We start from the raw sequence: 56297 nt of genomic DNA, 5'->3' as shown, positions 1-56297 counted from the left end.
TCCCGCAGGGCCTCGGCCGGGATGGGCCGGTTGAAGGCGGGCCGGCCCACCCGGAACGCGCTGATGACGCAGCCGCGCACGGCGCGCTCCAGGGCGCGGCGGACCGTCTCGACTTCAGGCAGCTCGGGCAGAGATGTCAGTGCTTCTTGTCGGCATTGCCGGCCTTATCGGCTTTGGCGGGCTTGTCGGCCTTGCCCGCCTCGTCGATCTTCTTGATGATCTGATCGAAGTACTCGGGCGGGTAGGCGCCGCGGACCGGCACGCCGTTGAGGAGGAAGCCGGGAGTCCCGTCGAAGCCTAGAGCCTCGGCCTCCTTGATGTCGGCGTCGATGGAGTCCTTGATCGCCTGGTCCTGCAGGGCTTTCTTGATCTTATCCGCGTCGAGGCCGAGGGACTTGGCGGTCTCCTCGTAGAAGGCGTCGCCGAGCTTGTCCTGGTTCTCGAAGAGCTTGTCGTGGAAGGCCCAGGCTTTCTCGGGGCTCTGCAGAGCCGCGGCCTCGAGCCACTGGGCCGCGGGCCGGGCCTGGGCATGGAAGGGCAGGGGCTTGTTCTTGAAGATGAAGCGCAGGTCCTTGCCGTACTTCTCGCGCAGGGCCTCGGCGATCTTGTAGCCTCCGAGGTTTCCGTTCGGAGCCTTGGGTCCGCAGAAGGGGCACTGGAAGTCCGAGTACTCGACCAAGGTGTACTTGGCCTTGGCGTCGCCGCGGATGCGCGTCTTCTTGGTGATCTCGGGCTTCAGGGGGTTCTTGACGCGCTCATCGAGCTCTTTGACCTGGGCCTCCTGTTGCTCCTTCTGCCGGCGCGCCTGCTCCTCCTGCTGGGCCTGGAGCGCGATGTCGAGGAAGTCCTTCTTGTTCTGGCGCAGCACGTCGAGGACGAGGTTGGGATTGGCGTCGAGGACCTTTTTGAGGTCGTCGCGAGTGAGCTCCGCGGCGGAGGCGGCGGCGGCCAGCAGCAGCACGGCCATGGCGAGCAGAGGCGAGCGGGATGTCATCTTGTTCTCCTTTGGGCGCGGCGGTTCTTCTTTTAAGATATCATTTTTTCATGCTCCGGGCCGCGCTCATCCTCTACTACACCAAGCCCAACCGCTTCAGCATCGCCGCCCTGGCCGGCGCCTTGGAGCCGCGCCCGGAGTTGCGCGGCCTGCCCCTCGCCTTCCCCTCGGACCCCGCGCGGCTGCGCCGCGCCCTGCGCGCCGCCCTGCGCCGTCAGGACCGCGTGGCGGTCGGCTTCTCGCTGGGCACGCCCCAGATGGAAGGGCTGGCCCCCTTCCTGGCGCGGCTGCGGGAGGAGTTCCCGGAGCGCGTGGTCTGGCTGGCGGGCGGGCCGCACCCCAGCGCGGACCCGGCCGGGACCCTGCGCGCCGGCTTCGACCTCGTGGCGCGCGGCGAGGGGGAGGAGACCCTGGCGGAGCTGCTCGCGCGCCTGCGCCGGGGCGAGGACGGCCGCGGCTTGGCCGGGCTCTCATGGCTGGACGCCCAAGGCCGCTGCCGCTCGGGCGCAGCCAGGCCGCCCGCGGACCTCGACCGCCTGCCGCCGTTCTCTCCCGCGCACCGCGTCTTCGGGCCCATCGAGATCACGCGCGGCTGTCCTTTCGCCTGCGGCTTCTGCCAGACCTCCTCGCTCTTCGGCGCGCGGCCGCGGCACCGCAGTCCCGAGGTGGTGGCCCACTACGCGGGCCTGCTGGCCTCGCGCGGGATGTTCGACCTGCGCGTGGTCACGCCCAACGCCTTCTCCTACGGCTCGCCCGACGGCAGGTCCGTCGACCTGCCCGCCCTGCGCGAGCTCTTCCGGGCGGTACGCCGGGCCCAAGGGCCCTCCGGGCGGCTCTTCTTCGGCTCCATGCCCTCGGAGGTGAGGCCGGAGCACGTCAACGCCGCCACCCTGCGCCTCATGCGCCGCTATGCCGCCAACGACAACCTGGCCATCGGGGCGCAGTCCGGCAGTCAGCGCCTCCTCGACGCGGCGGGCCGGGGGCACAGCGTGGAAGACATCGTGGCCGCCGTGGCCGCGGCCCGCCAGGCCGGGCTCAAGGCCAACGTGGACTTCATCTTCGGCCTCCCGGGCGAGACCGAGGAGGATCAGGGGCTCTCCTTGGCCTTGATCCGGCGCCTGGTCGCGCTGGGCGCGCGCATCCACGCCCACTGGTTCATGCCCCTGCCGCAGACGCGCTTTGCGGCCCTGCCGCCGGCGCCGCTGGCGCCGCGCTTCGGCGCGGAGCTCGCCCGGCTGGCCGCGGCCGGGGTCCTCTACGGGCAATGGCAGGGGCAGGAGAGCCTGGGCCGGCGTCTGGCGGCCCGGGGGCCGTTATTGTATCATGGGCCTCACGGCGCCCCTTCGGCGGCGGACAAATGACACCCCATCGGCCGCATCATCCTCCGCCGCTGCGCCTGCTGCTCGTCGAACTGGCGCCCGACGATCCGACGCGCCGCTTCCGCACCAGCGCCTATCCCTTCCTCATGGGCCTGGCCCGGTCGCTCGGCTGGCAGGCCTCCTGGTGCGCGCTCGGCGTGCGCTGCGAGCCGACGCTCCGCTACCTCCTGGAGCCCGGCGACCTGAAGCTGCTGCGGGCCGAGGTGGCCCGCAGCCGCGCCGGGGCCGTGATCATCAACGAGCGGCTGCAGGACGCGCAGGCGCGCGCGCTGGCGGCCGCGATACCGGGCCGGCGCCTGATCTACTATCACGCGGGCGAGGACTATCGGGAGATCATCGGCTTCGTGCGCCAGGAATTCCTCGACGCCGACGAGAGCCGCCTGCGGGATCCGCGGCTGATCGAGCGCATCCAACCGGACTTCTCCCGGCGGGTCTTGAACCAGGCGCCTTGGGCCGCCAACCCGCTGGTCCGGGTCCGGGCCGGCGAGTTCTGCCCCTATCGCCGGCCCCTGGCCCGCAATCCCTTCTTCCGGGGCCTGAGCCTGCCGCCCGGAGCCGGGGGCTGCTCCTTCTGCTCGGCCCCGCACGCCGATTCCAGCCCCCTGCGGGACCCCGTGTCCTTCGCCGTGCGCGTGGTCGCGGCGGCCTTGCGCCAGCCGGTGCCGGAGGGGGTGGAGCGCCGCTTCGAGTTCGAGGGCGGCGCGATCTGGGCGCGCCTCGAGGAGTTCTTCAAGGCCCTGGCCGCGCGCCGCCTGCGCGGTGCCGAGTTCTGGTTCTCCCCCCGGGTGGACACCCTCCTGGCGGCGCGCCCGGCCATCTCACGCTGCCTGCCTCTGCTGGCCCGCCAGGGCTTCGCCCTGCGCCTCTACACCATGGGCCTGGAGAACTTCTCGGCGCGGGAGAACCTCCGGCTCAACAAGGGCATCAGCGCCGCGCAGATCCGCGCGGCGGCCGACTTCATCGCCGCGACGGCCGCGCGCTGGCCGCGGGAGTTCCGCTTCCCCTGCGGCAACATGAGCATGATCATGTTCACGCCCTGGACCACCCTCGCAGACCTGCGCATAAACCTGCGGCACATGTCCCGCTACCCGCTCATCTCCGGCAGCGAGGTGATCGACCAGAGGCTGCAGTTGTTCCCGAGCCTGCCCATCACTCTGCTGGCCCGGCGGGACGGGCTGGTGACGCGCAAGAGGACGGGCCCGTTCTACAACTCGGGCTGCATCGTGCGCTTCGACCAGGAGGAGGTCCCCTGGCGCTTCGCCCGCCCCGAGGTGGGCGTGCTCTACGATTTCGCGCGCCGGCTGGCCGGCTTCTGCCGCCGGCGGCCGGAGGACGGGCCCGCGGACCCGCGCATCGCCGCGCTGCAGGACTGGCCCGAGGGGCCCCCCGACCCCCTCCCCTTATTCCGGCGGGCGCTGGCGGTGATGACGCGCTGCCCGGGGACAGCCTCGGAGGATCAGTTGCTCCAACTCCTGGGCTGCACGCCGATGCCGGCCCGGACGCGCGAGAGGTCGTAGACGCCTCCCGGCCCCAGGCGCACCCCGGTCATGGGGTCGCGGCTGAACCATAAGGGCGTGTCGAGGTCCACGAAGGCGAAGCCGCCCAGGCCCGCGGCGAAGTGCGCGGCGGCGGTCATGGCCAAGGACGATTCGATGTTGCCTCCGATCATGAGGCCCAGACCGGCGCTGCGCGCGATGGCCGCGATGTCCCAGGCCTCCAGGAGGCCGGATTTCATGAACTTGATGTTGACGACCTGCGCCGCGCGCTCGCGCACCAGGCGCAGGACCGCCTCGCGGCTGCCGGCCGACTCGTCGGCGGCCACCGGGACCCCGCCGCGGGAGGCCACCGCGCGCAGGCCGGCGTAGTCCTCCGCCTCGGCGGGCTGCTCGAAGAGGACCGGCACGATGCCGGCGCGCCGCAGCCGGCGCAGAAGGCGCAAAGACTCGCCCGGGCCGTAGCCCTGGTTGGCGTCGAGCATCAGGCGCAGGCCGCGGGCCGCTCCGGCCACGGCGCGCACGCGCGCTTCGTCTTCGTCCACGTCGTGGCCGACCTTGATCTTGATGGTCTTCACGCCGCGCGCCACGATGCGCCGCGCGGCCAGGCGGGCCTCGCCGGGCGGCACCAGCGAGACCGTGATGTCGGTGCGCAGCGAGGTCTCGGACCCGCCGAAGAGAGAGCTCAGGGGGATGCCGACGTGCCGGGTCCAGGCGTCGAGCAGGGCCATGCCCAAAGCGGCCCGCGCCGCGCCGCGGTGCGGCAGGCGTGCCTCCAGCTCCTCGAGGAGGCTCCTCCACGCGGCGGCGTCGCGGCCGAGCAGGGCGGCGCGCGCCGCGCGGGCGCCGCGCAGGGTCCCGGCCTGGGTCTCGCCGTTGTAGGCCGCCATGGGCGCGCCTTCTCCCCACCCCGTGGCGCCGGAGGCCAGGCGCACCCGGACGAGCACGTTGCGGACTTCGGCCGCTTCGCCGCCGGCGATGACGAACGGCTCGTTCATGGGCGCCTGCAGGGGCCGGACATCCACGGAGACGATGGCCGAGTCGCGGGAGGACACTCTAGGGGAGGTCTTTGTCCAGGCAGCGGTCGGAGAAGGAGAAGTCATACACCGCGGAGCCCGGCAGGTCCGGCATGAGCGTGAGCACATGCAGCGCGTCGTCGGGATTCTGGGTCAGGTTGAACAGGCCCGGCTCGCGGGAGGTCACGTAGCTGCGGCCGTCGTCGTCGAACTGGATGTCCTTGCCGGCGTTGCCGGGGTGCAGCCACATCTGGTCCTGGCGCACGAAGAAGGAGCCCGCCTTGCCCGCGGGGGGGGAGAGGACCGCGAAAGCGTGGCTGCCGCGGTACACCAGGCGCAGCAAAGCGGTCTGCTCCGGGTTCTTCTGGGCCAAGCGTATGTCATCCGCCTCGATCTCCCACCGGCCGGCATACGCCGTCTCCCCGTCGCGCGCCGACGTCACCATGGCTCGCGCCCCCGGGGCCTTGGCCATGGGCAGCGCGCGGCCCCGGCGCAGGCCGAGGCTGAGGTCGGTCGTCATGTCGCCGCAGTCCAGGTTCCGGGGGTCCGGGTACAGGGCCGGGACATCCGGCACCGCGAAGCCCGCGGTGTTGAGGGCGTCGCGGATCTCCCCCTCGAAGTCCGAGTAGCCGCCCTCGCCGAGGTGGTCGAAGATGATGTGGCTCTTGTAGTCGAAGAGGAACAAGGACGGCCAGCCCTCGTTGCCCAGCTCCTGCCAGTACTTGCGGTTGTTGTCCAGGAAGACCGGGAAACGCACGCCCAGGCGTTTGAGCGCGGCGCGCACCACCAGCGGATCCCTCTGGAAGCCGAACTCCGGGGCGTGGACGCCGACGATGAGCAGGCCGTTGAGCTCGTAGCGCTCGTTCCAGGCCTTGAGCGCGGCCAAAGCCCGGAACGAGTTGAGGTTGGCGGTGCTGAAGAAGGCGACCAGCACCGCGCGGCGCAGGCGCACCTGCTTGAGGGTCAGGGGCTTGGCGTTGAGCCAGACCGTGTCCAGAGGGAACTCCGGGGCGGTCGGGGTGTAGGTCCGGCCGGCCCGGACCGGCAGCGGCGGCAATAGCAAGGCCGCCGCGAGCAGGGCCGCCGGGAGGCGCCTCATGGCTCCAGAGGGGCCGCCGGGGCGGGCCGCGCGCCGACCAGGATATCCACCAGGCTGGAGAGCATCTCGGCGCGCTCGGCCTGGGCCGCCTTCTGGTAGATGGAGATGAGGTTGCGCATCATGCGCGCGAGGATGTCGCGGGCTCCGGCGGGCGCGACGAATTCCGGCCGGAACTCGTAGCCGCTGCGCGAGAGCATGTGCTGGACGTCGGCCAAGGTCATGGCGCGGCCCCGGTTGTAGGCGTCGAGATAGCTCGTCTCGGCGCCCAGGCGCACCCCGACCAGGAAATGGCCGGGTGTAGCCACTCCGTAGACCGGCAGGCCGAGGCGCCGGCCCACGAGCAGGTAGAGCGCGGACAGGCTGACCGGGATGCCCCGGCGGTCCTCGAGCACCCGGTTGAGGAAGGAGTTGTCCGGGTCGTAGTAGTGCTTTTCGTTGCCGCAGAAGCCCATGACGGCGAAGAGCTGGCTGCTCAGCTTCTGCAGGGCCTGGGCGGGCGGCGCGTCGGCCGGCAGCGCCTGGCGGACCTGGTCGGCCAGGGCGTCGAGCCGGCCGCGATACTCGGCGGGGTCCACCTCGGGATAGCCGAAGCGCGCCAGGAGCCAGACCCCGTCCTCCAGGTCCGGGGCGGGGGCGGCCGCGAGCTTGCGGAACTCCTGCTGCAGCCCGTGGAAATGGAGCCGGCGGGCCAGGGCGTCGGCCCGGGCGGTGACATCCGGTCCGCCGCGGCCGCGCAGCTCGTCAAGGTAGGGGATGGCGGGGGCCCCGACCTCCAGGATGTCGCGCTGGATGCGGTCCAGGTTCTGCGGGTCGTCCTCGTCGAGCAGAGAGACCAGGCTGCGCAGCTCGGTCTCCGAGAAGGCCTTCATGACGAGTTAGTTTAACATGAGCCAACGGCTGACTTCAAGGCGCGCTCGCGGCGGGCCCTGAGGTACTCCCACACCGGAGGGATGCAGGAGATGACGATGATGGCCAGGATCACGTAGTGGAAATGGTTCTTGACCACGGGCAGGCCCGCGAACTTGTAGCCGGCCAACAGGAACGCCGTGGTCCAGGCCAGGCCCCCGGTCACGTTGTAGAGGGCGAAGCGCGGATAGCTCATGGTCCCGATGCCGGCCACGAAGGGCGCGAAGGTGCGCACGATGGGCACGAAGCGCGCCAGGATGATGGTCTTGCCCCCGTACTTGTCGTAGAAGCGGTGAGCTTCGTCGAGGTGCTTGCGGTTGAGGATCCAGGAGTCCCGGCGGTTGAAGACCTTGGGCCCGGCCCACTTGCCGACCGAGTAATTGACCGCGTCGCCCAGCACCGCGGCCGCGCTCAGCAGGGCCCAGACCCAGGGCAGGCTGATGGGCGACCCCTCCTGCGCGGCCAAGGCGCCCACGGCGAAGAGCAAGGAATCCCCGGGCAGGTACGGCGTGACCACCAGCCCGGTCTCGCCGAAAATGATGAGGAAGAGCACCCCGTAGAGCCAGGGGCCCAAGAGCACGGCCCATTGGTTGAGATGGACGTCGAGGTGGATGAAGACGTCCAAGCCGGTGCGCAGGAGGTCCATGGGGAGGGATTATAGCAATCTCCCCGCCCACATTTTGTAGAATCCAGGCTCCCCGAGCGAGCCCAAGCATGAACAGCATCAGACCGCGGGAGATCCTGGACATCCTCGAGCTCCTGCGCGCCATCGAGTCCGCGGCCGGGGACGGGACGCGCACGGTGCTGGCCACCTTCGTGACCTTGGACGGCTCGGTCTTCAGCCGGGCCGGGGCCATGGCGGTCTTCGTCCCCACCGCGGGATTCTCCGGCAGCGGCATCATCGCGGTCACGGAGCTGCAGGGCCCCCTGCGCCGGGAGATCGACGCGGTCGCGGCCGGCGGCGGCCCCCGGCTGACCGCGCTGGAGCTGGCCGAGGACGACCCGGTCCTGGGCTTCGGCCTGGGCGCGCCGGGCCGCGTCGAGGTCCTGCTCGAGCCGGTCGACGACCGCCTGCGCGGGCACCTCGTCGCGCTGCGGGAGTCCCTCCTGCGCAACGAGGGCGTGGTCTGCGGCCTGGAGATCGAAGGCCCGGACCTGGGCCGCCGCGCCCTCTACCGCGCCGACGATCCCCAGGTCAAGGAATGCTACCAGGAGATCAGCCCGGAGCTCGTGGAGACCCCGGTGGGGGGCAAAGTGCGGCGCACCTTCCTCTGCCCCGTGCATCCCATGGGCAAGGCGCTGGTGTTCGGCTCCGGACCCGTCGCCGCGGCTTTGTCCCGGCATCTGGCGGAACTGGGGTTCTCGGTCTTCGCCGCGGATCCCCGCCCCGGCCGGCTCAAGGGCCCGGACTGGCAGATCCCCGGCGTCGCCCTCGTCGAGGGCGGCTGGGACCAGGCGCGCTCCGTCGCCCAGCCTGACGAGGAGACCTCGGTGGTCGTGCTCACCCGCAGCTACGCCCTGGACCTCGAGACCCTGCAGGGCGCCCTCAAGAGCCCGGCCTCCTACGTGGGCATCAGCGGCCCGCAGAAGCGCACGGCGCGGCTCTTGGCGGAGCTCTCCGCTTTGGAGGCGAAGCCGCGGCCGGGGGTGTTCTTCGCGCCGGCCGGCCTGGACATCGGCGCCGAGGCCGCGGCGGAGACCGCGCTCTCCATCGCGGCGGAGATCCTGGCCGCCCGCTCGGGCCGCAAGGGGGGAAGGCTCTCCTCGCGGCAGGGCGGCGCTGCCGCGTCGCGGTCCCGGGTCCGCATCCCGGGCCTGATCCTGGCCGCCGGGCCGGGGACGCGCTTTTCGGGCGGCAACAAGCTCGCCGTCGTGTTCGAGGGCAAGCCGGTGCTGAGGCACGTGGTGGACAACGCCCTGGCCACGCGCCTGGATCCGGTCATCGTGGTCCTGGGCTGCGCCGCGCAAGAGGGCCTCCAGGCCCTGGCCGGGGTCAAGGATCCTCGGCTGCGCGTGGTCTTCAATCCCCTGTGGGCAGGCGGCCAGGCTTCCTCCTTGGAGGTCGGCCTGCGCGAGGTCCCCCATAGCGCCCCGGGCGCGCTCAAGCTCCTGGGCGACATGCCGCTGGTCAAGCCTTGGCTCATCGAACGCGTGCTCTCGGAGTTCGAGCTTTCCGGCCGGCTCGCCTTCCCGGTCTACGAGGGCCCGGACGGCCCGGAGGGGGGCTTCCCTCTGGCGATCCCCCGCGCTCTCTTCGGCGAGATCAAGGTCCTGGCGCGCGACGACGCCGACGAGGCGGCGGCCTCCGAGCATTGGTCGGAAGCCGTACGCGTTCCGCTCACGGACGACCATACCCAGGTCGACATCGATACGGCCGCTGACCTCGACCTTCTGTCCCGGCCGCTCTGAGCCCGCCCGTGGTGAACGCCTGGGCCGCCCGGTCGACGACCCTCAGGCCGGCATCGTGGACCCGCCGCGCTCAGGAACCTGACGGGGCGGCCCCGGCGCCCCAGAACTTCTGGCAGACGGCGGGGTCGAAGCGGGGGTTGGGGACCCAGTCGTTGGCGCGCACGAAGAGCTTGCCGCTCGAGCTTTCGCTGACCCGACCCCAGCGCCGGATGCACTCCAGCGGAGTCTGGGCCGGGATCGCGGATTCGACCTCCTTCATCAGGCTGCCTCTAAAGGAGCCGCCGCGTTCGATGCGTCCTTCCAGCTTCGCGTCCACCTCCCAGGTGGGGACGCCGGTGATGTCGTAGACCCAGTTCCCCTCGCCCGCCCATAAGGCGGCGCCGGCCTCTCCGTCCGGGCTGGTCGGGAAGGGGGTCGTGCCGCGGAAAGCTGAGACCGGCTTGCTCTCCTGCTCCGCATGCTCGCGCAGCCGCCAGTCCTCGACCGGTCCGCGCGCCGAAAAGCCGCCTCTTTGCTGCACCGTCTCCGGGTCGACCTCCGTGCCGTGGTAGCCGCCGATGAACGAGTCCGGCGGGATGGCCTTGCCGCCGGGCAGGAACGCGGAAGGGACGGAATCGTGAGGCTGGAAGCCGGGCTGGCTCTCCCGGAGGGCCGGGTCCGGCACGGGGGTCTTCTTGGCGTCGTCGGCGTCCGTCCGCTTCTCCCCGTCGAAAAGGGCGTTGAGCTGCGCGGCTTGCTGGCCATGGGCGAAGCCGCGCAGGATTGACCCTATCCTCTCGACCAAGATGGGGGCGGTCGGCAGTTTCCCTGACGGCGTCTTGACCGCAGGGCTGAGCACGGGGCTGGCCGCGACCGGCTTCGGGGCCGGCACCGTCTGGACCGAAGGATGCGGGGCGAGCAAAGAGACGCCCAAAGTCAGCGAGGAGACGAGCTTCGCAGGCGTCCAGCCGCCTGCGGGGGCGGCGAGCGGGGCCAACTGCACCATGGGCACGGCCTGGATGCCGCTGCGGACCATGACTTCCACGCCGGATGCCGGGGCCGCGGCCAGCCAGGCGAGGGCCGGCAGGCAGAGCAGGCAGCGTCGGGCTCGCGCGAGTATCATATCCTGGTCATAGGATAGCGGCCGCAGGCCGCAAAGGCAGGGGACTACTGGACCGTGGGATGCCGGTATTGGGCCCTGGCCGGAGTGGGTCTTCCGGCTCAGGTCGGCCAGACGCCGGGCAGGCGGAAGTGGCTGAGCAGCGCCATGAACAGCGCGTCGCCCTGGAGGGCCGGCAGGCGCGCGCCCTGGGAGGGCGGCGCGCCGAAGACCTTCCCCTCCCAGGCCTCGGGCTCTCCCTGCACGCAGTCCCAGCCCAGCTCGGGAGTGAAGGTCAGACGGCGCACCCACTTGCCGTCCTTCCAATGCTCGTAGACCACGGAGTCCTCGTTGTCGCGGGTCTTGAGGCGCAGGCCGATGGCTTCGCCGAACTCGCGGGAATCCATGGCCAGGTCGAAGGGTTCATCAGCCCAGGAGGCGTCCACTTTCACGGCCATGAACTCGGCGCCTACGTAGCGCTTGAACCATTTGGTCAGGTTCACGGCGGGGCAGCCTTCGGCGTAGGCCTCGCAGATCCGGCGCAGGTCCTGCGAGCGGACGTAGACGGCGTTGATGGCGCCGGTGAGGCTCATGGCAGCCTCACCAAGGAGGGGTCGTAGCCTTCGGGCGCCGCGAAGCCGAGGATGCTGCAGATGGTGGCGGCCACGTGGCTCAGGCCCGGGGCCGCCACGCCCGAGGGCTCCCAGGGGTTCTGCCCCGAATAATCCTTGACTAGGAACGGCACGGGGTTGAGGGTGTGCGCCACGTGGGCGGAGCGCTTGCCGTCCTTCTCGGTGAACAGGCAGTCCGCATTGCCATGGTCCGCGGTCACCATCAGGACGCCTTTCGCCTTCTCGACCGCGGGGGCGATGCGCGCCAGGCCCAGGTCCACGCATTCCACGGCGATGCGCACGGCCGCCGGCACCCCGGTGTGGCCGACCATGTCGCCGTTGGGGTAGTTGAGGCGGATGAACTTGTATTGGCCGCTGGCCACGGCCGCGACCACCGCGTCGGTGATCTCGGCGGCCTTCATCCAGGGCTTGATGTCGAAGCGGATCCTGTCGGAGGGGATCTCCACGTACTTCTCCAGCCTCTCGTCGATGTAGCCGGAGTTGTTGCCGTTCCAGAAGTAGGTGACGTGGCCGAACTTCTGGGTCTCGGAGACCGCGAAGGAGGGCACCAAGGCGGCGCATAGATACGCGCCGAGGACCCGGTCTATGGCCGGCGGTTCGACCAGGAAATTGGGCGGGATGTGGGCGTCGCCGTCGTATTCCATCATGCCCGCGTAGAAGACCTGGGGCACGCGCACGCGGTTGAATCCATTGAAATCAGGCTCCGTGAAAGCCCGGGAGATCTCGATGGCCCGGTCGCCGCGGAAGTTGAAGAAGACCACCGCGTCGCCGGTCTGTATGGTCCCGACCGGGCGGCCGCTCTCGGTGATGACGAAGCTGTCCATGTACTGGTCCGTGATGAAGGGATCCTCGGCGTAGTAGGTCTTGACCGCCTGGGACGCGGATGAGAACGGGCGTCCCAGGCCCAGCACGTGGGCTTGCCAGCCTTTCTCCACCACGCCCCAGTTGGCGCAGTAGCGGTCCATGGTGGTGACCATGCGGCCGCCGCCGGAGCCTACGCGGTAGTCGCGGCCCGCGGCGGAGAGCTCGGCGAGCTTGGCTTCCAGCGGCAGGACATAGTCCAAGGCGCTCTTCTGCCCCACGTCGCGGCCGTCCAGGAGCGGGTGCACGCGCACGGTCTTGAAGCCGTCTGCGGCGCAGCGCTCCAGCAAGGCGAAGAGCTGGGAGATATGGGAATGGACGTTGCCGTCGGAGAGCAGGCCGATGAAATGCACCGTGCCGCCGAGCCGGGCGCGCGTCTGCACCTCGGCCCAGGCCTTGCCCTTGAAGATCGCGCCCGAGGCGATGGCGGCGTTGACGAGCTGGGCGCCTTGGGCGAAGACCCGGCCGCAGCCCAGGGCGTTGTGCCCGACCTCGGAGTTGCCCATGTCCTCGTCCGTGGGCAGGCCCACGGCCTTGCCGTGGGCTTTGAGCTTGAGGAACAGCTTCTCCTGGAAGAGCTGGTCGAGGACGGGCTTATAGGCCAGGAACACGCCGTCGGATTCGTCGCGCTTGCCCAGGCCCACGCCGTCCATGATGACCGTGACCAGCGGCCCGGGGAACGGCTTATAGCCCTTGAGCGGGGCCAAAGAGAGCTTGGGCATGGGAGTGCTCCTGGGATCGCGGCTCAGAATTGCGGGAGCACGGGGGGCCTCTCGTCCGTCGTGAGCAGCCAGTAGAATTTCAGCTGCGACATCGCCACCCCGTAGGCGTTGATGAACTTCTGCACGCCGGCCTGCCGCCGGCCCAGGAAGAGGATGTGGAACCACTGGACGACCAGGGCCACGGCCGCCCCGATCCCGATGAAGCCGAGCACGAATCCTACGATGGTGCCCCATATGAAGCGGACGATGAGCTCCAGCCGGGACGCCGTCTCTGCGGATGCGACCGTTATCTTTATGCTGTCCATACCGTCCTCCCGCCCCTCAGGGCGTCGTTCGCTCCGGGCTGGGGAGCTTGAGCGTCGCCACGAGCTCCTCGAAGCCGAGCGAGGCTTCCGCGCCGGTGGCGAGCTCCTTGGCATTGACCTTCTCGGCCGCGGCTTCATCGGGCCCCAGGACCAAGGCGTAGCGCGCCTTGACGCCGTCGGCGTACTTGAACTGGGCCTTGAGCTTGCCCGAGCCGGGGTAGACGTCCACGCGCAGGCCCGCGGAGCGCAGCTTCTTGGCCAGGCCCAAAGTCCGGGGCCAGAGCTCATCGGAGAAGACCGTGAGGCAGGCGTCCGGGCCCGAGGCTTTCTGCGCTCCGGCCTCCTCCAGCACCAGCATGAGGCGCTCGAAGCCGATGGAGAGGCCGCAGGCCGGGGTCTTCATCCCGCCGAACTGCTCGGTGAGGCGGTCGTAGCGGCCGCCGCCTCCGATGGAGCCGGCCAGGCCGGGCCAGCGGAACTCGAAGACGGGGCCGGTGTAGTAGTCGAGGCCGCGCACCAAGGTCGGCGAGATGGTGAAGGGGCCGTAGGAGTCGGAGGTCGCCGCCAGGGCGTCGCGGATCTGCAGGAGGCCCGCCATGGGCTCGGGCGCGACCGTCTTCAGGAAGTCGAGGTCGGATTCGCCGCTCGCCACGAAGCCGCGCAGGTCCTCGGGGATGGCGCCGCCGAGGAGCTGGCCGATGTCGGCGAGCACGGCCTCGGGGCCGACCTTGTCGAGCTTGTCCATGGCGATGAAGAGGGAGTTCCTCTTCTCTTCGGGGATCCGCCAATGGTCGCAGAGGGCGAAGAGCATCCTGCGGTCGTTGAGGATGACGGCCGGGGGGTTGAGGCCGAGCTCCTTGAAAACGGAGAGCACCGCGGAGATGACCTCGACCTCGCAGTGGTTGCTTTCCGAGCCGAGGATGTCCGCGTCGCACTGTATGAACTCGCGGTAGCGGCCTTTCTGGGCGCGCTCGGCGCGCCAGACCGGGCCGATGTGGAAGGCCTTGAAGGGGGTGGGCAGCACGCCGCGGTGGCGGCTGTAGTAGCGCGCCAGAGGCAGCGTGAGGTCGAAGCGCAGGCCCATGTCCGCGAGCTCGCCGGCGCCCTTGGAGAGGTCGAGCTTCTCGCCGCGCTTCATGATCTTGAAGATGAGCTTCTCGTTCTCGCCGCCGGCCTTGCCCATGAGCATGGCCAGGTCCTCGGCCGCGGGCGTGTCGATGGGGCAGAAGCCGTAGGAGCGGTAGACTCGGGAGATGGTCTCGATGACCCGCGTGCGCAGGGCGCAGGAGTCGGGGAGGAAGTCGCGGAAGCCGGATGGGGGGGTGGTGGGTATCGTGCTCATGTCGGACTATTTTAGTAAATATGCGCTCCGAATTCGGGGACACAATACTCAATTCCAGAAAATCTCGAAGATAAGTATTGTGTCCCCCAATTGGGTAACATTTCTTCATGCTCAAGGTCTTCTACGGTCCCTTCCACCCGGACCTGGAGGACGCCTTCGCCGCCCGCCTCAAAGAGCTCGCGGCCCTCAAAGGCCCCGTCGCGATCGTGGCCCCGTCGCGCCGCATGGTCGAGCGGCTTGAGCGCCTGGCCGCAGTCGAGAAGGACCTGCCGCTGCTCGACTTCCACTTCCACACCTTCCATAGCTTGGCTTTGGCCGTCACGGAGGACTCCCGCGGCGATGACCGGCTCATCTCGGACCCCGTGTTCCACGACCGCGTGGTCGACTCGCTGCTGACCAAGCAGCCCGCCTTGGGCCGCGTCTTCGGCGGCGAAGCCCGGCCCCGGGCTCTGGCATCGGCCTTGCGCTCCAGCATGCGCGACCTCATAGACGCGGGCGTGCGCGCCGCGGACATAGAGGAAGTCTTCGGCGAAGAGCTCGTGCGCCAGCCCCAGGAGCGTGAACGCCTGCAAGCCCTGCTCGAACTCTGCCGCCGCTACGAAGAACGTCTGGCCCAACTGCGCATCGCCTCGCCCTCCGCCATCACGCGCCTGGCCGCGGAGCAGGCCGACTCCTCCGAGCTCCTCGGCCGCTTCCAGGAGGTCCTCTACTACGGCTTCTACGACCTCACCGGCCTGCAGCTCGAATTCTTCGAGGCCGTCTGCTCCCGCTGCCCCACCCGCCTCTACTTCCCGTTCCGCAAGGGCCACCCCGCTTTCCGTTTTGCCGAGCCGTTCTTCGAGCAGAAGCTCATGTCCCACGACGCCGAGGAAGTCCCTCGCTCGCCCAAAGGACGGCCTGTCCTCGATGCCGCTTTGGAGGGACTATTCAACCCCGAGGCAAAGCCCGTCGAGTCGCCGCTCGTCGTGATCTCAGCCTCGGGCGCCCGCGACGAAGCCTGGGCCGCGGCCAAGGAGATCCTGCGCCTCGTTGAGGACGAAGGCTGCGCCTACGAGGACATCGGCGTGGTCGCGCGCACCCTCGAACCCTATCGCAACGCCCTCGCGGAAGTCTTCCGCGAGAACGACATCCCCCTGCATATCACCGGCGGCGAGGCCTTCCTGCGCCAGCCCCTGGCCAAATGCGCCCTGAACCTCCTCGCCTTGCGCGCGCGCGACTTCCCGGCCGAGGTCGTGGCAGACATCTTCTCCTCGCCCTATTTCCGCGGCCCGGCTCCGGTCTCGGACTGGCGCCGGCTGCTCTCGCATCTCGGCATCCACGCCGGCTGGCAGCAGTGGCGCGGCAAGCTGGAGACGCGCGCCGACGGCCCGGTGCAGCTGCGTCCCGAGCAGGTCCGCGACGGCGGCCCCGGCTTCCAGGTTCCCCGCAAGGAGGTGGAAGGACTCTGGAAGCTGGTCTTAGGACTCCATGAAGAGCTCGCCGACCAGAAGGGGCTTGCCTGGTCGGCGCGGGCCCGCCAAGCCCGGGCCCTTCTGGAGAAGCACCTCTGTCTGCCCAAGGACGCCGACGCCCGCGAGCTCGCGGTCTGGCAGACGCTCATGGCCGAACTCGGCTCCCTGGAAGCCTTCGACCTCCTGCAGGAGCCCTGCGACGCGGCCGTCTTCTTGGAGACCCTCTCGGACAAACTGCGCCGCGCCTCTCTCGATCCGGAAAGAGGCGGCGTCGGCGTGCGCGCGCGCGACGCCATGGACGCGCGCGGCGAGAGCTTCCGCGTCCTCTTCCTCATCGGCCTCAAGGAAGGCCTCTTCCCGCGCACCGTGCTCGAAGACCCGCTCTTGCGCGACGGGGCGCGCGCGGCCCTGCGCCATCCCGCCGGCTATTGGATCGCGCAGAAGGCCGCGGGCCACGAAGAAGAGCGCCTGCTCTTCTACCTGATGGCGGCCTCGGCCGCAGAGCGGCTCTTCTGCGTCTTCCCCAGGTCCGACGAAGCGGGCCGCGCCCAGGTCCCTTCGCTCTATCTGCGCGAGCTCTGCCGCGTCGCCGGCCTGGACTTCACGGGCGGCGCGGTGCGCGCCGTGCCGCGCCAGCCCGCGGCCAAGCTGGCGCAGCTGGATGCGCGGGCGGCCGCGCCGCAGGAGCTGGTCCTGCGCCTGGCCTTGGAAGGCCGCGGCGCCGAGGGCCGCCTGCCCGATACCATCGCGGACGCCCGGCTCCTGGACGAGGTCCTGGAGCGCGCCTCCGCGCTCGCGGCCTGGGGCCAAGCCGGGCCCTTCGACGGCCTGGTCGGGCCGCCCCGGGAGTTCCTCCAGACCTTGGCGCGCAAAGGCCTCTCGCCCAGCGCCCTGGACAGCTTCGCCGCCTGCCCCTTCCAGTTCTTCGCCGCCCGCGTCCTGGGCCTGGGCGAGCCTGAGGCCGCGGCCCGCTTGGGCGAGGTGCCCGCGTCCTTGCGCGGCCGCATCTACCACGAGATCCTGGAGCGCTTCTATCGCGGAGCGCCGGCTTCGCTCTGGGACCGCGATGAGGACTGGGAGCGGCGCCTGGAGGCCGGCGTGGAGGCGGTCTTCGCCGGGCGCGGCTGGCAGGAAACGGGCGTGTATCCCTTGCTCTGGCAGGCCGTGCGCGAGGCGGTCACGGAGAACCTGCGCGAGTTCCTGGCCTGGGACCGGGCCGAGGCCCTGCGCACCGGCCTGCGGCCGGCGCGCTTCGAGGAGCATCTGGAAGGCGAGGCCGCCGAGCCTCGGCCCTCGGAGCTCGGGGCGGTGAAGTTCCACGGCATCGCCGACCGCATCGACCTCGCCGCGGACGGCCGCTGGCGCGTGGTGGATTACAAGACCCGCTGGAGCAGGGGGGGAAACCTCGGCCGCCTGGCCGGGCAGGGCCGGCTCCACCAGCTCCCGCTCTACGCGGAGCTGGGACGCCGCTTGCCCGGACACGCGGATCTGGAGAGCGCCTGCCTCTACGTCCTGGAGGACTCCTTGGAGACCACGGGCCGGGAGCGCTGCCGCCGCTATGAGCCGGAGCGTCTCAATGAGGACCGGACCGCCTTCCTGGAGGCGGTCGCCGGGCGTCTGCGCCGGATGCGCGCCGGCCGGTTCCCCATCACGCCCGAGGACGGAGAGCACGGCATCTGCAGTTGGTGCCCGTTCCCGTCGCTGTGCCGCAAGAGCCACGGGCCCTCGCGGGTGCGCGCCGCGGCTCTGGCGTCCCGGACCGTCGCCGGAGAGCCTACGTCCGGGCGATGAGCAGCACGCCCGCGGTCACGAAGCCGATGCCGGTCCAGCGCGCCAGGGGCACGGATTCTCCCAGCAGGGTCTGGGCCAGGAGGGCCACCACCACGTAGTCCATGGCGGTCAAGGGCAGGACCACGGTGATCTTGTTCCTGGAGAGGAGCGTCAAGTAGATGCCGAAGAATGTGGCTTGCAGCGCCACGCCCAGCAGGACCCACTGGTTGGTGACGGCGCGCAAGGCCATGGGGACGAACATCCCGGGTCCGGCCTCGGTCATGTCTCCGATGGTGCGCATGCCCTTGGAGAGCAGGACTTGCCCGGTGCCGCCGAAGGCCGCGGCGACAAGGACGATGAAGAAAGTTTTGACCAAAAGACCTCCGAGAATACGCGAGAAGATATTATACCACTTCGCGCCCGTTTCTGGGGCCGTCGGACCCAATCCGGGCTGCGCCCTCTGACCGCGCGCCGGGGGGTCCTTTGCCGCTGGCGCGGGCGCCTCCCAGCCCATATCCTCGCTGTATGAGGCTTCTCTGGAGCCTGCTCATCGCTTTGGCCCCTCTGCGGACCTGGGCCGGGCCCGTGGTGCGCTACGCGGCGCCGAGCTTCGGTCCCAGCTCTCCGCTGGCTTGCCCTGCTTGCGGCCTCTCCGGCCTGACGCTACGCGCGGGCGGCGGCGCAACGCTCATCCCAGCCGGGTCTTTGGGCGCCGCGGTGCTTTCAGCTCCGGTCCCGCTGCCTCAGGTCCCGGTCGTCTCCGCCACCCCCGCGCCCAGGGCCGGCCTCCAGTCCCTCTCCTCCGTCGAGATCAGCGCCGAAAGACTGGCCGCGGCGCAAGGCGACGGCGCCAAGGGCCAAGCCCTTGCGGACCTCTTCGACCATAGTGCCGCGGGCGACGGCGCTCCGGTCTATCCCCAGTTGGCCACCCCCGAGACCATGAGCCACGACCGGGAGGCCGTCGCGGTCAAGGCGGAGCTAAGACGAGCCGTGGCCGCGGCGCAGCCGGCCCTGGAGCGCAGCGTTTGGCACGGCGGCTGGCGCGGGCCGGGCACGACCCTCCATGATCCCTGCTGCGGCGACGCCGCCCCTAAGCTGGGCCTCCTGCTGCGCCAGATGGGGCATGCCGCCGACGTGGTCGAAGCCGAGGCCCACTATTACGTGCTCTACAGACTGCCCTTCGGCGAGGTGGTGATCGACCCGACCATCCGCCAGTTCTTCGGGGGAGCGCGGGCCCCTCCGGACATCCCCAAGGTCTTCGTGGGCACCGTGGCCGACCTCAACGCGCTCTTCACCCGCCACGAGGCGGCCAAGACCACCTCCTTCGACGTGCCCCGCCTCTATTTCAGGGACGCCCAGGTCCGCAACGGGAAGATCGACGAGGTCCGCCGCCTGGCCCAAGCCAGCCCGCATTCCCCCGAGTACGAGCCTCTCTTGACGGCCTCGCGCCCACCACCCGCCGAGCTGCCGACCACGCTAGTGCTCTCGGTCCGCTAGTCCGCATGCGTCGCCCTCGGGCGGGTCGCGAAGAGCAGTCCCTTCATGGCGGGCGAGGACTTTCCCGCCCAAGACTCGGCCATGGTCTTCGCGTAGAGCCGGTCCGCGGCCTCCGGGCTCATCTTGCCCTGCGCGATGCCGTCGGCGAGGTTGAGGGCGAGGAAGTTGCTCTCCTCGCTGGCTGAGAGCGCGGAGAGCTCCTGGAACCGGCGATCATAGAACACGCCGTGGCCGAAGCCGGCCAAAGCCGGCCACTTCCGCCAGGGGGCCTCATAGCCGACCGATTGCTGCAGGACGTCCCGGCTGGAGGAGGCTCCGGGGGCGGTCTTGTGCACGGAGGTCCGCGACCACGGGCCTTTGGCGGACCAAGCCAGGTGCAGGGCGTCGACCTCGTCGGGCGGGCCGTACTCGTCCATCATGGCCCGGGCCGCCGAAGCCGAGTATGCCGGCCAGGCGGAGATGTCCGCTTCCGCCCGCGCCGCCATGTCGGGGCCCATGGGGACCCGCCCCTCCCGCCCGTTCCACGACCTCCACGCGGTGCCCGCCGCCGCGCTCAAGATGACGGCAGCGGCTGTCGCCGACAGAACGGCCAGCCCGTCGCCCTTCATGGCAGCCTCCTCCCCCCGCGCCATCAGTGTAGCCTCGGCGCGTAAAATCATTATCAAGAGCCGGCTCCCGGCGGGCGGCCCGTTGACGGTTTCTTGATTCGCCCGCGCTACCCTATAGGATGGCCTGGGGCGGCAGGCCGCGCGCGGAGGGAGCATGCCCAGCAACGTCAAGCCCATGCCCGAGGATTACCATTCTTTGACGCCGGTGCTCAAAGTGCGCGGCGCGGCCCAGGCCGTCGAGTTCTACAAGACCGCCTTCCACGCCCGGGAGTTCATGCGCCGGACCGGCCCGGCGGGAAGGATAATCCATGCCGAGCTCAGGCTTGGGGACTCGGTCTTCATGGTCGCAGAGGCGTCCGCCGAGGCGGGCGGCCAGCCGGCGGCCGCCGTCGGGCTCTACCTCTACGTGGCGGACGCGGCAGCGGCCTTCGACAGGGCGCGCAGCGCGGGCGCGAAGGTGAAGAAGCCCCTGGCGGACATGTACTGGGGAGACCGCTGCGGCCAGCTGCTCGACCCCTTCGGGCAGGTCTGGACCGTGGCCGAGCGCCGGGAGGAGCTGACGCCGCAGCAGCTCCAGGAGCGCGCCGACCGGCATTTCTCCCAGCCGGTCCAGCGGTGAGCGGAGGTCCCCATGAAGCTTCAGAGCGCCAACCGTCTGGCCGGCGAGTCCAGCCCCTATCTCCTGGAGCATGCCCACGACCCCGTGGACTGGTACCCCTGGGGCGCGGAGGCATTCGCCAAGTCCCGCCAAGAGGACAAGCCCGTCTTCCTCTCCATCGGCTATTCCGCCTGCCACTGGTGCCACGTGATGCAGCGCGAGTCCTTCGCGGACGAGGAGGTGGCGCTCAGCCTCAACGAGGGCTTCGTGGCCGTCAAGGTCGACCGCGAGGAGCGGCCGGACCTGGATGCGCTCTATATGGCCGCGGTCCAGGCCATGGGCCAGCAGGGCGGCTGGCCTTTGTCGGTGTGGCTGACCCCGGCCTTGAAGCCCTTCATGGGCGGCACCTATTTCCCCAAGGCGGGCTTCCTGGCTCTGCTCAGCGAGGCCGCGCGGCTCTGGAAGACCCGGCGCGCCGACGTCCTCGGCGATGCCGGCGCGGTGGCGGGCTACCTGCAGGACGCCGCGCGCCGGGTCCAGCCCGGCGTCGTCGCGGTCGACGAGGTCCTGGAGCGGGGCGCGCGGCAGCTGGCGCAGGACTTCGACCCGGCCCACGGCGGGTTCTCGCCCGCGCCGAAGTTCCCGCAGGCCTCCGTGATCCGGTTCCTCCTGCGCCGGCATCTGCGCACGGGAGAGCCGGAGCCCTTGGCCATGGCCGAGCGCACCTTGCGGGCCATGGCGCGGGGCGGCATCTACGACCAGTTGGGCGGAGGCTTCCACCGCTACTCCACGGACGCCCAGTGGCGCGTGCCGCATTTCGAGAAGATGCTCTATGACAACGCCCTGCTGGCCACGGCCTACCTGGAAGCCGCCCAGGCCACGGGCGACGGCTTCTATGCCCGCATCGCCCAGGAGACCCTGCGCTATGTCATGAGGGACCTCGGCACTCCGGAGGGCGCCTTCTGCGCCGCGCAGGACGCCGACAGCGACGGGGAGGAGGGGGGATTCTACGTCTGGACGCCGGAGCAGGTTCGCGGCGTCCTCGGGCGGCAGGACGCGGAGAGCTTCCGCCGCGCCTTCGCAGTCGAGCCTCGGGGCGCCAGCGTCCTCCGCGTCGTCGAGGAAGGGGACTTCTCGCGCCTGCGCGCCGCGCTGCTGCGGGCGCGCGGCCGGCGGCCGCGGCCGCGGCGCGACGACAAGGTGCTCACGGGCTGGAACGCGCTCATGATCAGCGCTTTGGCCAAGGCCGCGCAGGTCCTGGGCTCGGACCTCTACGCCCGGGCCGCGGCGCGCGCGGCCCGCTTCCTGTTGGACAAGCACGTCAGCTGCGGGCGGCTGCTGCGCTGCCCGCGCGCGGGGGTCTGCGGCCCTGACGGCTATCTCGAGGACCACGTCTACCTGGCCGCGGCGCTCTTGGACCTCTATGAGACGACTTTCGACGCGGCCTACTGCGCGGCCGCGGCGCGCCTGGCGGGCCGGGCCGTGGAGCTGTTCTGGGACGAAGAGACCGGGGGATTCTTCTCCGCGGCCCCGGATGGGACGCTCTTCGCGCGCCTGCGCGAGGAGTACGAGGGGCCCATGCCCTTGGCCAACGCGGTCATGGCCCAGACCTTGCTGAGGCTCCATGAGCTGACCGGAGACCCGGAGTTGCGCGAGCGCGCCGAGCGCACCGTGGCCTCCTTCAGCGGCGCGCTGGCGCGCAGCCCGTCCGGGCACGCCTCCATGCTCTGCGCCGTGGACTTCCTCAAGGGGCCGGTGACCGCGCTGGTGGTCTCGGGCCCGGAGCCGGAGGCTCTGCTGCGCGCCGCGCGCAAGGTCTTCTGTCCGAACCAGGTGGTCGCGCTGGCCGACGGCCGCGCGCCCATCGCGCTGGCGCGGGGCCGCGGGCCCCTGGCCGGCCGGGCCGCGGCCTACGTGTGCCGGGACCTGGCCTGCCTGCCGCCGGTGACCGAGCCGGCGGAGCTGGAGGCCCTGCTGCGCCGGCCCGCCTGAACGCCCTGCGGACCGCTCGACATGAATCTTCTGATGTTTTGTTGACCTTTGGGCGCCATCCTATGAGCAGGACTGCTTCCCGGGAGACTCCATGCCCGAACTCTCCACAGTATTCAAACGAAGCCGAGACAGGATCCTTGAGGTCTGGGAGGGCCGCGCCCGCGGGGAGATCATCGCCGGCAAAGGCCTGCCGCAGCCCGCGCTCTTGAACGCGCTGCCCCTATTCCTCGAGGAGATCGCGCAGATCCTGGCCCAACAGCCCAGGCCTTACGTCTACGCCGCGCAGAGCATCAGCAAGGAGCACGGCCGGCAGAGGGCCGACATGAAGGCCTACTCCATCAAGTACGTGCTCCTTGAATACGCCATCCTGCGCCGGGTCATCTTCGAGGTCCTGGAGGAGACCCGGCCGCTGGCGCCCGACGAGCGGGACCTGCTCTATGACGTCATCCTGCATGGGATGCTGGAGGCCGGCGAGGAGTTCGCCCGGACCAAGGAAAGCCAGGAGGGCTCGGCCTTGACCAGAGCCGAAGGGGCTCTCGTCATCGCCGAGGAGGCGAGCCGGGCCAGGGACGTGCTCCTGGCGGTGATCTCGCACGAGCTGCGCGCGCCGCTGACCCCGCTGCTGGGCTACGCCCTGCTGCTGCAGGGCGGGAAGCTGACTCCGGCCGAGATGCGGGAAGCCTTCAGGGTCATCGAGAAGTGCGTGAGGCAGGAGACCCAGATCGTCGATGACCTGCTCGACGTCAGCAGGATCATGAGCGGCAAGCTCTCCATCGAGGCCCGCGTCATGGATCTGAGCGCGGCGATCGAGGCCGCCGTCGATGTCATACGGCCGGCCGCGGCCTTGATGGATGTCGATCTTAAGACGGACTACCCGGCGCGGAGCCTGTCGATGACCGGCGACGCCGCCCGCCTCCAGCAGGTCTTCGTCAACCTGCTCACCAACGCGGTCAAATTCACTCCCGCAGGCGGCAGCGTGACCGTCTCCTGGCGGATCAGCGGCGCGCAGGTCAGAGTCGCCGTGGCCGACACGGGGCAGGGTCTCACGGCGCAGACGCTGCCCATGATCTTCCAAGAGTTCTGGCAAGCGGACAGCTCCTCCAAGCGCCTGCACGGGGGGCTGGGCCTGGGCTTGTCCATCTCGCGCCATCTTGTGGAGATGCACGGCGGCACGCTGTCATGCGCAAGCCCGGGCCTGGGGCGGGGCTCCACCTTCACGGTCAGCCTGCCTTTGGTCAAGAACGAAGGCGGGGCCTTCGATACGGCGGCGCCGCCGCGCCGCAGCGAGGCGCCGCTGCTGGCCGGGCTGCGCATATTGCTCGTCGAGGACGAGGCCGACGTGCGCATGGTGCTCGATATGGTCTTGCGGAAGTTCGGAGCCCTGACCTTCGCGGCGGGCTCCGTGAGCGAGGCCTGCGACCTTATGCGCCGGGAGAAGCCCGATATCATCCTTACGGATATCGCGATGCCCGGGGAGAACGGCTTCGCGCTCCTCGCTAAAGTCCGCGCTTTGCCCGCGGCGCTGGGCGGCAATATCCCGATACTGGCCTTGACCGGCGATGCCGGGGAGGCGGACCGCATCAAGATCCTGGCCGCGGGCTTCACTCACTACCTGATCAAGCCCATCGATCCCGAGTCTCTGGTCGCGACGATCAGCGACTTGGGCAAGACTATCGGGACCTTGGCGGCAGGCTAAGGCGCCGCCGCCCGGACGCCTCGGAGCCGGCCCACGAGGGTGAGTTCCTCGCGGTCGTGATACAGGTGCCGCGCGCGCAGCAGGTCACAGCGTCGGGCGATGCCGGTGCGCTCGGAGAAGGCCTCCTGCAGTAGCAGCAAAGGGTCGTGGCGGCCGAACTTCAGATTCACGATGAAACGGGAGCACCAGCGGCCCTCCACCCAGCGCCGCAGCAACTCGATGACCTTGCGCGGGTCGTCCAAGAGGTCGCAGAAGAGCCAGTCCACGGCCGGCCGGGGCCGGAACCTGAAGGCGTCCTCGGCGCGGGCCTCTATGTTGGGGTTGCCGGCGGCGCCGCCTTTGAGGGGGCCGTTGTCCACGGCCAGGACGCGCGCGCCGTGCCGGGCCGCGCTGTAGCTCCAGCCGCCGGGCGCGGCGCCCAGGTCCGCCACGGTCTGTCCCGACGCCGGGGCTTCTCCCAGAACGAAATAGGCTTCCTCGACCTTGAGGAAGGAGCGCGATGGGGCTTGGGGGTCGTCGGCCATGCGGCGCTGGCCGCCCACCCGGGCGAAGCGCGACGCGAAGGCGCGGTCGAAATCCGCGAGATAGACGAAAAGCCCGCGGCACGTGCTGGGGTCGGGGCGGCCTTCCTTGGCGAGCTTCATGACCCGGGCCATGCGGCTGACCTTCTCCCGGAAGGCGTCCTGCACGCCGCGGCAGCGCGTGCCCAGGCCCTCGATGTCGGCGGCCTCGAAGCACAGGGGCCAGGGTTGGTCGTAGCGCTCGTCTATGCTGGTTCGCCGGAAATAGTCGGCCACGCCCCCGGCCAAGGCGTTGACCGTGGCGGCCTTGACCTCGACGGTCTCCAAGAGGGAGAGATGGGCGAAGCACGGCTCGCTCTTGTCCTGCCCGGCCAGCACCCAGCCCGGGCCTTTTTCCAGAGCTGAGCCGACCTCCTTGGCCAGGAAGGTCTCGAAGCCGGCTTGGCCGATGTGGAGGGTGAGGGTCTTCGGGAGTTTGACCGCGGCCACGGAGGGATTATAGCGCTTGTGCGGCCCGGAATAATCTTGCTCTATTGACACCGGTTTAGGTGTATAATAGGAAATCGTGAAAGTCCCGGCCCCTAAACCGGGAGTTTGGTAGTCGATCGGACTGCGAGGTGAGTGTCATGCGAACTCAAAGAGCCGAGGAACTGCGCAACGAATGGGGCAAGAAGCCCTGTTCCCATCCCCACCTAGAGAAGGAATACTTCCAGGGCATGCCCACGGGCACCTTCGTCTGCACGAACTGCGGACAAGCGCGCTCCGGCGTGGCCGAGAAAGAACTTCTGGCCGTAAGCTAGCTTTAGAGCTGGCCGTACGCTCGCACAGCCCGTCCTCGGGGGCGGCGCATCCTCGCCCGGCCTGGGAATTGGTATGCTCTGCCTAGTCCAGGAGGCTCCATGAAACCCGCTCCCCTCGCCGAGAAATCCGCAGTAAAACCCCTCTCGCCGGAACTCTTAAAGAAGATGGACGCGTACTGGCGCGCGGCCAACTATCTCTCCGTCGGACAGATATACCTCTACGACAACCCTCTCCTGAAAAAGCCGCTCAAGATAGAGCACATCAAGCCGCGCCTGCTGGGCCACTGGGGCACCACGCCGGGCCTCAACTTCATCTACGTGCACATGAACCGCCTTATTAAAGAGCACGACCTCAACGCGATCTATATCGCGGGCCCGGGCCATGGCGGGCCCGGCATCGTGGCCAACACCTATCTTGAAGGCACCTACAGCGAGGTCTACTCCAACATCTCCCAAGACGAGGAGGGGATGAAGAAGCTCTTCACGCAGTTCTCCTTCCCGGGGGGCATCCCGAGCCACGTGGCGCCGGAGACTCCGGGCTCGATCCACGAGGGCGGGGAACTGGGCTACGCGCTCTCCCACGCCTTCGGCGCGGCCTTCGACAATCCGGACCTGCTGGTCTGCTGCGTGGTGGGCGACGGGGAGGCGGAGACTGGGCCGCTGGCCACGAGCTGGCACTCGAACAAGTTCCTCAACCCTGCCAAAGACGGGGCCGTGCTGCCTATCCTGCACCTCAACGGCTACAAGATCGCCAACCCGACGGTGCTGGCCCGTATCCCGAAGGCTGAGCTGACCGCTCTGATGCTGGGCTATGGCTACAAGCCTTACTTCGTCGAGGGCTCTGACCCGGAGACCATGCATCAGTTGATGGCTTGGACCTTGGACAAGGCGGCCGCTGAGATCAAGGCTATCCAGTATGACGCGCGCGAGAAGGGCGCCAAGGCTCGTCCGATGTGGCCGATGATCGTCCTGCGCACGCCGAAGGGTTGGACCGGGCCGAAGGTGGTGGACGGTCTGCCGGCGGAGGGGAGCTGGCGCTCTCATCAAGTGCCGTTCTCGGATATGTCCGAGAAGTCGGGGCATGTGAAGCTTTTGGAGCAGTGGCTGAGGTCGTATAAGGCCGAGGAGCTCTTCGACGAGAACGGCAAGCTGAAGGCTGAGCTGGCGGAGCTGGCGCCGAAGGGCCAGCGCCGCATGGGCTCAAACCCGCACGCCAACGGGGGCGAGCTTCTGCGCGCGCTGAAGATGCCGGATTTCCGGGACTATGCGGTGAAGGTCGGCTCGCCGGGCTCGGTCGAGGCCGAGGCGACGCGGGTGATGGGGTGTTTCTTGCGCGACGTGATGAAGCTGAACATGGAGAGCCGCAACTTCCGGGTCTTCGGGCCGGATGAGACGGCTTCCAACCGGCTGGGCAATCTTTTCGAGGCGACGGGGCGGGCTTGGATGGCGGAGACTTTGCCTACGGACGATCATCTTGCGGCGGACGGGCGGGTGATGGAGGTGTTGAGCGAGCATCAGTGCCAGGGCTGGCTGGAGGGGTATTTATTGACGGGCCGGCATGGGTTCTTCTCTTGCTATGAGGCTTTCATCCACATCATCGACTCGATGTTCAACCAGCACGCGAAGTGGCTGAAGGTGACCAAGGGGATCTCGTGGCGCAGGCCGATAGCTTCCTTGAATTATTTATTGACCTCGCATGTGTGGCGGCAGGACCATAACGGCTTCTCGCATCAGGACCCGGGCTTCATAGACCATGTGGTCAACAAGAAGTCGGACGTGATCCGGGTGTATCTGCCGCCGGATGCCAATACCTTGCTGTCAGTGGCGGACCATTGCTTGAGGTCCCGGCACTACATCAATGTGATCGTGGCGGGCAAGCAGCCGGCGCCGCAGTGGCTGGACATGGACGCGGCGATCAAGCACTGCACGGCGGGCATAGGGATGTGGGAGTGGGCTTCCTCAGACAAGGGGGGGGAGCCGGATGTGGTGATGGCTTGCGCGGGGGATGTGCCGACGCTGGAGACTTTGGCGGCAGTGCAGATGCTGCGGGAGAAGATCCCGGCCTTGAAGGTGCGGGTGATCAATGTGGTGGATTTGATGACCTTGCAGTCGCCGAGCGAGCATCCGCATGGGTTGGCGGACGATGACTTCGACGATCTGTTCACGAGGAACAAGCCGATCATGTTCGCCTACCACGGGTATCCGTGGCTGATACACCGGTTGATGTACCGGCGCAAGAATCATGACAACCTGCATGTGCGGGGATACAAAGAAGAGACGCCGTTCGATATGGCGGTGTTGAACGAGCTGGATAGGTTCCATCTGTTCCTGGATGTGGTGAATAGGGTGCCGAAGCTGGAGGCGATGCAGGCGCATGTGCGGCAGGAGATGAGGGACAAGCTGATCGAGCATAAGGAGTATGTGAGGAAGCACGGGCAGGATATGCCGGAGATATTGGAATGGAAGTGGAAGGCGTAAGGGTGGGGGGCGGGATAATTTGTGAGTGAGTTTTAATCCGCATGAAGTGGATTTATTGCTCCGAGACACTACTGCGGCTTGTTCCTCCTAAACTTTGTGAAATCAACCCATCGAGGATCTATGGCCAATTCGATTAGAGACCTGATATCCCAGCGACCAACCCCCACAACTGTGCGGGAAGATGATGGGGCAGATGCCGCATTCAGGCTTATGCTTGAAAATGATTTTAGCCAACTGCCGATAATCGATGATGCTGAGTGCCCAATCGGTTTGGTAACGCCTGCGTCCATTCTGAGGCCAATGGCATATCTAGGCACTTCGTTGGGGCAACTTCGCGTCCATGATGCCTCTATACAGATGCGTTCAGTTAAGCATAGCCAGGAGATTACTCCTGCTCTTGAAATACTCCAAAGCGAGCCCGCTGTCCTGGTGGTCGACGATGCCGGCAAGCTCGTTGGCATAATTACCCCCTTCGATACCAGCGAGTTCTTCCGGTGGCGTGCCAATGACATGATGAAAATTGAAGATATCGAAAACACGATTCGGGATTATATCGTCGCCGCATTTATCGACTCCACAGGCAAGACTGATTGGCAAGCACTGAACGATGCAATCTCGGACATAACCCCTTCGGGAGGTGAGAATTTTAGGAGGTACGAATCTGCGGTCCGTACTTATGTTCAGAAGCAGCACGCCGGATCGGAAATTTGTGCCGATTCGATTAGAGCTAGCTTTGCTGAGCACTTTAGAGTTAAGACGCCGTCGTTCGAGGAATTGCACTTGAGCGAGTTTATCCACCTATTGGTCCACAAAGATCGATGGGAAGTCTATGAAAACGTTCTCGGAATTGAACGGGATGCTTTGATTCGACATCTTGACTCAATCCGTAATACGAGAAATTCTGTAGCACATTTTAGGACGGACATTGACGCCGTCCGCCGTGATGAAATGGATTTCTGCCTCACCTTGCTGCAGCGCAATAAAAAGCGAGTTCGAGAAGCGTTCCTGCATCTGGCGGAGAAGAATGCCCCGAAGGTCGCCGCATCACCGCAGCCTCCTGCGAGCAATGACGATGACCCGATAGAAGTTGTCGATGAGGCACCGGACGCAGCGACCGGCCGTTATGCGCCACTCGCCACGTGGCTTCGGAATCTGCCCCCAAGTATAGATTCGATTGGGCTATCGTTTGCACAAATCGAAGAAATAATCAAGAGAGAGCTGCCGCCAGCAGCAAGTCAGCATAGAGCCTGGTGGGCGAATGATTCAGTGGGCCACGTACAATCTCGAGAATGGCTCAGCGTCGATTGGCGCGTGGCGGAAATGGACCTCGGCGACAAAACCGTTGTATTTTCCAGAATTAGAGAGCGACAAAAAGGCTATATCGAGTTTTTTACGCAACTTGTCCAAGAACTCCGGCAAGCCGTTCCTTGGAGTGTGCGTAATGCATTACCGGGTGGCAAGAGTTGGCACACAATCAGTACACTTCGTGGCAACGACAAGCAGATCCTTGGCTATCTGGTTTTTGCATTTACGCGGACCCAACAATTCCGAGTCGAGTTTTACATCCAGTCAAAGAATAAGGAAACCAACAAGAGAATTTTTGATTTCCTCTATTCAAACCGCGGCGCCATCGACCAGCAAGTCGGCCGTGTGTGGTGGGAACGATTGCCCGATCGAACGGCATCCCGTGTCGCAATATACAATGATGTCTTCATTACTGGCGAGACAGACGACCTGATTCAATTGCGAGTTTGGGCGGTCAATATGATTTCGCGGTTTCGGCAAGTTCTAGAGAGACAGCTGGTTGATTGGAACGGAAATCGCGATTCGCCTTAAGCCGTGCTATCTAAAGCCTGCCACTCGCTCCGCCTTCACCCCTTATATGAGTGTCGCTTGCATGCGTCTCTAGGCGGTTGCAAGAGACTGAGTGTTGACCTGCATTGCTGCGGGGTTCTGCGGCTTAACGCCTGACGTCGGATGGTTGATAGGGAACTACTTTGCGAGCTTTGCTGAGCAAGTTTGCTGTTGCAATCAGGGCTTTGACTGCTTTTGCGATCAATCGGCCCGCCGCTGGAGGGCAACCGCTATCCTCCCAGGACTGCACAGCGGCTTGCAGGCGGGCCTGTTCGAGAGAGAGGGCTCGCACGGCGGATGCGATTCTCCTTTCGGACAGTAGCTGGGGGCGGTTGAGGTACAGTTGCTCAATCATGAACCTGCCGGCGTTGTTCCCCGCGGAGAGCAATCCCGCATGGGCATCAACTGAAAATATCGCACAATAATCTACTTTCGAGGGATCAATAAATCCCACAAGGGAGAAATTGTTCCCGACGTGCCCTGGCCACTGACTCCCCTTGAACGTATTACAGATTGCACAAGAATAGAACAGATTGTCGTACCTGTTTATCAGTGTCTTGAACCGACTCTTGGGCTTGAAATGTTCGACGTGGAAGTTCCGTTCACCACCAAAGCATGCTTCATGTATGGCGCAGTATACGCACTGGTACTGTGCTTCTTGACGAAGGTGAGGTTTCCAATCCTTGTAAGTGCCGCCGTTCGGCCTTACAGCGATTGCTTTGTCGACGCGGAACCAGCGCATTACGCCTGCTTGTGGCGTCTTGAGCGTTTTAGAGCTGCGTTAATCTGCGATGATAGATTCCGTAATCCATCGATGGACGAGTTGAGTTGGTTGAGCCACTCAGTCCGATCTGCCATCTCCCCGGCAGGAAACGCGATGCCAAGTTGTTCGCGGATTGCAGTCGCGCGGCGGAGGTCCGTCACCGTATGGTTGCCTTGGGCTATCCGCGTGGCTACCGCTGATAATTCGTTGAGTTCCTTTTGAAAATTGCGGGAGAATCGTAAGCCAGCGCGAATCATCCGCTTAACATGTACGCCAGGGTTCTTTGTGAAAATGTTCCGTGGGAAAAGCTCTTCAAAAAGTCCCTCATCGGTCTTTAGCTCTTCCTGGAAACTGGTGATGAGGTAGATTGGAAATTCTGGGAGCCGTTTTCGAAGGAATTTCGCCAAGTCTGTTCCGCGGTAGGTAACATTCTTCTTTTCCGTCGAACCTCTTTCGTGAAGCTTTTCATCTAAGACTATGGCGACAATGTCCTTTTCCTTGTCTACTAGAAGTGAAAGGTAGTCGGAAAGATTCTCCAGTGGGTGCAGCGGTCGGCAGTCCCACCCCGGAAGGAGCTTGGGTTCAATGAGATTCTGGAGGGACTCCCTATTTTCTGGACGATCATCGACGATGGCTATTGTGGGCATATATTAGTTCGGAAGCCAGACCTTGAACCGTGCACCATTGAGGGTGGGGTCGCGATCGACAGAGGCTGATCCGTGGAGATCTTCAGCAATCGACCGGACAATCGTAAGCCCCAGACCTGTGCCAATCTGCTTGCCATGTCTGTCTACCTTCGTGGAGAACAGCGGCTCCCAAATCTTGAAGAGATATCGCTCGGCCACACCAGGGCCACTGTCCGAAACGGTAATGGTGTACCCGTCATTATGATCCACCTTTGTCCTAGCTAATGAGACAAGCACCTTCCGTTCATGGGTCACTTGCTGACATGCATGGTAGGCATTCGTCAGTAGGTTCAGCAGTATTGATTCGATGTCCATCTCAAATACTTTGGCACGTATGGGTTCAAAGACCGGGGTCATCGTTATGTTGGCCGATTCAAAGATCGGAACAATATGTTGCAGGAGATCCTCGAACACGCTCTTTAGTTCTCTTTCGCGTCTCCTGCGTTTCTCATACTGTACCCGGGCCAAGGCAAAGGCACCCCAAGACGCAACGCGATCTGAAAAATTTATAGCTTTGGTAAGTTCCTTGATGGCTACAGGAGTGCGGGGGGGGCTCATCGTTAGTTGTGCCTGTGCGGCTTCAGCGGCCATCTTGAATTCATCGATAGCCGACTGGGTCTCGTGTCCAAATACTGCCGAAGCAATACCAATTGTTGCGAGGCCTCGATATAGAGCACTTTGCTGTATAAGGTCTTCAATGGACTTCTCTGTCAGCGACGCCGTTTTCGCGATTGCCGCAGTCTCGTCAACGAATCGATCTAATGCACGTGCATGGGTTGGTGGGACAGCGGATCGCATGGTGCGAAGTTCGTCCTGGAGGGTCTCTAGCCTAGCCGATACTTGCCCAGCGGATTCCTTTGCTTTGTCTGCAGGTGATTTGGCTTGCTCGGCTTTGTAGGTCTTATGTCTATAGGACTCCAAGAGTCTCACGCATGCAAGCACCAATTTCCGCAGCGCGTAATACTGTTCGTCGTGAACCAGCCCTTCACGCGAGGAACTATCGACTAGTCCGGCGTTGGAATCCCTTCCGACGAAAACGGCGCCGACAAGCTGATTCGGGGCTATCTTGTACGTCTTGCGACCGACGCCCGCTGGATCGCCGGAGCGGCGTCCCGCAAGACCGAGCCAATCACCTTGTGGATCCTTTGGCTCCCCGTATGGTTTGACTCGTACAAAGTCGCGATAAATTCGGACGCCAGCGTTCTCGCGGAGGAATGTTCTTAGCTCATTTATGGAGAATCCCTTGGCGCCGAGAACCTCGCTTTTGCCAATGAAGAGTAATAGCTTGACCTTGACGGGCCCAAGGTTAACGGCGTCGTCCTCGACCCCTTGCCCGATTTCTTGGAGCAATTTGTTCCAGGGCATTGTCTCTGAGAAGACGTCCGATTTCTTTGACTTGCCGCGCTGACTGATGTCGTAGGTCAAGCTCTTCCCATCGAAGACGCCGTCGAAGTCCAATTGAGCCTGAGTGGGAACCTGCGTGGTGACCTCAACACGTTTTTTCTTCCAAGCATCGGAGAATAGAAATATTTTGAAGTCGGAGAGAGTCTGGAAGGGCGAAATCAGGAGAGACAACTCCAGGTAGAGGGCCTCCACATCTTCTTGCGTCCAAGCTTGTCGCAAGCGATGGATTCTCAATTCTGTTCCTGCTTTCGCAGGCGTGCTTTCATCGGGTGGTAAATTGATATCTGACGCATCCAGAATGGGCAAGTCAACGGATTCCAGGGTCTTCCCATCGACATCGAATTGATTCCAATCAACTCGGAGGCCGTGAGGCTTCCCTCCGCGTGTCTTTGTAAGGAGGTCCAGGTCTGCGCCAAGGCGATCAGCCGATAGTCGGCCGATGCCCTTTTCTCCCGTTCGCCGCCGGCGTTCCCCGGAGAATCGGTCCTCTGCCTTGCGTGAGAAGCCGATACGGAGCCAATTTGATTCAAGCTCGGTGTCGTTCATCCCGTCGCCATTATCTGCTATACGCAAGAATGGGGGAGTTGCATTCGGACAGATTTCAATTTCGACTTGTTTGGCGCCGGCGTCATAGCTATTCTTTACCAGCTCTACGACAGCGGTGGTGTGATCGCGTATGCTATCCCGACCAAGCCTAAGAATAGCTCTGGCGTCGACGATAAACTTCATTTGAGTTCCTGTGTGATGGGGACGTCTCCCAAGGCTCCTACCGTAAGGTGGCGACAACGAATTCGCTTGTTTAGCCAAGCTGAGGTATCAGTTGTTTTTAGGGCCCGCATAAGGCGCATGCACGTGCCAATTCGGGCGTCGCGAGGAGTTAAGACTAGTAAGTGATTTTCAACAGCAACACTTGAATTGAGCTTGATGACACTCCCTATCGCACGACTCTTGTCGCTTGGGCTGGACGTCCTTCGAACGACGACAAATGGCGGGGCAAATAGCCGTCCTTTGAAACGTCTGAATTCAGATGCCTTGCGTATCGTGGACCAGGGGGCCGCAGATTTTACATCGAAAAAAGGAGCGCGGGGGCCAATCTTGCGGTCCCTGTGTGGTACGACTGGACCAACGTTTACGTGGAATAAATCCTTGACGGTCAGCCCCGATGTGGGGCTCCACCAGTGCGGGGCTTCCCGGTCCTCTGGCGGGCAACATCTCATGTGAAGGGTGAATACGTCTACGTCTGCTATTGGCCCGAAGTTTCCCATCGCGTCTACTGAGTCAATCATGCCAAGTCGTTCTATGAATTCTCGCCAGTGTTGATAGCGGGCTCCGGTTCTTAAGACCTCAGGTAGAATCGTGGCAATCTTTGAGCCTGGTCTCGCCTTCTTCAGCACTCTTTCGAGGAAAATGCCTGCTTGGTTCACCTGCCCGTTTGCCCATTCGCATCCGCGGGCGGGCGCGGAAAGCGTAAAAGGCGGGTTCATGATGACATGAGTTGTATTTTGTGGCCACCTCTTCCGTAAGCAGTCGGCACACTCAATGCCTTTGAAAACGTCATCTATCTCGGGAATCCTGTCATGGAGTGTGCAGCGTTGGCAGGCGAGCAATATTAGCCGAAGCTTGGTCGTTCTGACAAAGGTCTGGTGTATGTCGTAGCCGAACAGGTGGTCGCTCCAAAATCTGAGAGTGCGGCCAAGAGTGGGCTTAACGGGAAACTGACGAGCGACCGCTAGGAGGAGATCGCCAGCGCCGCAAGCGGGATCAAATACTTTTGCCTTGCCCGACGATAATTCGTTCTTCCAAGGTCGAACTAGGCGGTTGGCGAGCCGAGCACTCGTGAAGAATGCCCCTGCGAGACTGCAGGCATCCAATTCGACTAGGGTGTGCAGTACTCTAGCTGGCTGCCCATCCAAGGCCAAAGCAACTTCATTTCGCGAATCCTGTCTGCTGGATACACTGAGGCGCCTCACAAGATTGAGGAGATGCTGCTCGTATTGCTCGAAGGCAATCATCGTTTCTTGTTTGCTAAGGGATGGCGCCGATGGTTAGAAGATTTTAACAAAAAATGGCTTTCGCACCAATGTTTTCTTGGGTTTCGCAGATGGTCATGTGACACTGTTCAGGGGTTGCCATCCATTCTACAGGCAGTCTCGATACCAAAATGGCACTAACCCGATATCTTTATCGACAGGCACACGCCTTTTAAGCGTATGGTCGGGCCCATTGGTCGACGTTCCCAGAATCGGGGTGTATTTAGAACTCGTTGTACTTCTTGGCGTTTCCCTTGGCCTTCTCAACGGGATACTTCTTGGCGTTTTTCTCAAGTTTTTGGTGGGCGGCCTCTATGAGATCGACCTTGTAATGATTCGCGAGCTTTAGGAGAAAGATGAAGGTGTCCGCGAGTTCTTCCCGGAGGTGGTGGACTTTCTCGGCGGGAAGGTCTTTGCTTTGGCTCTCGGTAAGCCATTGGAATATCTCGACGATTTCGGAGGCCTCAACTGAGAGGGCCATCGCGAGATTCTTTGGAGTGTGGAATTGTTCCCAGTCGCGGTCGCGGGCAAATGCATTGATGGCGTTGGAGAGGGTCGCGATTCTGTCAGGCATGGCCTTTATCCTTGGTAGAGATTGTGGTTGTGCCAATCAAGCATGAGCTTGTCAGGCTGGTCCTGAAGTCGGTTGGGCAGATGGATGGGCTGGCCGTGCAGGCTGTAATAGCTCCGGCCGTTGGAGAAATCGTCTTTGAGTTTACCACTTACTTGAAAACGCATGTCCGGCGAAACTGTCACGTATCCTTTGTCGAAGAGGCGGTGGATGTCGGACCTCATAAGAAGGCCGTTCGAAATCTCATGCTCTCCGCCCTCGGAATAGGGCCGAATGTGGGCGGCATCGAGGACTGGCAAGGAATGCTCCATCGTGATGGCGCAGGCACTCTCATAGGCATCCGTGACAGCGAGGCGGAAACTACCCTGCCCAAGTCTGGGGCGGATCATGAGGGGTTCGCCGAACCTCTGGGTTTCTATGCCATCTCTGGTGAGCGCCGCGCCGCCCCGCGCTCTGTCGCTACACTCCATTGAAAGGCGTAGGCCTTCGCCGCTGGATAAATCGAGGGTCTTACCTTGGACGATATTCTGGTGCCAACCGGACGGCTCCCTGACCCAGGACGATGGGGGGAAGAAGACTGGGTCTACGACCATGAGGCAGCCGATCCGATTGCTGCCGTGCGGGTCCGCCGGTTCGCGGCGATATCTGGCGATGCGGCGGACCATCTCTTGAAACGTCGGAGCGCCGTTCGCCATCCCGAAGGTGTCCCAGGCAAGCCAAGCAGGGAGGATCTCGTGGCGGGAGAGATAGCCAAAACCCGCGATGGCGTTATGCGGCGACTTGAGGCGGAAGAAGAACGGCTCACCAGGAGATATGGCCCGGAAACCGCGGCCGCCGGATGGCTGCCAGAAATTGACCTCGCGGAATTCGGGGTGACTCGCGAGGTATTGGTACCACTCGAAGTCAGTGTTGCCTATATAGCCTAAGATGCTAGTCGGCCTCCCGGTCCTCGCTGGCTACTGTCTCAAGCCAAGACATTTTGGTCAACGACGCATGGTAACAAATTTGCCGGGGGATAGGAGGGAATCGAAATCCGACTTCGCCACCATTGCCCTAAACCGTTTCTGACATTCCGTCCCGAGCCGTCCCATTTGGTAGAATCCCTAATAGCAGCTCTGGACACCCCATGCCGGTCCTCCTCAAAGACCTAGAAAAACGCGTCAGCCTAGCCGTCTCCCACTACTGGAAAACCCTCGCCTCCCAATCCCGCCGCCAACGCTCCGGCGACGCCGACCGCGGCGGCCGCACCGCCGTCACCGGTGGCAAGCAGATGGACGGCTTCAGCCGCCTCGTCACCCAGATCCTCACCGACAACGGCATCCCCGACGCCCACATCTACCGCGACCGCAAACTCGAACTCCCCGGCTACTTCCGCCCCACCAAGAAATGGGACCTCGTCGTCGTGAGCAAGGGGAATCTCATCGCCGCCATGGAGTTCAAATCCCAGAGAGGCCCCTCCTTCGGCAACAACTTCAACAACCGCTCCGAGGAAGCCATCGGCACCGCCCACGACCTCTGGACCGCCTTCCGTGAAGGCGCCTTCGACCAAAGCCCCCGCCCCTGGCTCGGCTGGATCATGCTCCTCCAGGACTGCGCAGGCTCGCGTTCCCCCGTGAGGGCCGATGAGCCCCACTTCCCCGTCTTCCCCGAGTTCAAGAACACCTCCTACATGAAGCGCTATGAGCTCTTCCTGCGCAAGCTCGTCCGGGAAAGGCTCTACGACGCCGCGGCCTTCATCGTCTCTACCGAGAAACAAGGCAAAGCCGGCCAGTACACCGAACCCGCCAAAGACCTCCACGCCCGGCAGTTCTTCGCCAGCTTGGGCGGGCACATTGGAACTTTTTTGGCAGGTCAAACGTATATATGAGTGGATGCAGTTACTCATGAACCTGTCCCTCCACATCCCAAAGGCGGCCTACGCCTACGGCAAACGCTCGTCCGGCGAGACCCACGGCGTCGTCCTGACCAAACCCCATATCGTAGAGCTCATCCTCGACCTCGCCGGCTACACGGCCAACCGGGACCTGACGGACTTGCGGCTCCTTGAGCCCTCTTGCGGCACCGGGGCCTTTCTGATCAAAGCCGTGGAAAGGCTCATGAAATCAGCCAAGCGCCGCGGCGTGCCGCCGGAGCGGCTGGCCGATTGCATAGACGCTTTCGATATCGACACAGAGCACGTCGCGGCATCGCGCCTGGCCGTGGAAACTGAGCTCAAACGCTGCGGGACCTCTCGCCAAGCGGCTCGCAAGCTGGCGGAGAAGTGGGTCAAGGAAGCCGATTTCCTGCTGTCTTCCGACGGCCCATATGACGCCGTCGTGGGCAACCCGCCCTACATCCGAATCGAGAACCTCGCGCCCATACTCCAGTCCGAGTATCGCCGCCGCTACGCTTCTCTTTACGACCGCGCCGACCTCTACGTGGCCTTCATCGAGCACAGCCTCAACCTGCTCAGGCCCGACGGCGTCCTATCTTTCGTTTGCGCGGACAGATGGGTCCTCAACCGGTACGGCTCGCCCCTGCGCCGGATGATCTCCGAGCGGTTCAATGTCCGCTGCTATATCGACCTCCATCAGGCGTCTCCCTTCGAGTCCGAAGTAATCGCCTATCCCTCCATCTTCTCCATCAGCGCCGGGGCCGCCGCGCCGGTGCAAGTCTCCCGGCTGCAGACTGCCTCGCCCCATGAGTGCGCTTCCCTTTCCGCGGTCCTGCAGGGCAAGAAGAACGGCCCGGTATCGCCGACTGTCGTCCACTATAAATCCTGGTTCTCTGGCGACGAGCCCTGGGTCCTCAGCCCGCCCGAGCACCTTAAAGCGCTGCGGGAACTGGAAGCCAAGTTCCGGCCCATCGAGGCCAACGCGAAGGTCCACATCGGAGTGGCCACGGGAAACGACAGCGTTTACATCGTGGACCGCTCCGCGGACATCGAGCCCGACCGCCTCGTCCCCCTGGTCATGAGGGCCGATATCGAAGAGGGGAGCATCAAGGACGCAGGCCGCCGCGTGATCAATACCTTTGAGCCGTCCGGGGAGGTCATCGACCTCAAGGATTACCCGCGGCTGCGCAAGCATTTCGAGGCCCATGGAATAGAGATCAGGAAACGGCATGTCGCTCAGAAGAACCCGAAGGCATGGTTCCGGACCATCGACCGGGTCTACCCGGAACTGGTAAAGGTTCCCAAACTGCTTATCCCGGACATCGCGGGATCAAACGAGATCGCCTTTGATGAAGGACGGTATCACCCGCATCACAACCTCTACTTCGTGACCTCTGATTGCTGGGACATGGAGGTGTTGGGGGGGCTTCTCAGCTCCAAGGTGGCGTTGCTCTTCATCTGGTCCTATGCGGTCAAGATGAGAGGGAGCTACTTCCGCTTCCAGGCCCAGTACCTGCGGCGCATCCGGCTGCCGGAGCCTTCTTCGCTGGCGCCTCAGTTGGCGCAGGCCATCAAGACTGTTTTTCGCAAGCGTGACTTCGAAGCGTTGGATAGCCTCTCCTTGCGCGCCTTCGGCTTGAAGAGCCTGCCACCGTTCAGTTTCGTCGATACTCGCAGGTAGCGCAGGCGCTTAGAGCGTCTCCAACTCTCTGAACGGACTTCGCCGGCACATAGGCAAATGACATTGCGAGACTTCCTTTGTTCGTGTGTCCTGGGCCCGGGCATCAATGCCGCGCCAGGCCCTTTTGTAGCCCCAGCCAGGCATCCCGGTGCGGACGATCGGAGCAGAGCCGCGCCCAGAGCCCCTTCGGCCCCGAATCCCGAACGGCGCACGGGTCCTGAAGAGGATTCTCAAGGTCGCGAAAGGCCTCCAGGATCTCTTTCTTCGATGCCGTGAAGGAGCGCGATCCGGGGTCAGCGCCCTCGTCGGAGTCGTCGAAATGGACCTCGTCCGGCAGGGCCCAATGAGTGCCGATGCCTCCCCGGGAGCGAAGCACCATAGGCATCGCAAGGAAGTGCAGGTAGACTCCGTCATGTCCCGAAAGACAGCGGTATCGGGCGCGGATGTCTGCGAGCAACCAGCTACTCAACTCCGTGGCATATTTCTCGGAGGCCCCTGAGGCGGCGCCGATCCCGCGATCCTGGGTGTAGTCCAGCCGGGCCGCCGACGCGTCGGCGGCGATGATATGGATATCGGGGAGCCCCTGATTTCCCGGGCATCGGCCGGGAGACCCCAGCGCGTTGTGAAGGGCGAGGAGCAGGGGTACGAGCCCCAGGTTGTCGGAGGCTCCCCCGTCCGTCACCCAAAACCGGTCGGTCCCGTCGACATCGACGGCTGCGTTGGAGAACACCGGGGGGAAGTTCGCGCTGAGAGCCGCGGCCGCTGTGAGGGGGACATTCGGCTCGTTGACAGCCACGTGCTTCAAGTTGGCCTCGGCCGCGCTCGTAATCCCCGGAGAATCGAAGGCGGCGGTCGAAGATAGGTTTGTGAAGACCAGATGCGTGCCGGCGGAAGTGGCGCGAGTCAGACTTTGATTGGCGAAGGCCCACTTGCCGAAACTCGGAAGCTCGTCTTGCCTTAGGGCGTCCCGATGGAGATGCCCTGCCACCGTGGTGTTGAACATGAGGGCCAAGTCCGTGTTCTTTCCCAGGGTGTCCCGATCCTTTTCCGCTCGGAACCGCCTGCGGAAGCTGTCGTTGAGGAGCGCGCCCAAGCGGACCCCGTTGGCGATCCTCCATTCGACAAGGCCATTGAGCACGTCGCGGATAAATGGCAGCGACATGGCCGAGTAGTAGTCTTTCCAATCGGAGTCGAGGCCCTTAGTCAGGATGTCGCGGTGGGAGGCAAAGTACGCAATCGCGGCGCTGCCGCCCGACACTCCACTCATGGCCACGATGTCTTTGTCCGCGCCGAGCCTTTGCAGGCCATGGAGGACCGAGGCGCCGTAGAGCGCCGCCCGGGTCCCTCCTCCGGAGACAGCCACCAGTATCCGACGGGAGTGAGCGCGGCCACCGAGGAGCGCCCGGAGGTCCACGCCTCGGCTTCGGCGCTCTGCTTGCGAGCTTTGCAGCACGATCGGCGGGGCCCCCGCTATCAGTTCGCCATCGGCGGCGGGTGGCTGGATGCACAATTGCGCGGCCTGGGGTTGATGCCGCAGCCAGAAGAAAAGGCCGAGGAAAGCGAGCGTGACCACCGTGTTCATCGCGTAGAAGTACAACCGGATCCGGCGTTTGAGCACGGTGAGAACCTCTTGCTGCAGCTCAGCGAGGTTGCGATTCCTGGCCGTCGCGCGCTGGAACAGAGTCTCGAAAAACTGTGAGCGACCGTAGGTCTCGAAGGTCTCCACATAACCATCCGAAATCTCTTTGTGCCCAGTGACTGCAAGCCGCCGGCCGGCGTGCACTTGGATCCAGCGTCCCTCGGGCGCGACGTTGGTGCGCGGCATTTCGGCGTTGATGGGATATCGCACTCTCGGCGGACTCGACAGCGGGCCGGCTGAAATCACGGCCAGGAGTCGTTCTGTAATGATATGGTTGAGCCAATATTCATAGAACCAAGAGGTCAGGTACGCGCAAAGGATCAGCATCATGAGCGATTGCCAGACCTGGCTCTCAAGCACGACGGTGACATATTGGATGTCGAGCAACCTTGCCGTCGCTAGCCCGATAATCACGCAGGATATCCCGAGTTGGGCTCCCACGAAGAATACCCGCCGCAGGCGTTCGATCATGAAGTTTAGGCGCTCACTCATCATGGACATCGCGACCAGGAACCAGAAGGCGAGCCCGATGTGCACGATGTAAGTGAGCCTCAGCCCGCGGTCGTAAAACAAAACGACCATGAGCGCTGGCGGCAGGAGGATGAAGAGCGGGCGCTGGAAAGGGGCTGAGACGAAGGTGAAGAGCATCGTGGCCCAAGTCGTCCCGTAATTCGCCGGCGGCACGGTGAACAATTCTGCGTCTTGGAGGCATGGCGCAACCAGCCCTTTGTATTCAGAGAAGAGTTTCGGGGAGAGATAGAACTCGGCGAAGGCCAGGGCGCCCAGCAGTATCCAGAGTATGGGAGCGAAGATGTGGCGGTACGTAGCGAAGCCGGCCTCGGTCGAACCGGCCTTCGCCAAGGCGAAGGACCCGATTGAAACCAAGGCCGCCAGCCCCCAATGAAGGTAGTGAAGGCGCACGTGCGGTTGGAGGAGCCGCTGCAGGCCGACGCAGACGGCAGTGATGACCAGGAGCCAGACGGTCAGGCCCCAAAAAGAGGTGCCTATGCTCGGCCCCAAGGCTTGGAAGGTGAGGATCCCCACCAACAAGAATAGAACCAAAGGAGAATAGCCGTCAACGCCTAGGCAATGGAGCCGATTTCCGAATGCCTTGTGGGCTCGCCAATCCCGGAACCGCCATTTGGCATCGAACTGCCTAGCCCATTCCATGAGCAATCCCAGAATTTCATCCATCAGTTCCTCCTACGTCTGGAGTAACAACTAGGACTCACTCCAGGATGCATTGTCCGGTGGGTGGTCCGAGCTCCCCTGCTGTCTAAGTTAGCGTCTTGCCGGCCAACTGGACGATCTTCGACGCGACATTCACGACGGCTCCTCCCAGCTTGTCGATCCTTTTCTTCAAGAGGGCGGCGTCCTCGTTCCGTCTTGTTGACTCATTCACGGCCGCCACCAGTTTCTCGAAGTCTTCTTTAGAGAGTCCGATTATGGGGCGGAAGTCTTCCAACTTTGTTGCGGTATTCTTGAGGAGTTCGGCCTCTTCATCCTTGAGTTTTGCATCAACGTCTGCCGCCGTAGTCTCCGCAAGGCTTCCCATACCCTCAGTCTCGTCAATAGGAATCATCTTGCCCCCGTGGTATGCGCCTATTTCTTCAAGCTTTGGATCTCTTCTTGCGCCTTATCCAGCAACTGGTCGGCAGTCTTCACGTCTTCGAGTCCCTTCTGCGCATTCTGTGAGGTCGTCACGATGAGCTGATCGAGCTTGTCGCGGATCTCTTTGACCTTCAGTGCCTGGAGCGCCTCATCCTGAACCTCTTGGACTTTTCTCAAGCTGTTGAGGTGCGCGGTAATCGCGGCATTGGCGCTGCTTAATCTCAAGAAAGCATCATCGACGGACGCGATCATGGACTTCTCATCGGCATCGAGGGGGTCCATAAGCTCCCTTTTCTTTTTATCCAGACCATTGATTGCGGTCACCGCCCATAACTGGACGGAGTGCAGCAACTGGTCCTTCTGTTGGCTCCCAGATGGCGCCACAAACTTCTTCTCCGCGCCTGACCAGACGACCTGGCCGTTGGCTATATCGGTAAGGCGGCCGTCACGGATCCAGGCTTCGACGAAGGTCGGCTTCCACCTTTCGTTGAAATACCTGAGGCGCTCGGCGCGGAATCGTTCGAACCGATCATGGATTAGAGCGATATAGCTTCTGTGTACCGCGTCCAGATCTTGCCCCATGGCATAGGACAGTTCTACGACTTCCTTGGGTACACTTGCGCAACCAGCACTCAAGATTGCGGCCAAAATAATGGTTGCGAAGGGCCTTATGAGTCGATTCGTGGGGGGCATTTAATCTCCTAAAGTGGAAATATTATACCACGAATGCCGTTTTAATCTTTTTTCGGTGTTCTGGGCTGCCCTGCCTATCGAAAACTGTGATGCGATGTCCGCCCCTTATTTGAAATACTATGAGCTACAACGTCTCCAACCCCTCCCTCCAACTCGCATACCTCACCCTCACCCCCAACTCATCCTTCATCCGCCTCGTATCACAGCAATACGGCACCCTCCCGATCCGTATAAAATCCACCGTAAACGGCGTCCTCCACCCCAACACCCCCGCCACCGCCTCACATCCCCACGCCGCCGCATAAACACCCCAAACCGGCACCCTCCACGGCCGCCCCGTCCCCCAAGCATCACAGCACCCATCCAAGAACTCTTGCAAAGTCGTCGGCGCATCGTCTCCCAAAGGGAATATCCCCGAAACCTCTTTCTCCACAGCCGCCCGGCAGCACTCATTGAAATCCCACAGCGAGATCACATGTATAGGAGTCCGCTCCCTCCACACCCCCAACAGCCCCCAGCCCGCCAGCCTCTTGGCAAAAGCCGGCATCAACACCTCCCGCCCATACACCATCCCCGCGCGCAAAGACACCCCCTTCATAGCCTTGCCCCGCGACGCCTCGAACAAATACCTCTCCGCCGCAAGCCGAGTCTGAGCGTGCACGCTCACAGGCGAACCATCCAGCCGGTCAGTGCAAGGAGCCCCAGCCGAAGTCGGACCCTCCACATGCGGGAAGCTCACCAGAATGAACTTCTTCACCCCGGCAGCCAAAGCCCCATCCACCAGATGCTTCGTGTACTCCAAATTCGTGACCGGCAAGAACCGCTCCGGATGGGGGGAGAACAGGACCCCGGCGAAATGCACCACCACATCCACGCCCCTGCAAGCTTCGGCCGCTGAGGCCGCATCAGCCAGGTCGCAGGGACAGGCGCGGGACCGCGGACCCAAAAGGTCCGGCGCCAGCGGTTTCTTGTGGACCATCAGGCGCAGCTCATGGCCCGTTTGGGAAAGCAGGTGGCGCGCCAAAAAGCCCCCCAGGTTGCCCGCCGCGCCGCTGATGAGGATGTTCATGGTCCCAGACCAATGATACACAAACCGGGCCCCATGGGGTGACTGGTCGGTCGCGAAGTGGGCGCCCACTTTCCCCTAAGTGGGCGCCCACTTTGGCCGCCCACCTCTTTTCCGTACAGTCGATTATCTCGTATTTTTCGCGCTTTTTTTACAGTACAGTCGACCATACAGTCGCCGTACAGTCAACCGTACAGTACAGTCGACCGTACAGTCGCCGTACAGTCAAACACCTCAGTCGACCCAACCACTCAAAGCTACAGAAAAACCCCGCCCGAGACCTCGATGCCTGCAAGGCCTATCAGCAATAGTCCCGTCCGGCCCGCGTAGAATTCCGCATTGGCAGAGCCCGCAGTCCGCGGTATGCTCTCCATTAGGACCGAGAAATAGCGGATTGCCAAGAGGATGATCATTTGACGACCGGGAAACGAAACACGATCAGGGTCTTCCTGGTAGACGACCATCCACTCGTGCGCGACGGGGTGCGCGCCTACCTGACCGCCCACTCGATGACGGTGGTGGGTGAGGCTGGCGATGCCAAAGAGGCCCTGCGCAAGGTCAAGAAGCTGGCTCCCGATGTCATCATCTTGGATGTGAGCCTGCCTTCCATCGACGGCGGCGAACTGGCCCGCCGCCTGCGCCGGGTCGTGCCCAAGGCCAAGCTCATCGCCTTCAGCATCCATTCCAGCGAGGCCTATGTGGTGAAGATGGCCCGGTGCGGCGTGCATGGCTATGTGATGAAAGACCAATCGGCGGCGGAACTGCTGGCGGCCATCAAGCATGTGTCCCAGGGCGGCCTGCATTTCCCCGCCCACATGGCGGACGCTCTATTGGCACACCCTCGGAAGTCTTCGCGGAACCGGCCGGGCCGCGTCACCCTGTCGGACCGGGAGGTGGAGGTGCTGACCTTGCTCTCCGAAGGGCTCTCCACAAAAGACATCGCGGCCAAGCTCGGCATCAGCGTCCGGACCGCGGAGACGCACCGGGACCATCTATCACATAAGCTGAATATCCTCTCGGTCGCCGGCCTCACCAAGTACGCCATCCGGCACGGATTGACCTCGCTCAAGGGGCCGTAATACAATAACTCCATGGCTGAGGTAATGCTCGTCGATGACGACACGGATCTCCGCGGGATGATGGCCGCCATCCTGAGCCAGGCCGGCTATAAGGTCGTCGCCTGCGATTCGGGGCTGGAGGCGCTCAAGAAACTGGGCATCCAGCCCGACGACGAAGACGTCAAACTCCCAGACCTCCTGGTCCTGGACATCATGATGCCTCGATCGGACGGCTATTCGGTCGGCACCGCCATCCGCGGCAACCCCCGCACCCACGGCATCCCCATACTGGTGGTCTCGGCCCTGGGGGAGATGAGCCGTCTCTTTGCGGACAGGGTCCAGGTGGAGGGCTTCCTCGCCAAACCCTTCACCACGGCAGCCCTGATCGGCAGCGTGGCGAAGATCCTCGACAAGCGCAGGGTCCAGGGCTGAGCCCGGGGGGGTAGAGCCCCGCGAGCATTTGGCCCAGGAGGTTTCCCCATTGACGAGCTCCGCCACATCCGCGTCTGGTACCACTGCAACCCCCGCAAAAGGATAGCGGCATGCGGAAGTCCCTGCTGAGCGCTCCCAACCTGGTCTCGCTGTCGCGCATCCCCATGGGGGCCCTGGTATGGCTTCGCCCTCTGGACCCGGCCTACGTCCTGGGCCTCATGGCGCTGGCGGCGGCCAGCGATGTCTTGGACGGCCGGCTCGAGCGGCATAGCCGCGCGAACCAGGCACACCCCGGCCGTCTCGAGCCCTCGATCGGGGTGTGGCTCGATCCCTTGTGCGACAAGATATTCATACTCTCTCTGCTGGCCGCCGTCATGCTGGCGCGCCGGCCCGCTTTTTTCCTGCTCCCGCTCATAGCGGCGCGCGAGATCATACAGACCTTGGCGTCCTTGGGCTGGCGATTCATCCCCCGGCTGCGCGCGCATCTATGCCCCCGCTTCCGCGCCTCGGCCATGGGCAAGGCCGCGACCACGGGCCAGTTCCTCACCATCGGCGCCGTCATCATAGGGCATCCGAGCCAAGTGCCCCTGGCGGTGCTCACCGGCGCTTTGGGGCTTGCGGCCGGGATCAACTACGTCTGGCGCGCCTGGCGGCGGCGCGGGGCGGGGCCATGCGCATCGTGATCGCCAGCTACAATATACACAAGCGCGTCAGCGGCTCTTGGCCGACTCGGCCAGCCAGAATTCGAATTCCTTGTGCAGGCCGTGCGCGGAGGCCGGAGAATCGAACGGGATCGGGACCGTGGTGTGCAGAGGCTCCCCGTCCCGGCGCGGCTCTTGCGTGACTGCGACCGCGCGCACCAGCCTGCCGTTGAGCTTGGCCAGGAAGGTCCGGCCCTCGGTATAGGTCCCCGCCGGCAAGGACGACGAGACGTCGATGCGCCAGAGCACGAAAGCCACCGGCTTCATGGTCTTGCCGTCCGAGTTGTAGACCAGCGACAGCGCGCGCGACCGTCCGTCAGGGCTCTCGGCGGCGCCGAGCTCCACGGTGCGCATCGGCACGGCGGACTTGGTCCGCAGCCCGATCGTGAGCGCGGCGGACTTGTCCACCTCGCGGTCCTTGCCGCAGCGAGCCACCCAGACCGCGAGCCGGGCCAGCCCGGCTTGGCGCGTCTCGGCCGGCCGGCCCGGGGCATCCTCAGAGCAGACAGGCATGACCGCCAGCGCGACCAATAGAAGGCAGCCGGCCCGGCTCCGGAGTCCGCCTGCCATCACTTTCGGGCTTCCCTGGCTAGCGGGTGGGAGGCCGCGGCCCTCGGTACGGGCGCCCGCGAAGGTAACCCACTCCGATATGGAGGAACATCAAGACGGGAAGCGCAGTGCCGACCATCAACGCGTAGCCGGTGCTCCGATTCGATTCGCCGTCGCCGAAGCACGCCAGGCCGGCGCCTCCGAGGAAGGGAATGACCGCTCCGAACAGGAGCCAGAGGAGATTGCCCACCCTCTCGCCGTGTCCGGAGGTCGCCAGCGCGGCCCCTGCCCAATTCACCAGCAGCGCCGAGGCAGCCGCCACTACCGCGACCTTGGGATGGCCGTTAGCGAACAGCCAGTCGATCACGAAGAAGCAGCCGGAGTAGGCGGCATACACCGCCGCGATCGCGAAAATCGCCCCGAAGCTCATGGGCGTTAGTGTACCTAGTTTCGGCCCTCCTCGGCCATGCTGCATGCCCGCGAAGAATTTACACCTCAGAAATTGACATGACCCTGGTTCCCGGGGTCTTCGACAGGTGGTTTGGGAAAAGGACCGACCAGTCGGACTTCTTCCCTTCCACAGTTGAGGCACTTCGCTGTTGCCAAGGATTGCCGAACACCACCGACATTTTTGGGGCTCCCCACCTGGTTGCGGATTCCCTCAGGCACAGCGGCTCTGTGACCGCACGCCGCACACTGCACTTTGTATCCATCCCAATCCGGGGGTTCCATCTCAACAGCCCTGCTGCGGCCTTCCACAACACTGCTGCTATCCATTCCCACGTTGGCTTGCGCCGGGGAAGCGTCAAGCTGAGGGACGGGGGCTTCACTTGGGCCGGACCCGCCGCCAGCCCCGGAGTGGTCGCCTGTCTTGAGGTCCTCTATGTCGTCGAGTTTATCCTGCGCCTGGGCATAGCCCTGCTCCGCCGCCCTGCTCCACCATTTTACGGCCTCAACAGGATCCTTCTTTACGCCCTTGCCCGCATGATAGGCGTTTCCCAGTTGGAACTGCGCCATAGCATGGCCCTGCTCTGCGGCTTTGCGGAACCACACAGCGGTCTGCTCATGATCTTGGACGACGCCCTGACCCTTGTAGTACATCAACCCAAGGGCGGCTTGAGCCTCGACATTGCCCCGCTGCGCGGCCTTGCGGAACCACACAGCGGCCTCTTTATGATCTTGGACGACGCCTTGGCCTTTGTAGCACATCAACCCAAGAGCAGCTTGAGCCTCGACATTGCCCCGCTGCGCGGCCTTGCGGAACCACACAACGGCCTCTTTATGATCTTGGACTACGCCTTGGCCTTTGTAGTACATGCCTCCAAGATAGCATTGCGCGTAGGCACTGCCCTGCTCAGCGGCTTTGCGGAACCAAGCGGCGGCCTCTTTGTAATCCTTCGGAATGACTTGTCCCAGGCAATAGATCGCCCCAAGGCGGATTTGAGCCTTGGCGTTTCCCTGCTCCGCGGCTTTGCGGAACCAAGCGATGGCCTCGACCGGGTTCCTGGCAAAGCCGCCCTGACCATAGAGGTAAGCGCTGGCGAGGGCTATCTGTGCGAGGGGGTCGCCTTTCTCAGCAGAAGACTGTAATTTCAGGTCCTTCTTGAACAAATCAACGGCTCCTTACGGTGCGTTTGGATATCCGCATAGTGGGATTATAGCCCCAATCGACATAGGAAGCAATGTGATTTCCCCGTCGAGACCGGCCTTTGCCGACGATCGAGGATATGGAGAAGGAACTAGGGCATGGCGAATGGTGATATAATGGCGTCTACCTTGAGAACCCTCCTGCGCATCCTGGCCGGCCTGCTCGCCGCCGCGTTCCTGGCCCTCGCCGCCCTGCTCTTCATCGGCCGCAGCCACGTCTACAAAGGCCCCAGCGCCGAGCCCCCGCAGTGGGACCCCCGCGCCGAGCCCTCAGCGACATGAACCCCATCACCCACTTCATGACCGGCTGGGTCCTGGCCAACGGCGCCCGGCTCGACCGCCGCGACCGCGCCATCGTGACCTTGGCCGGGATCATCCCCGACATCGACGGGGCCGGCATCATCCCCGAGTTCCTCACCCGCCATGCAAGCCAGCCCCTGACCTGGGGCTCGGACTACCACCATTGCCTCCATACCCTCCCTTTCGCCGTCCTCGTGAGCGCGGCCGGCTTCGCATCCGCGAAGCGCCGGCCCTTGACCGCGGCCCTGGCCTGGCTCAGCTTCCACCTGCACCTCTTCGAGGACATCCTCGGCTCCCGAGGGCCGGACGGCTACCAATGGCCCATCCCCTACCTGGCCCCTTTCTCGCAGGCCTGGGCTCTGACCTGGAAGCATCAGTGGCAGCTCGATGCCTGGCCGAACATCGTGCTCACCGCGGTCCTGCTGGCGGCGACGCTCTACCTGGCCTGGAAGCGCGGCTACTCTCCGGCTGAGATGGTCTCGACCAGAGCGGACCAAGCCTTCATCGCCGCTCTGCGCAACAGGTTCCAGCCGAGACGAGCTGGTCCGACGCTGCACTGAGATCTTATCGTGCCTGCCCTGTCGCGCCCTTCTTTAGTAACTATCGGAAGCCGAGCACGCCAACTTGATGTTGCAATCCGCAACATCAAGTGACGAGCTCACTTCAACCGGGGAGCGCAGCTGACCCCGCCCACCCCGAAAAAATGGGTGGACGCCTTGCCATGCTGCCGGAAGAGCCCCACCAAGGCGAAGGCGGGGTCGTTCTGGTGCAGGAACAGGCGCCTGCGCGGCCCGCCTTTCTTGCCCTTGGGCTGCGCCAAGACCTGTAGAGAGAACTCGCACATCAGGTCGTGCTCCGTGCATTTCGTCACCTGCAGCACGTAGTCCTCTTCGAGGTCGTTGATCTCCTCATAGCCGGCCAGCAGCAGGATCTCAGCCGAATCGCTCTGGCCTTCCTTCGGGACGGCGCAGTCCGCCTCCGGCATGCGCACCCCGCCCCTCTTCTTGCCGTCGGCGAGCTGCTTGAGCGTGTAAAGCTCCACGCGCTTGGCCAGGAAGGACTTGCGCAGCTTCGCCGGCAGCTCAGCCGGGTCCACGGCCAAAAACCTCGGAATCGAATCGGCCGGAAGCTCGCTGGTCGGCATCTTCACGAAAGCCTTGACCATCTCCATGGTGTCCGGGTCCAAGGACCACGCCGCGGCCGGGGCCAGGCCCAGGAATACCGCCAGCAGCGCTGCCGCCCCGATGGCTCTTCTCATTTCGGGTCGGAGTTCTCGACGCGCTGGAAAGGCTCGGAGAGCTTCTTCACCGCGTACTCGCTGGGCGTAAACTCCAGGCCGAACTGCCCGTAGCTCGCCGTGCTCAAGGCCTTCATGCCCGCCACCTTCTTGTAGACCGCCACCGCCGCCTCGCGCCGCCCCTGCAGGTCGAGCAAAAAGCCCTGCCAGAGCAAGGCCCTGGCCGCGCCCTCGCCGGAGGCCCGGGATTGAAGCTTGCGGAAGACCGCCAAGGCCTCCTCGTACCTGGCCGCGTCGTACAAGGCCAGGCCGACCTTCACCAAGCCTTGGCCGTCGAGCTTCCCGAGCCAATCTTTGGAATAGGCCGCGGCGATCTTCTCGTTGGAGGCTCGCCCCCAGCCCGTGGACTTGAGCATATAGGTCGGGGAACGCAGCCAGGCCAGATGGACCCCGGAGCTCTCCCAGGCGGCCTCAGAGCCCTTCCAGGCGGCGACCGCGGCGGGATCCGGGACCGGGAGCTTGTCCAGGAAGCCCTTGAGCTCGGAGAAGAACTTCTCCGGCTCGTCGGCGAAAGGCTCGTGCGAGGAATCTTCGAACATCACCAGTCGGGAGCCCGGGTGGTTCTTCCGGAGTATCGCCGGCTTGTCGGTGTTCCAGGTGAGGTCCCACTTGCCCTCCATGATGAGGGTGGGGACCGGGAAGCCGGCGAATGCGCCCTGCAGGTCTATCTTCTCCGCGTCCTCGCTCATGATGGAGTTGAAATCGCGGTCCTGCTTCCATTCGTAGCGCGCGATCTGCGCGATGCGCTCAAGGGAAGGCTTGTAGAAGCTCTGCCGCTTCCAGTCGCCGTTGATGAAGTTGTTGTAGATGCCGAGCTCGGTGAGGCTGCCCTCGGGGATGCGCTTGGCCTTGACCAGCTCCTCCAGCTCCTTCCATATGGCGCTCAGGCGGGCTTTTTCCTCGTCGGACATGAAGTCGCCCTGGCGCGAGGGCTTCATGGCCGCGTGCAGGCCGTCGCTGGCGCCGACCAGGACCAGGCCCGCCAAGGCCTCGGGGTGCCGCAAGGCGTAGTATTGGGCCAGCAGGCCGCCGTAGGAATGCCCCAGGACCACCCAGCGCTCGATGCCGAGTGCGGCGCGCAGCCGCTCCAGGTCCGCCACGGCCTGGTCGAGGGTGTAGCCCGCGCCGGGGCAGAAGCCCGAGAGGCCGCAGCCCCTCTGGTCGTAGTAGATGACTCGCGCGAAGCCCTTGGCCTGGGAGAAATGCGGGTGGAAATAGTGGTGCGTGGCGCCCGGGCCGCCGTGGAGCAGGACCACGGGCATGCCGCCGCCCTCCTCCTCGACGTAGAGCGCGCAGTCGCCCACGCTGACCGTGCTCTGCTTGAGGTCCGGGCCGCCGCAGAGGCGCGGGGCGGGGGGGACCTCGAGGCGCAGGTCCTTCTCGACGTAAGAGACCCGGTCGAGGACGGACTGCCGGCCGGAGCCGGAGCTTGCCGAGGCCGGCAGGCAGGACGCGGCGGCTATGGCTATGAGTAGGAGGCTGTTTTTTGTCATGGCAGGCCAAGGGTGTCGGGCATGGCGTTGAGAACGACCAGATTGCAAGAAATCCTATGATATCATAGCTTACGAGTCATGAAGACCAGGATGATGTTGGGCGGGGTCATGATCAGCCTGTTGGCAATGGGCCAGGCCGCCTATCCCCGCGACCCTCAAGGCGCCGCGCCGGAGGAGCCCGAAGCGGCCGAGGTCAAGCCCATAGGCCCGCTCACCCATACCCAGGATGCGGCCGTCAAGGACTACGTCAAGACCTCCAAAGCCCGCCATGCGGCGCAGGCCAAGGCCTTCGACAAACTGCAGAAGAAGCTCAATGCCGCCATCGCCGAGCTCAAGCAAGACAAGAAGCGCAGATACCTGGAGATCGAGGACATCCTCCTCGACGCCGCGGCCTACGCGGACCAGGACATAGCGACCGTCGGGCGGTCTTTTTACTGCCGTTACGAAGGCTATGTCGACCTCGCCAACGCGGTCTCGGAAGTGCCGGTCCGCGTCTCGGCCCTGCCCAAGGCGGAGAAAGCCAAGATCGAGTCCTTGGTCCTTGCCGAGGCGGGGTTCGAGCCGGATTGGAGCCCGCATCATGTCTTGATCGTCAGAGGCAGGCTCAAGGGCAGCGCGGAGCAGGGCTATCACATCGAGGCGTCGGGCTTCAGCGACCTTGGTCTGGCCCCTGAATTCGGGGACATACCCATGAACGATCTGACCCTTTCGCAGCTGCGCAGCGGCAGGGACACGGTCTACGGCGACAACATCCTCGCCAGGCGCGAGAAGCTCATGGCCGTCATCCAGGAGCTGGAGGCCGACCCGCGCTATCAGTACGTCGATATCGAGGATCTGATCATTAACCGCGACAAATACTCCGGGCAGGAGATCGCGACCCTCGGCCTCCCGCATTGGGAGCGGGGCTATGTCCGCACCCCCTATTTCGACCTGATGGCGTCCTACTCCGCGACGAACCACATCCCGGTCCTCATGGCGCAGCTTCCCTTGGAGAGCCGGAAAGAGCTCCTGAGGAATCAACATCCGTCGCATCTTGTCGTCATCAAGGGGCAGGTCGCGGCCGCGGCCGGGAACTACTACATCGCGGCATCCAGTTATACGGATGTGTTCCAGGATTCTGAATCCCCGGCCGATATCCTCAAGCCCAATCTGGAGCCCCTGGCCCCGTTCGACGGAGACGTGAAGAAGTTCAGGAAGCAGGCCTCTTTCGGCATGGTCACCGAGGAGGAGCTGCGCAGAGGGATGGACGAGTACAGAGACAAGCTCCTGGCGGCCATCGCGGCGCTCCGGAAGGATCCGAAATCCACCTACGCGGAGATCGAGGACATCGGCCTCGACCCCGGCTCGTACCTCGACCGGGACATCGTCACCATGGGGGTCCCGGGCATGGTGGACGCCGTCGGGACCATGCCCCATTTCGAGCTGGCCAATAAATCCTTCGGGGAGATCTCCATACCGGTCTTGATGTCCGGCTTCTCGCCGGAGATGAAGAAAGAGATCGTCCGAGAGGCGAGCAAGAACGTCGTCATCGTCAGGGGCAGATTCAAGCGCAGTCTTGACCAAAGGTACTATATCGAAGCCTCGGGCTATTCGGACCTCGGTCCGCCGCCCTCGTCTTCAGGGTCGACGCAGCTCTACATCTCCGAGATGCTCAAGGGCGCCGACGCCTACAACCCCCATCGCGCCAACCCCGCGATGGAGAAGAAGCTCCAGGACGCCGTCGCGGAGCTCAAACGAGACGACAGCTGCCGCTACGTCGAGTTCCAGGACCTGCTGCGCAGCCCCGGCGTTTTGGCGGGACGCGACATCGCGACGATCGGCGTGCCGAGCCTGGGCGTCGCCAAATTGGGAAGCCCCTCGTTCTACCTGTATGAGAAATGGGACACGCCCGATCCCATCCCCGTCCTCATGACCCGGCTGCCTCTGCAGACCCAGAAGGGACTCTTCAGGATCATGCACGAGAACATGATCGTCATCAAGGGCAGGCTCCTGAGCTCGGGCCAGAAATACTATCTCGAAGCTGCGGACTACATCGACCTGGGCCCCTATCCGATGTCCCCACGCCGGAAGAAATAGCCCTACGGCTTCGGGCACTGCTGCCAGGAGGCGGGAAGGTCTCCCATGCGCGTCCCTTCGTACTCATTGCCGGGAAGGGCGAATTGCTTCGCTTCCGGCGAGTACGGCGAGGTGTACCCGGAAGGCCGCAAGGCCGCGGCCAAGCTCGCCTCATCGGAGCCCAGTCCCGAGTGGGTCTTGTTCCAGCAATTGACGCACGTCTCCGGCAACTGCTTGGCGAGCGTGCTCGGGGCCTCTACGACCTCCCTGAATTGGATGCCGGGGCCCTGCGGCTCCGGCGGCGGCGCCGGAGCCGGCAGCGGCGGCAGTTGAACGGGTCGGATCTCAGCGATCGCCGCCAAAGCCTGACGGGCTGGGACCTGGGCCGCTTGCTTCGGGACGCCCTTGAAAGCGACAGCCATGGCCAAGCCTGCGGCCAATACGGCCAGGGCCGTCAGGCTGAGCCAGCGCGCGCGGCTGCGCCCCGAGGGCTCTGACTGGATGGGCGCCAGAACGGGCATCAGTTCCGGTCTGTCCGGGATTGCCGGCCGCGGTTGCGGCTGCGGGAAGTCCGATCGCGGGTCCAGGGGCATAGGCCTGGATAGTATGCGCGGTCAAAGAGGAAATTTCAAGGGCGCGCGGAGGGACGGCGACTAGCTCATCAACCCCGGAAGCCGCCGCCTGACCTGCGCTTGAAGCCCCCGGGCTTGCTCTTGAAATCGCCGGGCTTGCGGCCGCCGTACGGGCCGGCGGCGCCCCACTTCTTCTTGGGGCCGGGATCGTCGCGCTTGCCGCCGGGGCTGTGCATCTTGTCCCAGGGCTTCTTCTCCCAAGGCTTCTTGGCGCCGAAGGCGGGCTTCTTGTCCTTGTCCCAGGGCTTCTTCTCCCAGGGCTTCTTGTCTCCGAAGCCGGGTTTCTTGTCCTTGTCCCAAGGTTTCTTCTCCCAAGGCTTCTTGGCGCCGAAGGCGGGCTTCCTGTCCTTGTCCCAGGGCTTCTTCTCCCAGGGCTTTTTGGCGCCGAAGGCGGGCTTCCTGTCCTTGTCCCAAGGCTTGTTCTCCCAAGGCTTCTTTTCCCACGGACGCCTATCGCCGGAGACCCCGGCGGCGGCTACGGGCGGGCTGCGCCGCCGGTCCTTGCCCGAGCGGCGTTCGGGCCCGGTGTAGCCGCCGTCGCCGGGCTTGTCGGCCGGGCGCGCCTCGTTGACGAAGATCTTGCGGTGTCCGACGCTGGAGCCGTTGAGCTTTTTGATGGCGGCCTGCGCCTCGGCGTCCGTGCCCATGACCACGAAGCCGATGCCGCGGGAGCGGCCCGTCTCGCGCTCCATCAGGATCTTGGCGCTGACCACCTGGCCGCATTCGGCGAACAGCTTGCCCAGTTCCTCCTGGGTCAACTCGTACGGGAAGCCGGTGACGAAAAGGTTATTGCCCATGCCACATTATCGCATTTCCGGAAGACTTGGCTGGGCGGCATCCTTGACCTTTCTTTGACAGCCGCACGCTACAATGAGGTGGCGGAGAAACGCATGATGGGATCTCATGCCGGCACTGAGCCGGATGTCGTCTTGGTCGGCGCCGGCATCATGAGCGCCACGCTGGGGTACCTCCTCAAGGAGCTCGAGCCGGCGTTGCGCATCGAGTTGTTCGAGACCCTCGGCAACGCGGCGCTGGAGAGCTCCGGAGGCTGGAACAACGCGGGCACCGGCCATGCGGGCAACTGCGAGCTCAACTACACCCCCGAGCGCGAGGGCGGCGGCATCGACATCTCCAAGGCCCTGGCGGTCAACGTCCAGTTCGACCTGTCGCGGCAGCTCTGGTCCTATCTGGTTAGGAAAGGGGCGCTCGCGGACCCGCGGACCTTCATCCACCCGGTCCCGCATATGAGCTTCGTGCACGGACCCGAGGACGTCGCCTATCTGAGGAAGCGCTTCGAGGCGATGAGCGCCCACCATGCCTTCCACGGGATGGAATACAGCGAGGATAGGAGCAAGCTCGGCGAGTGGGCTCCGCTCGTGATGGAGGGCCGCGCCGCGAGCGAGCCCGCGGCCGCCACGCGCATGGCCACGGGCGCGGACGTGGATTTCGGAGCGCTGACCCGCGGCCTCATCGCCCATCTGAGGGGGCTGGAGGGCTTCGCGGTCCACCACTGGCAGCGCGTCGTGGACCTCGGCCGCGAGCCGGGCGGGCGCTGGCGCGTCACGGTGAAGGACGTCAAGAGCGGCGAAGTGCGCTCGACTACGGCCAGGTTCGTCTACCTGGGCGCGGGCGGCGGCGCGCTTGGTCTGCTGCAGAAAGCCGGCATCCCGGAGGCCAAAGGCTACGCGGGCTTCCCGGTCAGCGGCCTCTGGCTGCGCTGCGGCGATGCGAAGCTCGCCCAGCGGCATCACGCCAAGGTCTACGGCAAGGGGTCCCTCGGCGCTCCGCCCATGTCCGTGCCCCACCTCGATACCCGGTTCCTGGGCGGGAAGCGCTCTTTGCTCTTCGGGCCCTACGCGGGCTTCTCGACCAATTTCCTCAAGCAAGGCTCGCCCTGGGATCTCGTCCTCTCCATCAGGCCTGACAACATCGGGCCGATGCTGGCGGTGGCCCGGGACAATCTCGGCCTGATCCGCTACCTGGTCGGGCAGGTGCTGCAGTCGCCGTCGCGCCGCTTCGCCGCGCTGCGGGAGTACTTCCCGGCGGCCAAGCCCGAGGATTGGCAGCTGGTGGCCGCCGGGCAGCGCGTCCAGATCATCAAGCCGGACGCGGCGCGCGGCGGCCGGCTGGAGTTCGGGACCGAATTGGTCTGCGCGGCCGACCAGTCCATGGTCGGCCTGCTGGGAGCCTCGCCCGGAGCCTCCACCGCGGCCCAGCTCGCGGTCAGCGTCGTCGAGAAGTGCTTCAAGGATCGGTTGACGGAGGAGGGCTGGCTCCCCAGACTGAGGGAGATGATCCCGTCCTATGGCCGCTCGCTGATCCAGGACGCCGAGCTATGCCGGCGCGTGCGCGCCGAGACCGCGGCCGTGCTGCAGCTGGAGGCTTACGACTACGCCTAGCAGGCTGCCGATAAACCCTCCAGCGGAAAAGGACTGTGTCCGGACCAGAGCTGTCCGGGGAAAGTCAAAGAAGCATGCCCGGACGTTCTCTGAGTCTCTCGGAGCGGAACCGACCTGCGACGACCCTGGGCCCGACAGGGTTCTCTGTGCGATGCTGTCCGGGGCAGGTCTGGTCGAGGAATCTCAAGATTCCGGAGCAACTGTGTCCGGACACAG

Annotated in this window: 50 protein-coding genes (1 of these 50 running past the window's edge); 20 read left to right on the top strand and 30 right to left on the bottom strand. The window is 64.6% G+C overall.

The window, feature by feature from the left end; genetic code table 11:
* Nucleotides 1-122: the 5' end (the start) of a bifunctional DNA-formamidopyrimidine glycosylase/DNA-(apurinic or apyrimidinic site) lyase gene (gene mutM / locus NTY77_06170; protein ID MCX5795060.1), read on the bottom strand. It extends 649 nt beyond the left edge of the window; the window shows 122 of its 771 coding nt (coding positions 1-122); its start codon is at nucleotides 120-122; its stop codon lies beyond the left edge, outside the window.
* Nucleotides 123-136: 14 nt separating this feature from the next.
* Entirely contained in the window at nucleotides 137-994 is an 858-nt protein-coding gene (locus NTY77_06165) for a thioredoxin domain-containing protein (protein ID MCX5795059.1), read from the bottom strand.
* 50 nt (nucleotides 995-1044) lie between these two features.
* On the opposite strand from NTY77_06165, the gene NTY77_06160 reads away from it, so the two are divergent.
* Entirely contained in the window at nucleotides 1045-2355 is a 1311-nt protein-coding gene (locus NTY77_06160; protein MCX5795058.1) for a TIGR04013 family B12-binding domain/radical SAM domain-containing protein, read from the top strand.
* Nucleotides 2352-3890: a hypothetical protein gene (locus NTY77_06155; GenBank protein ID MCX5795057.1), complete on the top strand. Its 1539-nt coding sequence runs from the start codon at nucleotides 2352-2354 to the stop codon at nucleotides 3888-3890. Before NTY77_06160 ends, NTY77_06155 begins: the two co-directional genes overlap by 4 nt.
* Here the strand turns inward: NTY77_06155 and NTY77_06150 are convergent.
* From NTY77_06150 to NTY77_06135, 4 genes are read right to left on the bottom strand one after another with little or no spacing between them, the layout of a single operon-like run.
* The gene (locus NTY77_06150) at nucleotides 3830-4921 is read right to left on the bottom strand and encodes a dipeptide epimerase (GenBank protein ID MCX5795056.1); all 1092 of its coding nucleotides are present in this window, start codon (nucleotides 4919-4921) and stop codon (nucleotides 3830-3832) included. The genes NTY77_06155 and NTY77_06150 overlap by 61 nt on opposite strands.
* Before the next feature lies 1 nt (nucleotide 4922).
* Nucleotides 4923-5981: a hypothetical protein gene (locus tag NTY77_06145; protein MCX5795055.1), complete on the bottom strand. Its 1059-nt coding sequence runs from the start codon at nucleotides 5979-5981 to the stop codon at nucleotides 4923-4925.
* Complete coding sequence (locus NTY77_06140) at nucleotides 5978-6850, bottom strand: transglutaminase-like domain-containing protein (protein ID MCX5795054.1); 873 nt, start codon at nucleotides 6848-6850, stop codon at nucleotides 5978-5980. The genes NTY77_06145 and NTY77_06140 overlap by 4 nt, the downstream gene beginning before the upstream one ends.
* 11 nt (nucleotides 6851-6861) lie before the next feature.
* On the bottom strand, nucleotides 6862-7533 hold the full coding sequence (locus tag NTY77_06135) for a DedA family protein (protein ID MCX5795053.1): 672 nt from the start codon (nucleotides 7531-7533) through the stop codon (nucleotides 6862-6864).
* Nucleotides 7534-7601: 68 nt separating this feature from the next.
* Here NTY77_06135 and NTY77_06130 point away from each other — a divergent pair, with 68 nt between their 5' ends.
* Nucleotides 7602-9296: an NTP transferase domain-containing protein gene (locus NTY77_06130; GenBank protein MCX5795052.1), complete on the top strand. Its 1695-nt coding sequence runs from the start codon at nucleotides 7602-7604 to the stop codon at nucleotides 9294-9296.
* A 70-nt stretch (nucleotides 9297-9366) separates the two neighbouring features.
* Here NTY77_06130 and NTY77_06125 read toward each other — a convergent pair whose 3' ends face one another.
* The 5 genes from NTY77_06125 to hisS form a co-directional block, all read right to left on the bottom strand.
* Complete coding sequence (locus NTY77_06125; GenBank protein ID MCX5795051.1) at nucleotides 9367-10398, bottom strand: hypothetical protein; 1032 nt, start codon at nucleotides 10396-10398, stop codon at nucleotides 9367-9369.
* Nucleotides 10399-10496: 98 nt separating this feature from the next.
* A complete protein-coding gene (locus NTY77_06120; protein MCX5795050.1) occupies nucleotides 10497-10967 on the bottom strand; it encodes a hypothetical protein in 471 nt (156 codons plus the stop codon).
* Nucleotides 10964-12589, bottom strand: a complete 1626-nt coding sequence (gene gpmI, locus NTY77_06115; protein MCX5795049.1) for a 2,3-bisphosphoglycerate-independent phosphoglycerate mutase — start codon at nucleotides 12587-12589, stop codon at nucleotides 10964-10966. The genes NTY77_06120 and gpmI overlap by 4 nt, the downstream gene beginning before the upstream one ends.
* Before the next feature lie 23 nt (nucleotides 12590-12612).
* Complete coding sequence (locus NTY77_06110) at nucleotides 12613-12894, bottom strand: DUF4389 domain-containing protein (protein ID MCX5795048.1); 282 nt, start codon at nucleotides 12892-12894, stop codon at nucleotides 12613-12615.
* Between the two features lie 16 nt (nucleotides 12895-12910).
* A complete protein-coding gene (hisS, locus tag NTY77_06105) occupies nucleotides 12911-14236 on the bottom strand; it encodes a histidine--tRNA ligase (protein MCX5795047.1) in 1326 nt (441 codons plus the stop codon).
* Between the two features lie 107 nt (nucleotides 14237-14343).
* Here hisS and NTY77_06100 point away from each other — a divergent pair, with 107 nt between their 5' ends.
* Nucleotides 14344-17478: an exodeoxyribonuclease V subunit gamma gene (locus NTY77_06100; protein MCX5795046.1), complete on the top strand. Its 3135-nt coding sequence runs from the start codon at nucleotides 14344-14346 to the stop codon at nucleotides 17476-17478.
* Here NTY77_06100 and NTY77_06095 read toward each other — a convergent pair.
* The gene (locus NTY77_06095; GenBank protein ID MCX5795045.1) at nucleotides 17462-17833 is read right to left on the bottom strand and encodes a hypothetical protein; all 372 of its coding nucleotides are present in this window, start codon (nucleotides 17831-17833) and stop codon (nucleotides 17462-17464) included. The two genes, NTY77_06100 and NTY77_06095, sit on opposite strands and share 17 nt — an antisense overlap.
* A 149-nt stretch (nucleotides 17834-17982) precedes the next feature.
* Here NTY77_06095 and NTY77_06090 point away from each other — a divergent pair, with 149 nt between their 5' ends.
* Complete coding sequence (locus NTY77_06090) at nucleotides 17983-18954, top strand: hypothetical protein (GenBank protein ID MCX5795044.1); 972 nt, start codon at nucleotides 17983-17985, stop codon at nucleotides 18952-18954.
* On the opposite strand, the gene NTY77_06085 is transcribed toward NTY77_06090, so the two are convergent.
* A complete protein-coding gene (locus NTY77_06085) occupies nucleotides 18951-19562 on the bottom strand; it encodes a hypothetical protein (protein ID MCX5795043.1) in 612 nt (203 codons plus the stop codon). The genes NTY77_06090 and NTY77_06085 overlap by 4 nt on opposite strands.
* Nucleotides 19563-19716: 154 nt before the next feature.
* Between NTY77_06085 and NTY77_06080 the strand changes: the two genes are divergently transcribed.
* From NTY77_06080 to NTY77_06070, 3 genes are all read left to right on the top strand, one after another.
* On the top strand, nucleotides 19717-20181 hold the full coding sequence (locus NTY77_06080) for a VOC family protein (GenBank protein MCX5795042.1): 465 nt from the start codon (nucleotides 19717-19719) through the stop codon (nucleotides 20179-20181).
* A 12-nt stretch (nucleotides 20182-20193) separates the two neighbouring features.
* The gene (locus tag NTY77_06075) at nucleotides 20194-22152 is read left to right on the top strand and encodes a thioredoxin domain-containing protein (GenBank protein MCX5795041.1); all 1959 of its coding nucleotides are present in this window, start codon (nucleotides 20194-20196) and stop codon (nucleotides 22150-22152) included.
* 91 nt (nucleotides 22153-22243) lie between these two features.
* Entirely contained in the window at nucleotides 22244-23848 is a 1605-nt protein-coding gene (locus NTY77_06070; GenBank protein ID MCX5795040.1) for an ATP-binding protein, read from the top strand.
* Here the strand turns inward: NTY77_06070 and NTY77_06065 are convergent.
* On the bottom strand, nucleotides 23845-24858 hold the full coding sequence (locus NTY77_06065; protein MCX5795039.1) for an rRNA methyltransferase: 1014 nt from the start codon (nucleotides 24856-24858) through the stop codon (nucleotides 23845-23847). The genes NTY77_06070 and NTY77_06065 overlap by 4 nt on opposite strands.
* Before the next feature lie 137 nt (nucleotides 24859-24995).
* Between NTY77_06065 and NTY77_06060 the strand changes: the two genes are divergently transcribed.
* The 3 genes from NTY77_06060 to NTY77_06050 all read left to right on the top strand — a co-directional run bounded on the left by NTY77_06060 (nucleotide 24996) and on the right by NTY77_06050 (nucleotide 29483).
* Nucleotides 24996-25169: a hypothetical protein gene (locus NTY77_06060; protein ID MCX5795038.1), complete on the top strand. Its 174-nt coding sequence runs from the start codon at nucleotides 24996-24998 to the stop codon at nucleotides 25167-25169.
* A 99-nt stretch (nucleotides 25170-25268) separates the two neighbouring features.
* A complete protein-coding gene (locus NTY77_06055) occupies nucleotides 25269-27647 on the top strand; it encodes a phosphoketolase family protein (GenBank protein MCX5795037.1) in 2379 nt (792 codons plus the stop codon).
* Nucleotides 27648-27767: 120 nt separating this feature from the next.
* The gene (locus tag NTY77_06050) at nucleotides 27768-29483 is read left to right on the top strand and encodes a DUF4268 domain-containing protein (GenBank protein ID MCX5795036.1); all 1716 of its coding nucleotides are present in this window, start codon (nucleotides 27768-27770) and stop codon (nucleotides 29481-29483) included.
* Between the two features lie 124 nt (nucleotides 29484-29607).
* Here NTY77_06050 and NTY77_06045 read toward each other — a convergent pair whose 3' ends face one another.
* The 5 genes from NTY77_06045 to NTY77_06025 form a co-directional block, all read right to left on the bottom strand.
* Nucleotides 29608-30243, bottom strand: a complete 636-nt coding sequence (locus tag NTY77_06045; GenBank protein MCX5795035.1) for a hypothetical protein — start codon at nucleotides 30241-30243, stop codon at nucleotides 29608-29610.
* Complete coding sequence (locus NTY77_06040) at nucleotides 30243-30911, bottom strand: hypothetical protein (GenBank protein MCX5795034.1); 669 nt, start codon at nucleotides 30909-30911, stop codon at nucleotides 30243-30245. Before NTY77_06040 ends, NTY77_06045 begins: the two co-directional genes overlap by 1 nt.
* A 3-nt stretch (nucleotides 30912-30914) precedes the next feature.
* Nucleotides 30915-33083 (bottom strand): ATP-binding protein, encoded by a 2169-nt coding sequence (locus NTY77_06035; protein ID MCX5795033.1) that lies wholly within the window; start codon nucleotides 33081-33083, stop codon nucleotides 30915-30917.
* A 1524-nt stretch (nucleotides 33084-34607) separates the two neighbouring features.
* Nucleotides 34608-34958, bottom strand: coding sequence for a nucleotide pyrophosphohydrolase (locus NTY77_06030; protein ID MCX5795032.1), 351 nt, complete (start codon nucleotides 34956-34958; stop codon nucleotides 34608-34610).
* Nucleotides 34959-34963: 5 nt separating this feature from the next.
* Nucleotides 34964-35620, bottom strand: a complete 657-nt coding sequence (locus NTY77_06025; GenBank protein MCX5795031.1) for an HNH endonuclease — start codon at nucleotides 35618-35620, stop codon at nucleotides 34964-34966.
* Nucleotides 35621-36081: 461 nt separating this feature from the next.
* Here NTY77_06025 and NTY77_06020 point away from each other — a divergent pair, with 461 nt between their 5' ends.
* Both NTY77_06020 and NTY77_06015 read left to right on the top strand, forming a co-directional pair.
* Nucleotides 36082-36822, top strand: a complete 741-nt coding sequence (locus tag NTY77_06020; GenBank protein ID MCX5795030.1) for a PaeR7I family type II restriction endonuclease — start codon at nucleotides 36082-36084, stop codon at nucleotides 36820-36822.
* Nucleotides 36823-36838: 16 nt separating this feature from the next.
* Nucleotides 36839-38509, top strand: coding sequence for an Eco57I restriction-modification methylase domain-containing protein (locus NTY77_06015; GenBank protein MCX5795029.1), 1671 nt, complete (start codon nucleotides 36839-36841; stop codon nucleotides 38507-38509).
* A 103-nt stretch (nucleotides 38510-38612) separates the two neighbouring features.
* On the opposite strand, the gene NTY77_06010 is transcribed toward NTY77_06015, so the two are convergent.
* The 4 genes from NTY77_06010 to NTY77_05995 all read right to left on the bottom strand — a co-directional run bounded on the left by NTY77_06010 (nucleotide 38613) and on the right by NTY77_05995 (nucleotide 43521).
* Nucleotides 38613-41342, bottom strand: coding sequence for a patatin-like phospholipase family protein (locus NTY77_06010; protein MCX5795028.1), 2730 nt, complete (start codon nucleotides 41340-41342; stop codon nucleotides 38613-38615).
* A gap of 82 nt (nucleotides 41343-41424) precedes the next feature.
* Entirely contained in the window at nucleotides 41425-41703 is a 279-nt protein-coding gene (locus tag NTY77_06005) for a hypothetical protein (protein MCX5795027.1), read from the bottom strand.
* Nucleotides 41704-41750: 47 nt separating this feature from the next.
* Nucleotides 41751-42452: a hypothetical protein gene (locus NTY77_06000; protein ID MCX5795026.1), complete on the bottom strand. Its 702-nt coding sequence runs from the start codon at nucleotides 42450-42452 to the stop codon at nucleotides 41751-41753.
* 124 nt (nucleotides 42453-42576) lie between these two features.
* Nucleotides 42577-43521, bottom strand: a complete 945-nt coding sequence (locus NTY77_05995) for an NAD(P)-dependent oxidoreductase (protein MCX5795025.1) — start codon at nucleotides 43519-43521, stop codon at nucleotides 42577-42579.
* 410 nt (nucleotides 43522-43931) lie between these two features.
* On the opposite strand from NTY77_05995, the gene NTY77_05990 reads away from it, so the two are divergent.
* The 3 genes from NTY77_05990 (at nucleotide 43932) to NTY77_05980 (ending at nucleotide 45691) form a co-directional block, all read left to right on the top strand.
* Complete coding sequence (locus tag NTY77_05990; GenBank protein MCX5795024.1) at nucleotides 43932-44597, top strand: response regulator transcription factor; 666 nt, start codon at nucleotides 43932-43934, stop codon at nucleotides 44595-44597.
* A gap of 12 nt (nucleotides 44598-44609) precedes the next feature.
* A complete protein-coding gene (locus NTY77_05985) occupies nucleotides 44610-45008 on the top strand; it encodes a response regulator (protein MCX5795023.1) in 399 nt (132 codons plus the stop codon).
* 110 nt (nucleotides 45009-45118) lie between these two features.
* Nucleotides 45119-45691 carry a hypothetical protein gene (locus NTY77_05980; GenBank protein MCX5795022.1) on the top strand — a complete coding sequence of 191 codons (573 nt, stop codon included), beginning with the start codon at nucleotides 45119-45121 and terminating at the stop codon, nucleotides 45689-45691.
* A gap of 27 nt (nucleotides 45692-45718) precedes the next feature.
* Here NTY77_05980 and NTY77_05975 read toward each other — a convergent pair whose 3' ends face one another.
* From NTY77_05975 to NTY77_05965, 3 genes are all read right to left on the bottom strand, one after another.
* The gene (locus NTY77_05975) at nucleotides 45719-46279 is read right to left on the bottom strand and encodes a hypothetical protein (protein ID MCX5795021.1); all 561 of its coding nucleotides are present in this window, start codon (nucleotides 46277-46279) and stop codon (nucleotides 45719-45721) included.
* 19 nt (nucleotides 46280-46298) lie between these two features.
* Nucleotides 46299-46688 carry a hypothetical protein gene (locus tag NTY77_05970; protein ID MCX5795020.1) on the bottom strand — a complete coding sequence of 130 codons (390 nt, stop codon included), beginning with the start codon at nucleotides 46686-46688 and terminating at the stop codon, nucleotides 46299-46301.
* Between the two features lie 65 nt (nucleotides 46689-46753).
* Nucleotides 46754-47869, bottom strand: a complete 1116-nt coding sequence (locus NTY77_05965) for a tetratricopeptide repeat protein (GenBank protein ID MCX5795019.1) — start codon at nucleotides 47867-47869, stop codon at nucleotides 46754-46756.
* 165 nt (nucleotides 47870-48034) lie between these two features.
* Here NTY77_05965 and NTY77_05960 point away from each other — a divergent pair, with 165 nt between their 5' ends.
* Complete coding sequence (locus NTY77_05960) at nucleotides 48035-48187, top strand: hypothetical protein (protein ID MCX5795018.1); 153 nt, start codon at nucleotides 48035-48037, stop codon at nucleotides 48185-48187.
* Nucleotides 48184-48765 carry a metal-dependent hydrolase gene (locus NTY77_05955; protein MCX5795017.1) on the top strand — a complete coding sequence of 194 codons (582 nt, stop codon included), beginning with the start codon at nucleotides 48184-48186 and terminating at the stop codon, nucleotides 48763-48765. Before NTY77_05960 ends, NTY77_05955 begins: the two co-directional genes overlap by 4 nt.
* A gap of 98 nt (nucleotides 48766-48863) precedes the next feature.
* Here NTY77_05955 and NTY77_05950 read toward each other — a convergent pair whose 3' ends face one another.
* Both NTY77_05950 and NTY77_05945 read right to left on the bottom strand, forming a co-directional pair.
* Nucleotides 48864-49463 carry a hypothetical protein gene (locus NTY77_05950; protein ID MCX5795016.1) on the bottom strand — a complete coding sequence of 200 codons (600 nt, stop codon included), beginning with the start codon at nucleotides 49461-49463 and terminating at the stop codon, nucleotides 48864-48866.
* The gene (locus NTY77_05945; protein MCX5795015.1) at nucleotides 49460-50995 is read right to left on the bottom strand and encodes an alpha/beta fold hydrolase; all 1536 of its coding nucleotides are present in this window, start codon (nucleotides 50993-50995) and stop codon (nucleotides 49460-49462) included. Before NTY77_05945 ends, NTY77_05950 begins: the two co-directional genes overlap by 4 nt.
* A gap of 78 nt (nucleotides 50996-51073) precedes the next feature.
* Here NTY77_05945 and NTY77_05940 point away from each other — a divergent pair, with 78 nt between their 5' ends.
* Nucleotides 51074-53071 (top strand): hypothetical protein, encoded by a 1998-nt coding sequence (locus NTY77_05940; protein MCX5795014.1) that lies wholly within the window; start codon nucleotides 51074-51076, stop codon nucleotides 53069-53071.
* Between the two features lie 2 nt (nucleotides 53072-53073).
* Here the strand turns inward: NTY77_05940 and NTY77_05935 are convergent, their stop codons facing one another.
* Nucleotides 53074-53571, bottom strand: a complete 498-nt coding sequence (locus NTY77_05935) for a hypothetical protein (protein MCX5795013.1) — start codon at nucleotides 53569-53571, stop codon at nucleotides 53074-53076.
* Between the two features lie 140 nt (nucleotides 53572-53711).
* Nucleotides 53712-54479 carry a hypothetical protein gene (locus NTY77_05930; GenBank protein ID MCX5795012.1) on the bottom strand — a complete coding sequence of 256 codons (768 nt, stop codon included), beginning with the start codon at nucleotides 54477-54479 and terminating at the stop codon, nucleotides 53712-53714.
* A gap of 96 nt (nucleotides 54480-54575) precedes the next feature.
* On the opposite strand from NTY77_05930, the gene mqo reads away from it, so the two are divergent.
* Nucleotides 54576-56081, top strand: a complete 1506-nt coding sequence (gene mqo, locus NTY77_05925; protein MCX5795011.1) for a malate dehydrogenase (quinone) — start codon at nucleotides 54576-54578, stop codon at nucleotides 56079-56081.
* The last annotated feature ends 216 nt before the right edge of the window (nucleotides 56082-56297 follow it).

The organism is Elusimicrobiota bacterium, from assembly GCA_026388095.1.
Lineage (GTDB): Bacteria > Elusimicrobiota > Elusimicrobia > UBA1565 > UBA9628 > UBA9628.
This window is presented reverse-complemented; position numbering and strand designations above follow the sequence as displayed.

Bases quoted from the DNA above. Each gene is read 5' to 3' on its own strand.
- NTY77_06165 (MCX5795059.1), bottom strand. From the start codon at position 994: ATGACATCCCGCTCGCCTCTGCTCGCCATGGCCGTGCTGCTGCTGGCC.
- NTY77_06160 (MCX5795058.1), top strand. From the start codon at position 1,045: ATGCTCCGGGCCGCGCTCATCCTCTACTACACCAAGCCCAACCGCTTC.
- NTY77_06155 (MCX5795057.1), top strand. From the start codon at position 2,352: ATGACACCCCATCGGCCGCATCATCCTCCGCCGCTGCGCCTGCTGCTC.
- NTY77_06145 (MCX5795055.1), bottom strand. From the start codon at position 5,981: ATGAGGCGCCTCCCGGCGGCCCTGCTCGCGGCGGCCTTGCTATTGCCG.
- NTY77_06140 (MCX5795054.1), bottom strand. From the start codon at position 6,850: ATGAAGGCCTTCTCGGAGACCGAGCTGCGCAGCCTGGTCTCTCTGCTC.
- NTY77_06135 (MCX5795053.1), bottom strand. From the start codon at position 7,533: ATGGACCTCCTGCGCACCGGCTTGGACGTCTTCATCCACCTCGACGTC.
- NTY77_06130 (MCX5795052.1), top strand. From the start codon at position 7,602: ATGAACAGCATCAGACCGCGGGAGATCCTGGACATCCTCGAGCTCCTG.
- NTY77_06125 (MCX5795051.1), bottom strand. From the start codon at position 10,398: ATGATACTCGCGCGAGCCCGACGCTGCCTGCTCTGCCTGCCGGCCCTC.
- NTY77_06120 (MCX5795050.1), bottom strand. From the start codon at position 10,967: ATGAGCCTCACCGGCGCCATCAACGCCGTCTACGTCCGCTCGCAGGAC.
- gpmI (MCX5795049.1), bottom strand. From the start codon at position 12,589: ATGCCCAAGCTCTCTTTGGCCCCGCTCAAGGGCTATAAGCCGTTCCCC.
- NTY77_06110 (MCX5795048.1), bottom strand. From the start codon at position 12,894: ATGGACAGCATAAAGATAACGGTCGCATCCGCAGAGACGGCGTCCCGG.
- hisS (MCX5795047.1), bottom strand. From the start codon at position 14,236: ATGAGCACGATACCCACCACCCCCCCATCCGGCTTCCGCGACTTCCTC.
- NTY77_06100 (MCX5795046.1), top strand. From the start codon at position 14,344: ATGCTCAAGGTCTTCTACGGTCCCTTCCACCCGGACCTGGAGGACGCC.
- NTY77_06090 (MCX5795044.1), top strand. From the start codon at position 17,983: ATGAGGCTTCTCTGGAGCCTGCTCATCGCTTTGGCCCCTCTGCGGACC.
- NTY77_06085 (MCX5795043.1), bottom strand. From the start codon at position 19,562: ATGAAGGGCGACGGGCTGGCCGTTCTGTCGGCGACAGCCGCTGCCGTC.
- NTY77_06080 (MCX5795042.1), top strand. From the start codon at position 19,717: ATGCCCAGCAACGTCAAGCCCATGCCCGAGGATTACCATTCTTTGACG.
- NTY77_06075 (MCX5795041.1), top strand. From the start codon at position 20,194: ATGAAGCTTCAGAGCGCCAACCGTCTGGCCGGCGAGTCCAGCCCCTAT.
- NTY77_06070 (MCX5795040.1), top strand. From the start codon at position 22,244: ATGCCCGAACTCTCCACAGTATTCAAACGAAGCCGAGACAGGATCCTT.
- NTY77_06060 (MCX5795038.1), top strand. From the start codon at position 24,996: ATGCGAACTCAAAGAGCCGAGGAACTGCGCAACGAATGGGGCAAGAAG.
- NTY77_06055 (MCX5795037.1), top strand. From the start codon at position 25,269: ATGAAACCCGCTCCCCTCGCCGAGAAATCCGCAGTAAAACCCCTCTCG.
- NTY77_06050 (MCX5795036.1), top strand. From the start codon at position 27,768: ATGGCCAATTCGATTAGAGACCTGATATCCCAGCGACCAACCCCCACA.
- NTY77_06045 (MCX5795035.1), bottom strand. From the start codon at position 30,243: ATGCGCTGGTTCCGCGTCGACAAAGCAATCGCTGTAAGGCCGAACGGC.
- NTY77_06040 (MCX5795034.1), bottom strand. From the start codon at position 30,911: ATGCCCACAATAGCCATCGTCGATGATCGTCCAGAAAATAGGGAGTCC.
- NTY77_06035 (MCX5795033.1), bottom strand. From the start codon at position 33,083: ATGAAGTTTATCGTCGACGCCAGAGCTATTCTTAGGCTTGGTCGGGAT.
- NTY77_06030 (MCX5795032.1), bottom strand. From the start codon at position 34,958: ATGCCTGACAGAATCGCGACCCTCTCCAACGCCATCAATGCATTTGCC.
- NTY77_06025 (MCX5795031.1), bottom strand. From the start codon at position 35,620: ATGGTCCGCCGCATCGCCAGATATCGCCGCGAACCGGCGGACCCGCAC.
- NTY77_06020 (MCX5795030.1), top strand. From the start codon at position 36,082: ATGCCGGTCCTCCTCAAAGACCTAGAAAAACGCGTCAGCCTAGCCGTC.
- NTY77_06015 (MCX5795029.1), top strand. From the start codon at position 36,839: ATGAACCTGTCCCTCCACATCCCAAAGGCGGCCTACGCCTACGGCAAA.
- NTY77_06010 (MCX5795028.1), bottom strand. From the start codon at position 41,342: ATGGATGAAATTCTGGGATTGCTCATGGAATGGGCTAGGCAGTTCGAT.
- NTY77_06005 (MCX5795027.1), bottom strand. From the start codon at position 41,703: ATGGGAAGCCTTGCGGAGACTACGGCGGCAGACGTTGATGCAAAACTC.
- NTY77_06000 (MCX5795026.1), bottom strand. From the start codon at position 42,452: ATGCCCCCCACGAATCGACTCATAAGGCCCTTCGCAACCATTATTTTG.
- NTY77_05995 (MCX5795025.1), bottom strand. From the start codon at position 43,521: ATGAACATCCTCATCAGCGGCGCGGCGGGCAACCTGGGGGGCTTTTTG.
- NTY77_05985 (MCX5795023.1), top strand. From the start codon at position 44,610: ATGGCTGAGGTAATGCTCGTCGATGACGACACGGATCTCCGCGGGATG.
- NTY77_05980 (MCX5795022.1), top strand. From the start codon at position 45,119: ATGCGGAAGTCCCTGCTGAGCGCTCCCAACCTGGTCTCGCTGTCGCGC.
- NTY77_05975 (MCX5795021.1), bottom strand. From the start codon at position 46,279: ATGGCAGGCGGACTCCGGAGCCGGGCCGGCTGCCTTCTATTGGTCGCG.
- NTY77_05970 (MCX5795020.1), bottom strand. From the start codon at position 46,688: ATGAGCTTCGGGGCGATTTTCGCGATCGCGGCGGTGTATGCCGCCTAC.
- NTY77_05955 (MCX5795017.1), top strand. From the start codon at position 48,184: ATGAACCCCATCACCCACTTCATGACCGGCTGGGTCCTGGCCAACGGC.
- NTY77_05950 (MCX5795016.1), bottom strand. From the start codon at position 49,463: ATGAGAAGAGCCATCGGGGCGGCAGCGCTGCTGGCGGTATTCCTGGGC.
- NTY77_05945 (MCX5795015.1), bottom strand. From the start codon at position 50,995: ATGACAAAAAACAGCCTCCTACTCATAGCCATAGCCGCCGCGTCCTGC.
- NTY77_05940 (MCX5795014.1), top strand. From the start codon at position 51,074: ATGAAGACCAGGATGATGTTGGGCGGGGTCATGATCAGCCTGTTGGCA.
- NTY77_05935 (MCX5795013.1), bottom strand. From the start codon at position 53,571: ATGCCCGTTCTGGCGCCCATCCAGTCAGAGCCCTCGGGGCGCAGCCGC.
- NTY77_05930 (MCX5795012.1), bottom strand. From the start codon at position 54,479: ATGGGCAATAACCTTTTCGTCACCGGCTTCCCGTACGAGTTGACCCAG.
- mqo (MCX5795011.1), top strand. From the start codon at position 54,576: ATGGGATCTCATGCCGGCACTGAGCCGGATGTCGTCTTGGTCGGCGCC.